This is a genomic window from Pseudomonas sp. TE12508, assembly GCF_056279485.1.
The window spans coordinates 55,697-112,373 of sequence record NZ_JBWCCN010000004.1 but is presented as its reverse complement, the minus strand read 5'-3'; the positions used below and the strand labels follow the sequence as shown (position 1 = coordinate 112,373).

Annotated in this window: 53 protein-coding genes (2 of these 53 cut by a window edge); 27 read left to right on the top strand and 26 right to left on the bottom strand. The window is 60.1% G+C overall.

Going from position 1 to position 56,677, the window contains the following annotated elements:
- Positions 1-166, bottom strand: partial view of a signal recognition particle-docking protein FtsY gene (gene ftsY / locus ACZ9IM_RS06730; protein ID WP_476223592.1) — the start only. It extends 1,349 nt beyond the left edge of the window; only the first 166 of its 1,515 coding nucleotides appear in the window; it begins with the start codon at positions 164-166; its stop codon lies off the left edge, out of view.
- A gap of 344 nt (positions 167-510) precedes the next feature.
- On the opposite strand from ftsY, the gene ACZ9IM_RS06725 reads away from it, so the two are divergent.
- The 5 genes from ACZ9IM_RS06725 (at position 511) to ACZ9IM_RS06705 (ending at position 5,872) form a co-directional block, all read left to right on the top strand.
- A complete protein-coding gene (locus ACZ9IM_RS06725; RefSeq protein WP_476223591.1) occupies positions 511-1,866 on the top strand; it encodes a M16 family metallopeptidase in 1,356 nt (451 codons plus the stop codon).
- Positions 1,859-3,349, top strand: coding sequence for a M16 family metallopeptidase (locus tag ACZ9IM_RS06720; protein ID WP_476223590.1), 1,491 nt, complete (start codon positions 1,859-1,861; stop codon positions 3,347-3,349). Before ACZ9IM_RS06725 ends, ACZ9IM_RS06720 begins: the two co-directional genes overlap by 8 nt.
- The gene (gene rsmD / locus ACZ9IM_RS06715) at positions 3,349-3,966 is read left to right on the top strand and encodes a 16S rRNA (guanine(966)-N(2))-methyltransferase RsmD (RefSeq protein WP_476223589.1); all 618 of its coding nucleotides are present in this window, start codon (positions 3,349-3,351) and stop codon (positions 3,964-3,966) included. The genes ACZ9IM_RS06720 and rsmD overlap by 1 nt, the downstream gene beginning before the upstream one ends.
- Before the next feature lie 73 nt (positions 3,967-4,039).
- Positions 4,040-5,038, top strand: coding sequence for a hydrolase (locus ACZ9IM_RS06710; protein ID WP_008068083.1), 999 nt, complete (start codon positions 4,040-4,042; stop codon positions 5,036-5,038).
- 3 nt (positions 5,039-5,041) lie between these two features.
- Complete coding sequence (locus tag ACZ9IM_RS06705) at positions 5,042-5,872, top strand: AraC family transcriptional regulator (RefSeq protein WP_427626208.1); 831 nt, start codon at positions 5,042-5,044, stop codon at positions 5,870-5,872.
- Between the two features lie 202 nt (positions 5,873-6,074).
- On the opposite strand, the gene ACZ9IM_RS06700 is transcribed toward ACZ9IM_RS06705, so the two are convergent.
- Complete coding sequence (locus tag ACZ9IM_RS06700; RefSeq protein ID WP_476223588.1) at positions 6,075-6,929, bottom strand: sulfurtransferase; 855 nt, start codon at positions 6,927-6,929, stop codon at positions 6,075-6,077.
- A 45-nt stretch (positions 6,930-6,974) separates the two neighbouring features.
- Positions 6,975-7,646, bottom strand: a complete 672-nt coding sequence (locus tag ACZ9IM_RS06695) for a TetR/AcrR family transcriptional regulator (protein WP_008068078.1) — start codon at positions 7,644-7,646, stop codon at positions 6,975-6,977.
- A gap of 146 nt (positions 7,647-7,792) precedes the next feature.
- Between ACZ9IM_RS06695 and ACZ9IM_RS06690 the strand changes: the two genes are divergently transcribed.
- From ACZ9IM_RS06690 to ACZ9IM_RS06670, 5 genes are all read left to right on the top strand, one after another.
- A complete protein-coding gene (locus ACZ9IM_RS06690) occupies positions 7,793-9,223 on the top strand; it encodes a coniferyl aldehyde dehydrogenase (protein WP_476223587.1) in 1,431 nt (476 codons plus the stop codon).
- Between the two features lie 28 nt (positions 9,224-9,251).
- Complete coding sequence (locus ACZ9IM_RS06685; protein ID WP_427626205.1) at positions 9,252-9,797, top strand: twin-arginine translocation pathway signal protein; 546 nt, start codon at positions 9,252-9,254, stop codon at positions 9,795-9,797.
- A gap of 129 nt (positions 9,798-9,926) precedes the next feature.
- Positions 9,927-11,522 carry a GMC family oxidoreductase gene (locus tag ACZ9IM_RS06680; protein ID WP_476223586.1) on the top strand — a complete coding sequence of 532 codons (1,596 nt, stop codon included), beginning with the start codon at positions 9,927-9,929 and terminating at the stop codon, positions 11,520-11,522.
- Between the two features lie 115 nt (positions 11,523-11,637).
- A complete protein-coding gene (coaD, locus tag ACZ9IM_RS06675; protein WP_007897855.1) occupies positions 11,638-12,117 on the top strand; it encodes a pantetheine-phosphate adenylyltransferase in 480 nt (159 codons plus the stop codon).
- A 148-nt stretch (positions 12,118-12,265) separates the two neighbouring features.
- Positions 12,266-12,517: a YfhL family 4Fe-4S dicluster ferredoxin gene (locus ACZ9IM_RS06670; RefSeq protein ID WP_003195146.1), complete on the top strand. Its 252-nt coding sequence runs from the start codon at positions 12,266-12,268 to the stop codon at positions 12,515-12,517.
- A 141-nt stretch (positions 12,518-12,658) separates the two neighbouring features.
- Here ACZ9IM_RS06670 and ACZ9IM_RS06665 read toward each other — a convergent pair whose 3' ends face one another.
- Genes ACZ9IM_RS06665 through ACZ9IM_RS06655 form a run of 3 tightly spaced genes read right to left on the bottom strand, consistent with a single transcriptional unit; the run spans position 12,659 to position 14,692 of the window.
- Positions 12,659-12,982, bottom strand: coding sequence for a hypothetical protein (locus ACZ9IM_RS06665; RefSeq protein ID WP_008068070.1), 324 nt, complete (start codon positions 12,980-12,982; stop codon positions 12,659-12,661).
- 54 nt (positions 12,983-13,036) lie between these two features.
- The gene (gene mutM / locus ACZ9IM_RS06660; RefSeq protein ID WP_008068069.1) at positions 13,037-13,849 is read right to left on the bottom strand and encodes a bifunctional DNA-formamidopyrimidine glycosylase/DNA-(apurinic or apyrimidinic site) lyase; all 813 of its coding nucleotides are present in this window, start codon (positions 13,847-13,849) and stop codon (positions 13,037-13,039) included.
- Between the two features lie 30 nt (positions 13,850-13,879).
- The gene (locus ACZ9IM_RS06655) at positions 13,880-14,692 is read right to left on the bottom strand and encodes an HDOD domain-containing protein (protein WP_192345012.1); all 813 of its coding nucleotides are present in this window, start codon (positions 14,690-14,692) and stop codon (positions 13,880-13,882) included.
- 386 nt (positions 14,693-15,078) lie between these two features.
- On the opposite strand from ACZ9IM_RS06655, the gene ACZ9IM_RS06650 reads away from it, so the two are divergent.
- The 5 genes from ACZ9IM_RS06650 (at position 15,079) to ilvD (ending at position 22,079) form a co-directional block, all read left to right on the top strand.
- Positions 15,079-16,275 (top strand): class I SAM-dependent rRNA methyltransferase, encoded by a 1,197-nt coding sequence (locus ACZ9IM_RS06650; protein WP_007897847.1) that lies wholly within the window; start codon positions 15,079-15,081, stop codon positions 16,273-16,275.
- A gap of 437 nt (positions 16,276-16,712) precedes the next feature.
- A complete protein-coding gene (locus tag ACZ9IM_RS06645) occupies positions 16,713-17,792 on the top strand; it encodes a SagB family peptide dehydrogenase (RefSeq protein WP_476223585.1) in 1,080 nt (359 codons plus the stop codon).
- Positions 17,789-18,766: a diiron oxygenase gene (locus ACZ9IM_RS06640; protein ID WP_427626202.1), complete on the top strand. Its 978-nt coding sequence runs from the start codon at positions 17,789-17,791 to the stop codon at positions 18,764-18,766. Before ACZ9IM_RS06645 ends, ACZ9IM_RS06640 begins: the two co-directional genes overlap by 4 nt.
- Positions 18,759-19,979, top strand: coding sequence for an MFS transporter (locus tag ACZ9IM_RS06635; protein WP_476223584.1), 1,221 nt, complete (start codon positions 18,759-18,761; stop codon positions 19,977-19,979). The genes ACZ9IM_RS06640 and ACZ9IM_RS06635 overlap by 8 nt, the downstream gene beginning before the upstream one ends.
- A gap of 258 nt (positions 19,980-20,237) precedes the next feature.
- Positions 20,238-22,079, top strand: a complete 1,842-nt coding sequence (gene ilvD, locus ACZ9IM_RS06630; RefSeq protein ID WP_123719714.1) for a dihydroxy-acid dehydratase — start codon at positions 20,238-20,240, stop codon at positions 22,077-22,079.
- Between the two features lie 276 nt (positions 22,080-22,355).
- On the opposite strand, the gene ACZ9IM_RS06625 is transcribed toward ilvD, so the two are convergent.
- Complete coding sequence (locus ACZ9IM_RS06625; protein ID WP_007897832.1) at positions 22,356-23,417, bottom strand: HAD family hydrolase; 1,062 nt, start codon at positions 23,415-23,417, stop codon at positions 22,356-22,358.
- 238 nt (positions 23,418-23,655) lie between these two features.
- Here ACZ9IM_RS06625 and ACZ9IM_RS06620 point away from each other — a divergent pair, with 238 nt between their 5' ends.
- On the top strand, positions 23,656-25,047 hold the full coding sequence (locus ACZ9IM_RS06620) for an L-cystine transporter (RefSeq protein ID WP_476223583.1): 1,392 nt from the start codon (positions 23,656-23,658) through the stop codon (positions 25,045-25,047).
- A 110-nt stretch (positions 25,048-25,157) separates the two neighbouring features.
- On the opposite strand, the gene ACZ9IM_RS06615 is transcribed toward ACZ9IM_RS06620, so the two are convergent.
- A complete protein-coding gene (locus ACZ9IM_RS06615) occupies positions 25,158-25,670 on the bottom strand; it encodes a dihydrofolate reductase (RefSeq protein ID WP_476223582.1) in 513 nt (170 codons plus the stop codon).
- A gap of 85 nt (positions 25,671-25,755) precedes the next feature.
- Between ACZ9IM_RS06615 and ACZ9IM_RS06610 the strand changes: the two genes are divergently transcribed.
- Positions 25,756-27,135 (top strand): DUF2868 domain-containing protein, encoded by a 1,380-nt coding sequence (locus ACZ9IM_RS06610; protein ID WP_476223581.1) that lies wholly within the window; start codon positions 25,756-25,758, stop codon positions 27,133-27,135.
- Complete coding sequence (locus tag ACZ9IM_RS06605) at positions 27,128-28,504, top strand: GTPase/DUF3482 domain-containing protein (RefSeq protein ID WP_476223580.1); 1,377 nt, start codon at positions 27,128-27,130, stop codon at positions 28,502-28,504. Before ACZ9IM_RS06610 ends, ACZ9IM_RS06605 begins: the two co-directional genes overlap by 8 nt.
- Before the next feature lie 140 nt (positions 28,505-28,644).
- Here ACZ9IM_RS06605 and ACZ9IM_RS06600 read toward each other — a convergent pair whose 3' ends face one another.
- Complete coding sequence (locus ACZ9IM_RS06600) at positions 28,645-29,352, bottom strand: LysR substrate-binding domain-containing protein (RefSeq protein ID WP_476223662.1); 708 nt, start codon at positions 29,350-29,352, stop codon at positions 28,645-28,647.
- 74 nt (positions 29,353-29,426) lie between these two features.
- Positions 29,427-31,682, bottom strand: coding sequence for a heavy metal translocating P-type ATPase (locus ACZ9IM_RS06595; protein WP_476223579.1), 2,256 nt, complete (start codon positions 31,680-31,682; stop codon positions 29,427-29,429).
- 84 nt (positions 31,683-31,766) lie between these two features.
- Here ACZ9IM_RS06595 and cadR point away from each other — a divergent pair, with 84 nt between their 5' ends.
- Positions 31,767-32,216 (top strand): Cd(II)/Pb(II)-responsive transcriptional regulator, encoded by a 450-nt coding sequence (cadR, locus tag ACZ9IM_RS06590; protein WP_007897786.1) that lies wholly within the window; start codon positions 31,767-31,769, stop codon positions 32,214-32,216.
- A gap of 125 nt (positions 32,217-32,341) precedes the next feature.
- Here cadR and ACZ9IM_RS06585 read toward each other — a convergent pair whose 3' ends face one another.
- The 3 genes from ACZ9IM_RS06585 to ACZ9IM_RS06575 form a co-directional block, all read right to left on the bottom strand.
- Positions 32,342-33,313, bottom strand: a complete 972-nt coding sequence (locus ACZ9IM_RS06585) for a thymidylate synthase (RefSeq protein WP_218395333.1) — start codon at positions 33,311-33,313, stop codon at positions 32,342-32,344.
- A gap of 64 nt (positions 33,314-33,377) precedes the next feature.
- A complete protein-coding gene (gene lgt / locus ACZ9IM_RS06580; RefSeq protein WP_008007345.1) occupies positions 33,378-34,184 on the bottom strand; it encodes a prolipoprotein diacylglyceryl transferase in 807 nt (268 codons plus the stop codon).
- Positions 34,185-34,266: 82 nt separating this feature from the next.
- Positions 34,267-35,049 (bottom strand): sulfite exporter TauE/SafE family protein, encoded by a 783-nt coding sequence (locus ACZ9IM_RS06575; protein WP_007897738.1) that lies wholly within the window; start codon positions 35,047-35,049, stop codon positions 34,267-34,269.
- Positions 35,050-35,183: 134 nt separating this feature from the next.
- Here ACZ9IM_RS06575 and ACZ9IM_RS06570 point away from each other — a divergent pair, with 134 nt between their 5' ends.
- Positions 35,184-35,930, top strand: coding sequence for an NRDE family protein (locus ACZ9IM_RS06570; RefSeq protein WP_476223578.1), 747 nt, complete (start codon positions 35,184-35,186; stop codon positions 35,928-35,930).
- Positions 35,931-36,089: 159 nt separating this feature from the next.
- On the opposite strand, the gene ptsP is transcribed toward ACZ9IM_RS06570, so the two are convergent.
- On the bottom strand, positions 36,090-38,369 hold the full coding sequence (gene ptsP / locus ACZ9IM_RS06565; RefSeq protein WP_008068020.1) for a phosphoenolpyruvate--protein phosphotransferase: 2,280 nt from the start codon (positions 38,367-38,369) through the stop codon (positions 36,090-36,092).
- 22 nt (positions 38,370-38,391) lie between these two features.
- Complete coding sequence (locus ACZ9IM_RS06560; protein ID WP_007897732.1) at positions 38,392-38,871, bottom strand: RNA pyrophosphohydrolase; 480 nt, start codon at positions 38,869-38,871, stop codon at positions 38,392-38,394.
- Between the two features lie 143 nt (positions 38,872-39,014).
- Between ACZ9IM_RS06560 and ACZ9IM_RS06555 the strand changes: the two genes are divergently transcribed.
- Entirely contained in the window at positions 39,015-39,671 is a 657-nt protein-coding gene (locus ACZ9IM_RS06555; RefSeq protein WP_427626196.1) for a histidinol-phosphatase, read from the top strand.
- A gap of 122 nt (positions 39,672-39,793) precedes the next feature.
- Here the strand turns inward: ACZ9IM_RS06555 and ACZ9IM_RS06550 are convergent, their stop codons facing one another.
- Positions 39,794-40,219 (bottom strand): DUF2269 domain-containing protein, encoded by a 426-nt coding sequence (locus ACZ9IM_RS06550; protein ID WP_476223577.1) that lies wholly within the window; start codon positions 40,217-40,219, stop codon positions 39,794-39,796.
- A 39-nt stretch (positions 40,220-40,258) separates the two neighbouring features.
- On the bottom strand, positions 40,259-41,773 hold the full coding sequence (ilvA, locus tag ACZ9IM_RS06545; RefSeq protein ID WP_427626194.1) for a threonine ammonia-lyase, biosynthetic: 1,515 nt from the start codon (positions 41,771-41,773) through the stop codon (positions 40,259-40,261).
- Positions 41,774-42,098: 325 nt separating this feature from the next.
- Here ilvA and rpiA point away from each other — a divergent pair, with 325 nt between their 5' ends.
- Complete coding sequence (gene rpiA / locus ACZ9IM_RS06540) at positions 42,099-42,773, top strand: ribose-5-phosphate isomerase RpiA (RefSeq protein WP_008068012.1); 675 nt, start codon at positions 42,099-42,101, stop codon at positions 42,771-42,773.
- A 143-nt stretch (positions 42,774-42,916) separates the two neighbouring features.
- On the opposite strand, the gene ACZ9IM_RS06535 is transcribed toward rpiA, so the two are convergent.
- From ACZ9IM_RS06535 to ACZ9IM_RS06520, 4 genes are all read right to left on the bottom strand, one after another.
- Positions 42,917-43,834, bottom strand: a complete 918-nt coding sequence (locus ACZ9IM_RS06535) for an SdiA-regulated domain-containing protein (RefSeq protein WP_008068010.1) — start codon at positions 43,832-43,834, stop codon at positions 42,917-42,919.
- A 97-nt stretch (positions 43,835-43,931) separates the two neighbouring features.
- Positions 43,932-44,861: an SdiA-regulated domain-containing protein gene (locus tag ACZ9IM_RS06530; RefSeq protein WP_476223576.1), complete on the bottom strand. Its 930-nt coding sequence runs from the start codon at positions 44,859-44,861 to the stop codon at positions 43,932-43,934.
- A 256-nt stretch (positions 44,862-45,117) separates the two neighbouring features.
- Complete coding sequence (locus tag ACZ9IM_RS06525; RefSeq protein WP_008007329.1) at positions 45,118-45,783, bottom strand: fumarylacetoacetate hydrolase family protein; 666 nt, start codon at positions 45,781-45,783, stop codon at positions 45,118-45,120.
- Positions 45,784-45,818: 35 nt separating this feature from the next.
- On the bottom strand, positions 45,819-47,213 hold the full coding sequence (locus ACZ9IM_RS06520; protein ID WP_427626216.1) for an FAD-binding oxidoreductase: 1,395 nt from the start codon (positions 47,211-47,213) through the stop codon (positions 45,819-45,821).
- A 204-nt stretch (positions 47,214-47,417) separates the two neighbouring features.
- Between ACZ9IM_RS06520 and serA the strand changes: the two genes are divergently transcribed.
- A complete protein-coding gene (gene serA / locus ACZ9IM_RS06515; RefSeq protein WP_007897715.1) occupies positions 47,418-48,647 on the top strand; it encodes a phosphoglycerate dehydrogenase in 1,230 nt (409 codons plus the stop codon).
- A gap of 62 nt (positions 48,648-48,709) precedes the next feature.
- Here serA and ACZ9IM_RS06510 read toward each other — a convergent pair whose 3' ends face one another.
- Entirely contained in the window at positions 48,710-49,135 is a 426-nt protein-coding gene (locus ACZ9IM_RS06510; RefSeq protein ID WP_476223575.1) for a DUF4399 domain-containing protein, read from the bottom strand.
- A gap of 135 nt (positions 49,136-49,270) precedes the next feature.
- On the opposite strand from ACZ9IM_RS06510, the gene ACZ9IM_RS06505 reads away from it, so the two are divergent.
- Complete coding sequence (locus tag ACZ9IM_RS06505) at positions 49,271-49,858, top strand: transporter substrate-binding domain-containing protein (protein WP_476223574.1); 588 nt, start codon at positions 49,271-49,273, stop codon at positions 49,856-49,858.
- A gap of 123 nt (positions 49,859-49,981) precedes the next feature.
- On the opposite strand, the gene ACZ9IM_RS06500 is transcribed toward ACZ9IM_RS06505, so the two are convergent.
- Both ACZ9IM_RS06500 and ACZ9IM_RS06495 read right to left on the bottom strand, forming a co-directional pair.
- Positions 49,982-50,467: a 2-thiouracil desulfurase family protein gene (locus ACZ9IM_RS06500; protein ID WP_007897710.1), complete on the bottom strand. Its 486-nt coding sequence runs from the start codon at positions 50,465-50,467 to the stop codon at positions 49,982-49,984.
- Positions 50,468-50,469: 2 nt separating this feature from the next.
- A complete protein-coding gene (locus ACZ9IM_RS06495; RefSeq protein WP_427626188.1) occupies positions 50,470-51,102 on the bottom strand; it encodes a 2OG-Fe(II) oxygenase in 633 nt (210 codons plus the stop codon).
- A gap of 133 nt (positions 51,103-51,235) precedes the next feature.
- On the opposite strand from ACZ9IM_RS06495, the gene ACZ9IM_RS06490 reads away from it, so the two are divergent.
- Complete coding sequence (locus ACZ9IM_RS06490; RefSeq protein ID WP_427626187.1) at positions 51,236-51,988, top strand: DUF2059 domain-containing protein; 753 nt, start codon at positions 51,236-51,238, stop codon at positions 51,986-51,988.
- A gap of 132 nt (positions 51,989-52,120) precedes the next feature.
- Here the strand turns inward: ACZ9IM_RS06490 and bipL are convergent, their stop codons facing one another.
- Complete coding sequence (gene bipL / locus ACZ9IM_RS06485) at positions 52,121-53,068, bottom strand: phospholipase BipL (RefSeq protein ID WP_427626186.1); 948 nt, start codon at positions 53,066-53,068, stop codon at positions 52,121-52,123.
- A 97-nt stretch (positions 53,069-53,165) separates the two neighbouring features.
- Between bipL and ACZ9IM_RS06480 the strand changes: the two genes are divergently transcribed.
- A complete protein-coding gene (locus tag ACZ9IM_RS06480) occupies positions 53,166-53,744 on the top strand; it encodes a DUF6436 domain-containing protein (protein WP_427626185.1) in 579 nt (192 codons plus the stop codon).
- Between the two features lie 102 nt (positions 53,745-53,846).
- The gene (locus ACZ9IM_RS06475; RefSeq protein ID WP_476223573.1) at positions 53,847-56,258 is read left to right on the top strand and encodes a penicillin acylase family protein; all 2,412 of its coding nucleotides are present in this window, start codon (positions 53,847-53,849) and stop codon (positions 56,256-56,258) included.
- A 226-nt stretch (positions 56,259-56,484) separates the two neighbouring features.
- Here ACZ9IM_RS06475 and ACZ9IM_RS06470 read toward each other — a convergent pair whose 3' ends face one another.
- Positions 56,485-56,677 carry the final stretch of an ABC transporter permease subunit gene (locus tag ACZ9IM_RS06470; RefSeq protein ID WP_007897694.1) on the bottom strand. Its footprint extends 698 nt past the window's final position, so the window shows 193 of its 891 coding nt (coding positions 699-891); the start codon falls outside the window, past its right edge; the stop codon is at positions 56,485-56,487.

Here is a 56,677-nt window from a genome sequence, read left to right as displayed (position 1 = left end):
GCACCGGCTCGGCGATTGGCAGGGCAACCGGCGCTGGTGTTGGCTCAGGAAGTGGTTGTGGCTGTTCGACAACGGGTTCCTGCGGCTTTTTGCGCAGCCATCCGAACAGGCTTTTCTTCTCGCCAGCCGCAGCTGGGGTCTTCTTGTCGTCGTTGGAACCAAACATGGAGGACGGCTATCTCACGGTAGCGACGCGCCAAAGGACGCCTCGGCAATAAATAATTCGATGCAGAACAGACTGCGATTCATCCAGCTTGTTCACGCGCAACATTTTGTCGAGGTGCAAACGGCACCTTGCAAAAAACGATTTCACGAAGGACTGAAGCGGCAAAATCGGCGAAAAAGCAGAGTTTAGTCGATAAACCCCAGCTTTCTGCCGTAAACCCATACAACCTGATCAAACGTAAAGGCCTGATAGGCGTGGCCGCCAGTAAAACGGATCAGTATCCTAGCACCTCCTCGCCCGCCTAGGCTAAGACCAAGCGGGCAGCCCAACAGGTTTAAAAACGAATGAATGCTCTAGCCCGCCGCGCTGCAGGCCTGCTGTTCAGCACAGTTTGTCTGCCCCTCTCGGCCCTGGCTGCCGATCCACAACCCACCCACGAATTCACCCTCGACAACGGCCTGAAGGTTGTCGTGCGCGAAGACCATCGTGCGCCAGTCGTCGTTTCCCAGGTCTGGTACAAGGTCGGCTCAAGCTATGAGACCCCAGGCCAGACCGGGCTGTCCCATGCGCTGGAACACATGATGTTCAAGGGCAGCGAGAAAGTCGGCCCCGGCGAAGCCTCGCTGATCCTGCGCGACCTCGGTGCCGAAGAGAACGCCTTCACTAGCGATGACTTCACCGCGTATTACCAAGTACTGGCCCGTGACCGCCTGGGCGTGGCCTTCGAGCTGGAAGCCGACCGCATGGCCAATTTGCGCCTGCCGGCCGACGAGTTCACCCGCGAGATCGAGGTGATCAAGGAAGAACGTCGCCTGCGTACCGATGACAAGCCAATGTCCAAGGCCTACGAGCGCTTCATGGCCATGGCCTACCCCGCCAGCGGCTATCACACGCCGACCATCGGCTGGATGGCGGACCTCGACCGCATGAAGGTCGAAGAACTGCGCCACTGGTATCAATCCTGGTATGTGCCGAACAACGCCACCCTGGTGGTGGTCGGTGACGTGACCCCGGACGAAGTCAAAACCCTGGCCCAGCGTTACTTCGGCCCTATCGCCAAGCGTGACGTGCCACCCGCGAAAATCCCGCTGGAGCTGGCCGAGCCCGGCGAACGGAAGATCACCCTGCATGTGCAGACCCAATTGCCGAGCCTGATGCTGGCCTTCAACGTGCCGAGCATCGCTACCGCCGAAGACAAGCGCTCGGTGAACGCTCTGCGCCTGATCTCCGCACTGCTCGACGGCGGCTACAGCGGCCGGATCCCGACGCAACTGGAACGCGGCGAAGAGCTGGTGTCCGGCGGTTCGTCGAGCTACGACGCCTACACCCGTGGCGACAGTCTGTTCACCTTGTCGGCCACGCCGAACACCCAGAAGAAAAAAACCATGGCCCAGGCGGAAGCAGGCCTGTGGAAACTGCTTGAACAACTGAAAATCACCGCGCCGTCCACTGAAGAGCTAGAGCGCGTACGAGCGCAGGTGATTGCCGGCCTGGTCTACGAGCGTGACTCGATTACCAGCCAGGCCACCGCCATTGGCCAACTGGAAACTGTCGGGCTGTCCTGGAAACTGATGGACACCGAACTCGCCGAACTGGAAAACGTGACCCCGCAAGACATCCAGAAGGCCGCCAAGCTGTATTTCACTCGCGCACGTCTCAGCGTCGCCCATGTACTGCCACAGGAGACGACTCATGAGTGAGCGTAAAAAACCGCGCCTGGCCCTGATCGGCCTGATCGTCATTGCATTGCTCGGGTCTGGCGTCTTCTATTTCTCCAAGTCTGACAAAACCAGCGCCAGCGAAGCCCTCGACAAAGCCAAGGCCAGCCAGAAACTGCAATCGTTGGCAGAACTCGACGGCAAGGCCCCAAGCCATCGCTCGCTGAACGTGCAAACCTGGAACACCGCCGAAGGCGCCAAGGTAATGTTCGTCGAAGCCCGTGAGCTGCCGATGTTCGACATGCGCCTGATCTTCGCTGCCGGTAGCAGCCAGGACGGCGATGCTCCCGGCCTGGCACTGCTGACCAATGCCATGCTCAATGAAGGTGTGGCCGGCAAGGATGTCAGCGCTATCGCCCAGGGCTTCGAAGGCCTGGGGGCCGATTTCGGTAACGGCGCCTATAAAGACATGGCGATTGCCTCGCTGCGCAGCCTCAGTGCCGCGGATAAACGCGAGCCTGCCTTGAAGCTGTTTGCTGAAGTGGTCGGCAAACCGACCCTCCCCGCCGATTCCTTTGCACGCATCAAGAACCAGATGCTGGCCGGCTTCGAATACCAGAAACAGAACCCCGGCAAACTCGCCAGCCTGGAGCTGATGAACCGCTTGTATGGCGATCACCCGTACGCGCACTCCAGCGATGGCACGGCGAAAAGCATTCCACCGATTACCCTGGCGCAGTTGCGGGCCTTCCATCAGAAAGCCTACGCTGCTGGCAACGTGGTGATTGCACTGGTGGGCGACTTGTCGCGCGCCGAGGCCGAGGCGGCTGCCGCACAAGTGTCGGCCGATCTGCCCAAAGGGCCGGGCCTGGCGAAAATCGAACAACCGACCGACCCCAAGTCCAGCATCGGCCACATCGAGTTTCCGTCCAAGCAAACCAACCTGATGATCGCGCAACTGGGCATCGATCGTGACGATCCGGATTACGCAGCACTGTCGCTGGGCAATCAGATCCTTGGCGGCGGTGGTTTCGGCACCCGGTTGATGAGCGAAGTGCGCGAGAAGCGCGGCCTGGCCTATGGCGTGTATTCGGGTTTCAGCCCGATGCAGGCTCGCGGGCCGTTCATGATCAACCTGCAAACCCGCGCCGAGATGAGCGAAGGCACGCTGAAACTGGTGCAGGACGTGCTCGCCGACTACCTTAAAACCGGCCCCACCGAGAAAGAACTCGACGATGCCAAGCGCGAACTGGCCGGCAGCTTCCCGCTGTCCACCGCCAGCAACGCCGATATCGTCGGGCAGCTCGGCGCCATGGGTTTTTACAACTTGCCGCTGAGCTACCTGGAAGACTTCATGCAGCAGTCCCAGAGCCTGACCGTCGAGCAAGTCAAAACCGCATTGAACAAACACCTGAGCACGGACAAACTGGTCATCGTCAGCGCTGGTCCGACCGTGCCACAAAAGCCGTTGCCGGCCCCTACTGACAAACCTGCCGAGCAACCGCTCGGGGTTCCGGAGCATTAATGGCCAGTCCATCGCGTCCTAAAAAACCTGTTCACAACGTGCACAACGGTGTGAATCAACTGCGCATCATCGGCGGTGAATGGGGCAGCCGAAAGCTGAGCTTCCCCGATGCGCCAGGCTTGCGTCCAACGCCGGACCGAGTCCGTGAAACTCTGTTCAACTGGCTCGCGCCTTATGTCGCCGGGGCCAAGGTGCTCGACCCATTTGCCGGTAGCGGCGCGTTGTTTCTCGAGGCTTTGTCCCGTGGCGCAGCAATGGGCCAGGCACTGGATGCCAGTAACATTGCGGTAGCGAGCATCAAGGAACATCTGGGCACCCTGCGCTGCACAACCGGTCAGGTACAGACTGCCGACGCCTTGCGCTATCTCGAAACCCAACCGGCTACGGCGTTCGATCTGGTGTTTCTCGATCCGCCGTTCAATCAGAATCTATTGCCGGCCGTTTGCACTTTGCTCGAAGAGCGTCATTGGCTGAGTGACGATGCGTGGGTCTACACTGAAAGCGAAACGGCACCGTCGATATTGGGTTTGCCAGAAAATTGGCGCCTGCATCGGGAGCAAAAATCAGGACGGGTGTATTACGCGTTGTGGCAACGTATGGCAGGGATCGCCGGTTAGTCCGGCCTGTAAAAACGGTGCGAAGCTCAGTCAGTTAACGCTGCGGGTAAGCACCGCTGCATCGAGAGCAATCGTGTCCCATCTGCCAGAACGCTTCACCCCCGCCTACGGCCTGGGCAATCCGCACTTACAAACCTTGTGGGGACCGCTATGGCGCAAAACCACACACCTGGACCGCGAGCGCGAACGCTTATGGCTCGAAGACGGCGACTTCCTTGATCTGGACTGGCATGGCCCCCACAGCGCGAATGTGCCACTGGTGCTGGTGCTGCACGGCCTGACCGGCTCATCGAATTCACCTTACGTGGCCGGTGTGCAGAAGGCGCTGGGCGCCCAGGGGTGGGCCAGCGTCGCGCTGAACTGGCGAGGCTGTTCCGGTGAACCCAATCTGTTGCCGCGCAGTTACCATTCCGGGGCCAGCGAAGACCTGGCCGAAACCATCAAGCATCTGCGAACCCAGCGCCCTCTCGCACCGCTGTATGCGGTCGGTTATTCCATGGGTGGCAACGTTTTACTCAAGCATCTGGGCGAAACCGGCAGCAACAGCGGCGTACTCGGCGCGGTGGCGGTGTCGGTGCCGTTTCGGCTCGATCAGTGTGCCGATCGTATCAGCCAGGGTTTTTCCAAATTCTATCAAGCGCATTTCATGCGGGAGATGGTCGCCTACATCAAGAACAAGCAGCGCAGGTTCCAGCATGAAGGGCATCAGGATGGCTTGGCGGCATTGGCGGCGCTGGGCTCGCTGGAGAATATGCGCACCTTCTGGGATTTCGATGGCCGGGTCACCGCACCGCTGAATGGTTTCGCCGATGCCGCGGATTACTATCGCCGCGCTTCGAGTCGTTATTTCCTTGGGGAAATTCGCACACCGACCCTGATTATCCAGGCGGCCGATGACCCGTTTGTCTTTCCTCATAGCCTGCCGCATGCCGACGAATTGTCTGCCTCCACGCAATTCGAATTGCAGGCCAAGGGTGGGCATGTCGGCTTCGTCGAGGGCTCGTTCCGGCAACCGGGTTACTACCTGGAAAGGCGCATTCCCCAATGGCTCGCCACCACAGGACGCAAGTAAACCATGGGGCTGGATCAGGGCGAGTCGATTCATTTCTGGCAAACGGCGCCGTTGGCCGGGGTCGAGTTGTTGTCCGCACGCTACATCGAACACCGCTTCGCCCCCCATGTGCATGACGGCTATGTGATCGGCATGATCATGGCCGGCGCCCAGCGTTATCGCTATCGAGGTGCCGAGCATCTGGCGGGTAGCGGCACGCTGGTGCTGATCAATCCGGATGAACTGCACACCGGCCACAAAGGTACGGAAGACGGTTGGTTATACCGGGCGTTTTATCCCGACAGCGGGCAGATTCTTTCACTGCTGGACGAGCTCGAACTGCCGACCGATACCTTGCCGGCGTTTGGCGCCACGTTGTATCGCGATCCGGATCTGGTGAAGGGGTTCTGCCAACTGCATTGTTTGCTGGAGAGTCCGTCCACGGCGCTGCAGCAGCAAACGGCCTGGCGGGAAATGATGCTGTCGCTGTTGCAACGTCACGCAGCCGTTCCGACCGCCAGCAAACCTGGCAAGGAACACCGGGCGGTGACCCTGGCCAAGGAACTGCTGCAATCACGCTTGGCGGCGCCGCCCTCGCTGGAAGAACTGGCGGCGACGGTGAACCTGTCGCCCTTCCACTTCGCCCGGGTGTTCCGCAGAGCCACCGGCATGCCGCCACACACCTGGTTGATGCAGCAGCGTATCGCCCGGGCCCGGGCGCTGTTAAAGCGCGGCTGCCTGCCGCTGGAAGTTGCGACGCAGCTGGGCTTTGCCGACCAGAGCCATCTGAGCCGGCAATTCAAACAGGTTTACGGAGTGGGACCGGGGGCGTATCGCAGCGCGCGGCAGCTGTGAAATCTCAAGAGCACCTTATTAACCATGTGGGAGCGAGCCTTTGTGGCGAGGGGGCTTGCCCCCGTTCGGCTGCGAAGCAGTCGCAGATCGGGACGATACGGTCTAACTGAAAAACCATATCCGCTGGCTTCGGGAGCGCTTCGCACTCCAACGGGGGCAAGCCCCCTCGCCACAAAGGCTCGCTCCCACAATGGATTGGGGATTACTCGCCCTTGGCGACGCCTCGCGCAGGATCGTTGATCCACTCGCTCCACGACCCGGCATACAACGCTCCCAACGGATAACCCGCCAGGCACAGGGCGAACAGGTTGTGGCAGGCGGTCACGCCGGAACCGCAATACGCGACCAGCTCTGTCGGTGAACGATCACCGAGCTTCGCGGCAAACCGCTGCTTGAGCTGTTCGGCCGGCAGGAACCGCCCGTCGCTGCCCAGGTTATCGGTGAACGCGGCACATTGTGCTCCGGGGATGTGCCCGGCAATCGGATCGATCGGCTCCACTTCACCCTTAAAGCGCGGCAAGCCACGGGCGTCGAGCAAGGTCAGCGCGGGCTGGCCGAGACGTTGCTGGAGCTGTTGGGTACTGAGCACCAACGAAGCATCCGGCGTCCCGGTGAAGGTGCCACAGGCAACCGACGGCGGATCAAGACTCAGGGGCAATCCGGCGGCGTGCCAGGCTTTCAGCCCGCCATCGAGAATGAACACGCCATCGCGCTTGCCCAGCCACGCCAGCAACCACCAGGCCCGTGCCGCGTAGGCGCCGGGACCGTCATCGTACAAAACCACTTCGCTGTCGGCGTTGATGCCCCAGGCTTGAAAGCGTTCGATCAAGTCGGCGGGTTCAGGCAATGGATGACGCCCGGTAACCCCCTTGACCACTTCACCGCTCAAATCACGCTCAAGATCGGCAAAGCTCGATCCGGCAATATGCCCTTCGGCGTAGCTGCGTTGCCCGTAATCAGGGTCTTCGAGGGCAAAACGACAATCCAGAATCACCAGCCCCGGCGTCTCCTTTTTCAGGTCCAACGCTTGCGGGCTGATCAGTTGCGCAATGGGCATAACGGGCTCCTGTGATTTTGTCTGTCTGCAATCCTGCTGCACTCTTTATCCCACTTCTTCCAGCGCCTGGGCCAGCGGTACATAAAACTCTTCGAACAGTGCATTCACCGCATCGCGAGATTGATCCGTGACAAACCCGGCCTCCAGCACCAGCACCTGATACACGCCTCGTTTGATGGCCTGTTCGCTCAGATGGTTGGAATTTTCCCGCGTAGTGCACAGAAAACGCACCCACGAAGTGAGAATGATCCAGGCATTGAGGGTCAGGGATTCGATCTGAACCTTGTCCATGCACAGAATGCCAGCCTCGACGAAACCCGCGTAGATGTGTGTGCCCTGGATCAGGCAGCGCTGGGAAAAACGCCGGTAACGGGCAGCCAGCTCAGGATCGCTGTCGAGCAAATGCTCGAGGTCGCGATGCAGGAAGCGGTATTGCCACATGGCGGCGAGCAGTTCCTTGAGGTAGAAGCGCTTGTCTTCGACTGTCGCTGCGCGGCCCTGGGGCGGGCGCAGGAAGCTGTCCACCAGGTTTTCGTACTCACTGAACAACACGGCGATGATCGCCTGCTTGTTGGGGAAGTGGTAGTACAGGTTGCCCGGGGAAATTTCCATGTGGGCAGCAATGTGGTTGGTGCTGATACTGCGCTCGCCCTGTTGATTGAACAGCTCCAGGCTGTTCTGCACGATGCGCTCGCTGGTTTTGATCCGAGGGGCCATGGCTTGAGCTTTAATTCAGAGTGCGATGAGGGGCATCTTACGACCTATCCGCGCATGGATAAAACAAAGCTGTGCCAGAGCGCCATTTGACTTTCTAGAGTATAGACTCTAAAAAGTCCCTCATTACAATAAATCCGGAGCCGACCATGCCTGCAGACATTGCCTACCTGAAGAACCTGCAGCAGCCTCTGGACGAACTCCAAACCCTGTTCGATGCTCAACGCGCGGCGTATGCCGCCAACCCGATGCCACCCGCAGCTCAGCGCCAGCAATGGCTAAAGGCGTTGAAGGACCTGCTGAGCAATGAGCGCCAGGCCCTGATCAATGCGATCAGCCAGGATTTCAGCCACCGCAGCGCCGATGAAACCCTGCTCGCCGAACTGATGCCCAGCCTGCACGGCATTCACTACGCCAGCCGGCACCTCAAAGACTGGATGAAAGCCTCGCGACGCAAAGTCGGCCTCGCCTTTCAACCAGCGTCGGCCAAAGTGGTTTATCAGCCGTTGGGCGTGGTCGGAGTGATCGTGCCGTGGAACTACCCGCTTTACCTGGCCATCGGGCCGCTGGTGGGTGCGTTATCGGCAGGCAACCGGGTGATGCTCAAACTCAGCGAATCGACCCCCGCCACCGGTTTGCTGCTCAAGGAGTTGCTGGGCCGAATCTTTCCCCAGGACCTGGTCTGCGTGGTGCTGGGCGAGGCTGATATCGGTGTGGCGTTCTCGCGGTTGCGTTTCGATCACTTGCTGTTCACTGGCGCCACCAGCATCGGCAAACACGTGATGCGCGCGGCGGCCGAGAACCTGACCCCGGTGACCCTCGAACTGGGCGGCAAGTCCCCGGCCATCGTTTCCCGCGATGTGCCGCTCAAGGACGCCGCCGAACGCATCGCTTTCGGCAAGACCCTCAACGCCGGGCAAACCTGTGTCGCCCCGGACTACGTGCTGGTGCCTGAAGACCGCGTCGGCTCTTTCGTCGAAGCCTATCGTCAGGCAGTTCGCGGGTTTTATCCGACGTTGGCCGACAACCCGGACTACACCGCCATTATCAACGACCGGCAACTGGCGCGGCTCAACGGCTACCTCAGCGACGCCACCAGCAAGGGCGCATTGCTGATCCCGCTGTTCGACCAGGGCCAGGGCCGGCGCATGAGTCATAGCCTGTTGCTCAACGTCAGCGACGACATGACGGTGATGCAGGACGAAATCTTCGGCCCGTTGCTGCCAATCGTGCCGTACAAGGATCTCGATGAAGCGTTTGCCTACATCAACCAACGGCCTCGCCCGCTGGCGCTGTATTACTTCGGCTACGACAAGCGCGAACAAAACCGCGTCCTCCACGAAACCCATTCGGGTGGCGTTTGCCTCAATGACACCTTGCTGCACGTTGCCCAGGACGACATGCCGTTCGGCGGCATCGGTGCCTCGGGCATGGGCCACTACCACGGCCACGAGGGCTTCCTGACTTTCAGCAAGGCCAAAGGCGTGCTGATCAAACAGCGCTTCAATGCGGCGAAACTGATCTATCCGCCGTACGGTAAATCCATTCAGAAACTGATCCAGAAGCTGTTTATCCGCTAACGATCATCATCGCCGGGTAATAACAATAATGAGCCCAAGCCTCTCCGACACACCCGCGCTGTCACGGCGCGGCCTGCTTAAATTCAGCCTCGGCGCCAGCGCTTTTCTAGCCACGGCCGGATTAGGCGCGAGCCTCAGCGGCTGCTCGTCGAGCAACCCTGCCAGCGGGTTCGCGATTCTGCGCAGCGGCGACCTGCTGTTTCTGCGGACAGTGATTCCGGTGATGCTCGATGGCGCCGTGAGCATCGAAAAAATGCCGGCCGCCGTCGCCGAGACCTTGCACTGCCTGGATAACGGCCTGAATCACCTGTCGCCGGAAATGCTCAAACTGACCCGGCAATTGTTCGACGTGTTGGGGATGAGCATTACCCGCGGGCCACTGACCGGGATCTGGGGTAGCTGGGAAAACGCCAGCAGTGAACAGATCCGGCACTTTCTCGACCGCTGGGAAAACAGCTCATTGAGCCTGCTGCGCATGGGCCACAGCTCGTTGCTGCAAATGGTGATGATGGCGTGGTACAGCCGGGCGGAGTCATGGGCGCATTGCGGGTATCCCGGGCCGCCTACGGTTTGAAATCGTGGCGACCCCATCGCGAGCAGGCTCGCTCCCACAGGGGTTACGCGATCCATGTGGGAGCGAGCCTGCTCGCGATAGCGTCTGCTGCCTCACCACAGAACCCAAAATAATAAGAGAACCCCAAACATGCCCGTACCCGATCCGTTCCGCGAAGGCCTGGCCCGTGGCTGGAAAACCTACAACGGCGCCCGACTGACCGAGGACCTGACCCTCGAAGCGGACGTGGCAATCATCGGCAGCGGTGCCGGCGGCGGGACCACCGCCGAAATCCTCAGCGCCGCCGGCTACAAGGTATTGCTGATCGAAGAAGGCCCGCTCAAGACCAGCAGCGACTTCAAGATGCTCGAAGACCAGGCCTACACCAGCCTCTATCAGGAAGGCATCGGGCGCATGAGCAAGGATGGCGCAATTACCATCCTCCAGGGGCGGGCGGTGGGCGGCACCACGCTGATCAACTGGACATCAAGCTTTCGCACCCCGGACCCGACACTGGAACACTGGGCCAAAGAGCACGACGTCAAAGGCCACACGCCGGCCGAGATGGCGCCCTGGTTCGAGAAAATGGAACAACGCCTGGGTGTCGCGCCATGGAGGGTGCCACCCAACGCCAACAACGACGTCATCCGCAAGGGCTGCGAAAAACTCGGCTACGCCTGGCATGTGATTCCGCGCAACGTGCGCGGCTGCTGGAATATCGGCTACTGCGGCATGGGTTGCCCGACCAATGCCAAGCAATCGATGCTGGTCACGACCATTCCGGCGACCCTGGAAAAAGGTGGCGAGCTGCTCTATCTGGCCCGCGCAGAAAAGCTGTCGCTCAAAGACGGCAGGGTTACGGGGCTGCAATGTGTGGCGATGGATGAGCGTTGCGTTGCGCCCACCGGACGCACGATTACGGTCAAGGCGCGGCATTACGTACTGGCCGGCGGCGGGATCAACAGCCCGGCGCTGCTATTGCGCTCCGAAGCGCCGGATCCTCACGAGCGGCTGGGCAAACGGACGTTCCTGCACCTGGTAAACATGTCCGCCGGGCTGTTTGATGAGGTGATCAACCCGTTCTACGGCGCGCCGCAATCGATCTATTCCGACCATTTCCAGTGGCAAGATGGCACTACTGGCAAGATGTCCTACAAACTTGAAGTTCCACCCCTGCATCCGGCGCTGGCCAGCACGTTACTCGGTGGTTTTGGCACGGAAAGCGCCCGGCATATGGAAAACCTGCCGCATACCCACGCCATGCTGGCGTTGCTGCGGGATGGTTTTCACCCGGACAGCCCTGGCGGCAGTGTTGAATTGCGCGGTGACGGCACACCGGTGCTCGACTATCAGGTTTCACCCTACGCCTGGGACGGGTTGCGCCGGGCTTTCCACAGCATGGCCGAGATCCAGTTCGCCGGTGGCGCCAACGCCGTGATGCCGATGCACGCCGACGCTCGTTACGTGAAAACCCTCGCCCAGGCGCGCACGCTGATTGATGATCTGAGCCTTGAGTTGTATCGAACGCGCCTGGGCAGTGCCCATGTGATGGGCGGTTGTGCCATGGGTGAAGACCCGAAAAATGCCGTGACCAACAGCCTCGGCCAACATCACCAACTCGCCAATCTGTCGATTCATGACGGCTCGCTTTTCCCCACCAGCATTGGGGCAAACCCCCAATTGTCGGTCTACGGACTGACGGCACAATTGGCGACTTCGCTGGCTGAACGTTTGAAAAACCCATGAAAACGCGGAATATTCCCATCGTCTATAGTGCTTTCTTACCCAACAGGCGACTTGGCCGACCGGGAAGGCTGCGATACCATCCGACTCCCCAACGGACTCCCGCCAGGACGACGCGATGAACCGAGTGTTGTACCCAGGTACCTTCGACCCTATTACCAAGGGCCATGGCGATCTGGTCGAACGCGCCTCGCGCCTGTTCGATCACGTGATCATCGCCGTCGCCGCCAGCCCGAAAAAAAACCCGCTGTTTCCCCTGGAACAACGTGTGGAGCTGGCCCGCGAGGTCACCAAACATTTGCCGAACGTTGAAGTCGTCGGTTTCTCGACGCTGCTCGCGCACTTCGCCAAAGAGAAGAATGCCAACGTATTCCTGCGTGGTTTGCGCGCGGTATCGGACTTCGAATACGAATTCCAGCTGGCCAACATGAACCGCCAACTGGCACCGGATGTGGAAAGCCTGTTTCTTACGCCGTCCGAGCGTTATTCGTTCATTTCCTCGACGCTGGTGCGTGAAATCGCGGCCTTGGGCGGCGATATCACCAAGTTCGTCCACCCGGCGGTGGCCGACGCCCTCACCCTACGATTTAAAAAGTAGGAGCTGTCGAAGGCTGCGATCTTTTACGGCTACCGCAATCTTCGAACGCTGCACTTGATCGCGCCCGCGTGCACTGCGGGCGCCAATGCGGCACAATTGTGCGCATTGATTTATTGCGCCCGGGCCTGCTGCCCTGGCTGGAGTTAGCATGTCCCTGATCATCACCGACGATTGCATCAACTGCGACGTCTGCGAGCCCGAGTGCCCGAACGCCGCCATCTCCCAGGGCGAAGAGATCTACGTGATCGACCCGAACCTGTGCACACAATGTGTCGGCCACTACGACGAACCGCAGTGCCAGCAGGTCTGCCCGGTCGATTGCATCCCGCTGGACGAGGCTCATCCGGAGACTGAAGAACAGTTGATGGAGAAGTACCGCAAGATTACCGGCAAGGCTTGAGCCTGACCGTTTTGTGTTGTCTTCCCGGGCCTCTTCGCGAGCAAGCCCGCTCCCACATTGAATCTGCGTCGTTCACAAATTTCATGTGGGAGCGGGCTTGCTCGCGAAGGCGTCATCAGCAACACCAAATACTTAACTGCTTCACTCCCGCTGCTCAAACCCCTCCCCGATACACCCCAGGCACCGCACAAATGCGGCTTTCGCCGGATCGACCACCAACGCCTGTCCCGCATCGCCAATGCCGCCGCCCAGTGCGGTAAACGGCAACGACAGCACAAATGCCCCGGCACCGATAACCGTCGCCGCCACCAACAAAGGTCGAGCAATCAGCAAGTCGCCAAGCATGGCGTAGGCCGGTGGGTTCTGGATGGTGTAGCGCGGATCGCCGCTGCCGTTCTCAGCCGCCAGCGCGGACGCACCGACGCTCAGCAGCAGCGCAACAACAAGGGTTCGAAACGGATTCATGGCACGGTCCTTCGGCTAGGCAGTGAGAACACTGACTATAGACCGTAGCCGGTATCAGCTCTGACAGCGCGGACAAAAGACGCTGGCGCGCTGCCCAAGCTTGACTTCCCGCAGCCCTGTGCCACAGACCTTGCAGTGCTCACCGCCACGGCCGTACACGAACAGCTCCTGCTGGAAGTAACCCGGTTGACCGTCGCCACCGATAAAGTCCCGCAACGTAGTGCCTCCGCGCTCGATGGCGAGGGCAAGGATGCGCTTGATCTCGATCGCCAGCTTCAAATAGCGTGCCCGGGAAATGCTCTTGGCTTCACGGCGCGGGTCGATGCCGGCGGCAAACAAAGCTTCGGTCGCGTAGATATTGCCGACGCCGACCACCACCGCGTTGTCCATGATGAACGGTTTGACCGCCATGGAACGCCCGCGGGATTGCTGGAACAGCCGCTCGCCGTCAAATAGATCGGTCAACGGCTCCGGCCCGAGGCGAATCAGCAGTTCATGGTTCAGCGGATCCAGGCTCCAGAGCATCGCGCCAAACCGTCGCGGGTCGGTGTAGCGCAGGGCCAGGCCCGATTCCAGTTCAATGTCCACATGCTCATGCTTGGCCGCCGGCAGGCCGACTTCCACCAGCCGCAGATTCCCCGACATCCCCAAATGACTGATCAGCGTGCCGACTTCGGCGTTGATCAGCAGGTACTTGGCGCGCCGTTCCACCAGCACGATGCGCTGACCGGACAGCCGCACATCCAGGTCTTCGGGGATCGGCCAGCGCAGACGGCGCTCACGCACGATCACCCGGCTGACGCGCTGGCCTTCCAGGTGCGGTGCAATCCCGCGGCGGGTGGTTTCGACTTCCGGCAGTTCAGGCATGGGGCTCTCGAATCAGGCGAGGTTCGACACTCAACGCGTGGCGAGGTCGCGAATCTCTTGTTTCTGGGTTTCGAAATCGTATTCCGATAGGCCGATGTAATCGAGCACAAGAGGCCCGACACTGTTCCATTCGTGGTCTTCGGACTGGTTGCCCAGTACCCGGAAGGAGGCGCAAATGTGTTCGGCCATCTTCAGGATCGCCAGCAAGTTTTTCAGCGGCGTGTTGCGTGACGATTCATCGCTGAAAATGGCCAGGGCGTTGTGATGGTTGGCAATGGCCTGGGTGACATGTTCCGGCAGGCGCCAGGACTTGGCGGTGTAATACCCGACCACGGCGTGGTTGGTGTTGTATTGCTTGTTTTCGGTATCCACCACCCGGCATTCGGCACTGGCATTGGCATAGGCCTGTTCCAGCACTTTCATGTAGTCGGGGAATTTCTTGATCATCAACGGGATGCCGCAATCGTGGAACAGACCCAGCGCATAGGCTTCATCACCGGCCTGAACACCGACACGCTTGGCCAGGGTCAGGCACGTCATCGCCACGTCCTGCGCCGTATCCCAGAAACGGTTGAGTGTAACGATGGCATCATCGTTAAGCTCGCCCTTGATCGACTGCGCATTGATCAGGTTGATGATAGAGCGGCTGCCCAACAGATTCACTGCCCGCTGGATCGCAGTGATCTTGTTACTCAAGCCGTAGTACGGCGAATTGACGATTTTCAGCAAGGCGCCGGAAAGGCCTGGGTCCTGGGAGATCAGCTTCGCGATCACTTCCAGATCCGGGTCGGGCATGTACTGCTCCATCTGCAGATCCACCATGATCTGCGGCTGGGGCGGCACACTGATGCCTTGCAAGGACTGTTGAATCTGTTCGGTCGTCAACTCTTGGGACATAAGTACACACTCCGGGTCAGGCGGGGATTCTAACCCTTAAAAAGATGGATCTGACACCTTTGGCCGGCACATCGCTTGAAGTTTCATCAGCAAATACTCAGGGCCCTCTCCCGGGTACAAAACAACCTCCTGTGGCGAGGGAGCTTGCTCCCGTCCGGCTGCGAAGCAGTCGCAAATCCAGCGAATGCGGTTTGCCCGAGTGCACTGCAACTACCGCTTATGGGACGGCTTCGCCATCCAGCGGGAGCAAGCTCCCTCGCCACATGTCCACTCGCCGGCCTATCCGGGATCTCAACACGCTATACTCCCGCTCTTTTTTCCGGAGCGACGTCATGTCCCTGCCTAGCCTGCGCCTTAAAGCCAACGCCGACCGTCGCCTGCGAAACGGCCACCTATGGGTCTACAGCAACGAGATCGATGTAGCCGCTACGCCTTTGCACGGTTTCAAGGCCGGCGACCAGGCGATCCTCGAAGCCGCCAGCGGCAAGCCGCTGGGCATCGTTGCCATGAGCCCGAACAACCTGATCTGCGCCCGCCTGCTGTCGCGTGACATCAAGTTGCCGCTGGACAAGTCGCTGCTGGTGCATCGCCTGAACGTTGCCCTGTCCCTGCGCGATCGCCTGTTCGACAAGCCGTTCTATCGCCTGGTCTACGGCGACTCCGACCTGCTGCCAGGCCTGGTGGTCGACCGTTTTGGCGACATCCTGGTCGTCCAGATCGCCTCGGCGACCATGGAAGCTCACAAAGACGACGTGATCGCGGCACTGACCCAAGTGCTCAAGCCAAGCGGCATTCTGTTCAAGAACGACTCCGCTGCCCGTGATGCCGAAGGCCTCAACCGCTACGTCGAAACCGTATTCGGCCTGGTACCGGAGTGGGTCGCGCTGGAAGAGAACGGCGTGAAATTCGAAGCGCCAGTCATCCAGGGACAGAAAACCGGCTGGTTCTACGACCACCGCATGAACCGTGCGCGTCTGGCCCCTTATGCCAAAGGCAAACGCGTACTGGACTTGTACAGCTACATCGGCGGCTGGGGCGTTCAAGCGGCTGCCTTCGGCGCCAGTGAAGTGTTCTGCGTCGATGCTTCGGCCTTCGCCCTCGACGGCGTCGAGCGCAATGCCGCACTGAACGGCGTCGCCGAAAAAATGACCTGCATCGAAGGCGACGTATTCGAAGCCCTGAAGGAACTGAAAGCCAGCGAAGAGCGTTTCGACGTCATCGTGGCCGACCCTCCTGCCTTCATCAAACGCAAGAAAGACATGAAAAACGGTGAAGGCGCCTACCGTCGCCTGAATGAGCAAGCCATGCGCCTGCTTAGCAAGGACGGCATCCTGGTCAGCGCTTCGTGCTCGATGCACCTGCCGGAAGACGATCTGCAGAACATCCTGCTGACCAGCGCCCGTCACCTGGACCGCAACATCCAGATGCTGGAGCGCGGTGGTCAGGGCCCGGATCACCCGGTACACCCAGCGATTGCCGAGACTCGCTACATCAAGAGCATCACCTGCCGTCTGCTGCCAAACAGCTGAGTACGCTGGTTTGACGGGGAGCCAACAGGCTCTCCGTCAGCCGTTTTAACGCCACACCATCCACTCTTCAGCCTCTGCGTCTTACTCTTGCGGTCCTACTGACTTGCAGGACGTTTCCCTGCATCTCTTACTTAAAAGAATATAACTTACAAACTTGCGCCTACCGCCAGATCGCTCCGACAAAATTACTAGAATCTTCCTACTTAATATCCCCTTGATAAGGACTCATTACAGCCTATGATTGAGTTGTCACCGCGAAGTGACACTCACTATCAATGACAAGGAGTCAAAAACATGAAAGCAATTACTCTGGAAACAAACAAAATCGCCAACCTGGCTTTTCTGGTTGCGCCAAAAACCCGCTAAGTAAATGAAACGCTGGGGAGTGCCGGCTACCCAGCGTTTTCTATAGCTACGTCCAGAGCGAACCGTCCATCATGCAGATAAACCCATACTTATTCATACTTCCTCGTACGCCCGGCCAAATAGTCTGGGATTACAAAAACCATAAACAATTTGAACTTAACCTGGAATATTCAACCCGGCTTGCACAACTTATCAACAACCCCAAACTGTATGACGACAGCAACAGAGTAGACACTCAACTTCTGAACTCCGGAATATTGACCCATTCAATACAAGACTCTATTGAATGGGGTTGGGATGAACTGTCGAAGATATTCCATATCGGCACCAAGAACATTCCCTGCGAACATGTCCCTCAGAACATTCATGAATGGTCGAGGCACTATCTGGACCATTGCACCGAAGTACTGGCCGCACCCGCGCCGGGCACCAGGCTCAAAGAACACCAGGCGCGCGAGCTGATTGCCCTGCCAAAACCCTCCTGCCTGCCGGAGAGCTCCCTTGCCAACGTCCTGACCGGCCGAAAAACCTGCCGCACCTTCACGGATGAAGCGGTTTCGCTAGAAGATGTCGGCACACTGCTTTACCTGTCCCTGGGCTACTTGCATGAACGCGAAAATGACGTCGACGAAACCATTGTCGAAGGTCTCGGTGCCCGGCGCAGCAGCCCGTCCGGCGGCGGGCTGAATGCCTGCGAAGGCTTTCTTCATGTACAAAACGTCAGCGGCCTTGAACCCGGGTTCTACGCCTATCATCCCGTCGACCATGCACTGAGCTTCATCAACCCGGCACCTGACTCGCCCCTGGGGCAGTTGCTGTGTGGCCAACATTTCATCAATAACCTGCCGGTGGGTCTGTTCATTACCGCTTGCTTCGACAAGTTATGGTGGAAATATGAACACTCGCGAGCCTACCGAATGGCCTTCGTGGAGGCGGGGCATATTTCCCAGACCTTTCAACTGGTGGCCACTGCACTGAGGCTGAACACATGGTTGACAGGAGCTCTGACGGACGATCAGGTCGAAACATTGCTGGGGCTTGAGAACAATCCAGAACAACCCTTGTTTTTTGTTGGCTGTGGCCACAGCGACGGACAAGTGATGTGCAAGGAATTGAAGGATCTGCTGAGCAGTCGGGAGCCGCAACAATGACCGCCCCCATCATTGCGCCGGTAGATCGCCCCTTTTCCTGGGCGCGGCGTTTCACCCTCGGCGACTGGAATACCCGCGCGTCGGTGCGAACCAGCGAGCACGACTATCTATTGCCGCCAGACCTGGAACAACAATTGGAAACACGCCACTGGTTTCCTCCGGCCTTCCTCGCGTACCTGAAGCACCCGGCTATCGAAGCGCTGGGCCAAACCGTCATCCATCGGCTGTCGGCCAATCATCTGGTGTATTTCCTCGACTACACCACCTTGCTCGAACACCGCATCGTCAACCGATCCGTGGAAACCATCATCCACGGTGAACTGAAGGCCTGCGTCCCCCCGCGGATGAAGACCGCCGCACTTCAGCTTTATACCGACGAGGGTTATCACGCCCTGTTCTCCAACAGCCTTGCCGAGCAGGTTGCCGGGGTTTACGGGATCAGTCCGCGTCCGGTCATGCCTCACCGCATCACGCGGTTGAACACCTTGCTCGACCGCACACCGGAAAAAAACAGGGCACTGGCCTGGTTTCTCGTCGGGTTCGTGTCGGAGACGATCATTGCCAAGGATCTGCTCGACATCTGCCGTGACGACCTGGTGTCCAGCGTTCAGGCAATGCTCAGGGACCATCTCTCGGACGAGGCGCTTCACAGCCGCTATTTCTCTGAAGTGTTCCATTACCTGTGGTTGACCCTGAACAGCCTTCAACGCACGTTCGCCAGCAGGCTGCTGCTGAACATCGTCCGGATTTTCTTCGAAGCCGATGAGCGATGGATGCGGGAAAGCCTGCGCAGCGCGGGTATCGACGAGACCGCCGTCACACAGATTCTCGGAGAACTGACTAGCCGCCAAGCCACCCTTCAGCGTGCGCGATCCGGCAGTGGCGCGACGCTTGATGCTTTGAAAAAAGCCGGATTCTTCGCCCTGCCATACAACCAGCAGCTGTTCATGAAGGCAGGACTTATCGATGAATGAAGGACATTCTGCGGCAACCGCCAGACAGCGTCGGGGGGCAGTCAGCCTGTTGTTGGCGATGGTGCTGCTTGGCGTATTCCCGCTGGATGTCCTGCTTCCCTCGTTCCCTGCACTTACCGAACACTTTCGCAGCACGCCCGCCGACATTGCGCTGTCGATCAGTCTGTTTGCCGGCGGTATAGCAGCCTCTCAACTGCTGATCGGGCCGCTGTCGGATGTGATCGGACGCAAAAGGTTGTTGCTCGCCGGAATCACCGTTTCGATGCTGGGGGCGGTGGGCTGCGTACTGACCACGGACTATGTCCATTTCCTGCTGCTTCGTGTCATTCAGGCGCTCGGCTGCGGGTGTTTCGTGCTGTCACAAGCACTGATTCAGGATCTGTTCGAGGGTGAGGAACGTGACCGGTTGCGGATCCTGATGGTCACCGCCACCGGCATTTTCATCTCGGTCTCGCCGTTGGCCGGTACATTCCTGCAAGCCACGCTGGGCTGGCAGGGCAGCTTCTGGGTGTTTACCGCACTGGCCGGCGTGGTACTGCTCAAAGCCTGGCTGTTTCTCGACAATACCCGCCCGGCAGCAACCCGCGCGCGGCCGAACATCCTCCAGTCCTACAGTGGGGTCCTGCGTGATGCCGACTTCCTGCCCTACTGGTTGATTTCAGGCTTTGCTTTCGCCTGCCATTTCTCATTCATCGTTATTTCGCCGCTGATCTTCATGGACCAACTCCAGTTATCGGCCTATGACTACTCGCTGATCCTGCTGGTATACGGCGGCGCCTACATCGTCGGCGGCATGGCTGCGATTGTGCTGGGCAAACGCATCAGTCCCCGTCATCAGATCATCAGCGGGCTGAGCCTGATCCTGTTGTCCGGCCTCATCATGCTTTACCTTTCAAACCACGTTGCACTGTCATCGGTCACCGTCCTGGTACCGATGCTCATCTGCACCGCCGGCACCACCATTGCCCGACCGGCCGCCACCTCCAAAGCCATGAGCCTGTTCCCTGAAAGTGCGGGAACCTCGGCGTCGGCCGGCAGCACAGTGATTTTCATCTGCGGCGGGTTGATCAGTGCGCTCATCAGCTTGGGGCCGGCCAACCTGCAATCCACCCTTGGATACAGCTTCGTCATCCTGAGCAGCATGGCGCTGGCGCTCAACAGTCGTATCAATCAACGAGCCAAAAGCCCAAGAGCCAGTCCAAGCGTCGAATAACCCCGCCGATCGTCACCCCACACGCTTCATCGGCGCTGGATCAACGTTTTCCGGCATTCCCTCCTGACGCCAGCGGTGTAGAATCGCGAGATTCATCGCCATTCATCCCCCGGCGGGTTTATGAGCTCAAGCTGAAGCGCGCGGCGATCCCGCAAAGTTATCGGCAACTTCCGGGCACACGGCCATTTCCGAGTGTTCCAGACGTCAATAGAAGCTCACTTCCCCTTTTGATACCTGATTAGCCGCCCGGAGTGCTTCATGCCTGATTACCGCTCGAAAACATCCACCCACGGCCGCAACATGGCCGGTGCCCGCGCACTGTGGCGCGCCACGGGGATGAAAGATGACGACTTCAAGAAGCCGATCATCGCCATTGCCAACTCCTTTACCCAGTTCGTACCGGGCCATGTGCACCTCAAGGACCTGGGGCAGCTGGTCGCTCGCGAAATCGAACGGGCCGGGGGCGTCGCCAAAGAATTCAACACCATCGCCGTGGACGACGGTATCGCCATGGGCCACGACGGCATGCTCTATTCGCTGCCGAGCCGCGAGATCATCGCCGACTCCGTCGAATACATGGTCAACGCCCACTGTGCCGACGCCATCGTCTGCATCTCCAACTGCGACAAGATCACCCCAGGCATGCTGATGGCCGCCCTGCGCCTGAACATCCCGGTGATTTTCGTGTCCGGCGGCCCGATGGAAGCCGGCAAGACCAAACTCGCCAGCCACGGTCTCGACCTGGTCGACGCCATGGTGATCGCCGCCGACTCCAGCGCCTCCGACGAGAAAGTCGCCGAGTACGAGCGTAGCGCCTGCCCGACCTGCGGCTCCTGCTCCGGCATGTTCACCGCCAACTCGATGAACTGCCTGGTTGAAGCCCTGGGCCTGGCATTGCCGGGCAACGGTTCGACCCTGGCCACCCACAGCGACCGCGAACAGCTGTTCCTGCAGGCCGGCCGCACCATCGTCGAGCTGTGCAAGCGTTACTACGGCGAGAACGACGAGTCGGTGTTGCCGCGCAACATCGCCAACTTCAAGGCGTTCGAAAACGCCATGACCCTGGATATCGCCATGGGCGGTTCCACCAACACCATCCTGCACTTGCTGGCCGCGGCCCAGGAAGCCGAGATCGATTTCGACCTGCGCGATATCGACCGTCTCTCCCGCCATGTGCCGCAACTGTGCAAGGTCGCGCCGAACATCCAGAAGTACCACATGGAAGACGTGCACCGTGCCGGCGGGATCTTCAGCATCCTCGGCTCCCTGGCCCGTGGCGGTCTGTTGCACACCGACCTGCCGACCGTGCACAGCAAGTCCTTGGCTGAAGGCATCGCCAAGTGGGACATCACCCAGACCACCGATGAAGCCGTGCATCACTTCTTCAAGGCCGGCCCGGCGGGCATCCCGACGCAAACCGCGTTCAGCCAGTCGACCCGTTGGGAAACCCTGGACGACGACCGTGAAAACGGCTGCATCCGCAGTGTCGAACATGCTTACTCGAAAGAAGGCGGCCTGGCCGTTCTGTACGGCAACATCGCTCTGGACGGCTGCGTGGTGAAAACCGCCGGCGTCGACGAGTCGATCCACGTCTTCGAAGGCAACGCGAAGATCTTCGAAAGCCAGGACAGCGCCGTACGCGGCATCCTCGCCGACGAAGTGAAGGCCGGCGACATCGTGATCATTCGTTACGAAGGCCCGAAAGGCGGCCCGGGCATGCAGGAAATGCTCTACCCGACGTCTTACCTGAAATCCAAAGGCCTGGGCAAAGCCTGCGCCCTGCTCACCGACGGCCGCTTCTCTGGCGGTACTTCGGGCCTGTCCATCGGCCACGCTTCGCCAGAAGCCGCTGCCGGTGGCGCGATCGGTCTGGTGCAGGATGGCGACAAGGTTCTGATCGACATTCCGAACCGCTCGATCAACCTGTTGATCAGCGATGAAGAAATGGCCGCCCGCCGTGCCGAGCAGGACAAGAAAGGCTGGAAACCGGTGGAAGTGCGTCCACGTAAAGTGACCACGGCGCTCAAAGCCTATGCCCTGTTGGCCACCAGCGCCGACAAGGGTGCGGTACGTAACAAGGCGATGCTCGACGGGTTGTAATACTTAACCGTCGAACAAAAAAAATGCCCCGCCAAGTGCGGGGCATTTTTTGATCGTTCCCACGCTCCCGCGTGGGAATGCCTCAAGGGACGCTCTGCGTCCAGTGACGCGGAGCGTCACGGGCTGCATTCCCACGCAGAGCGTGGAAACGATCAAACACTGGAGATCAACTGTGGGAGCGAGCCTGCTCGCGAAAGCGCCGGGTCAGTCAACACCAATGCTGAATGACACACCGCCTTCGCGAGCAGGCTCGCTCCCACATTTAGATCCTCGGTCCTACTGAATCTCTTCCGGCTTGACGATCACCCAGTTCTTGTCCGCCGTCACCGCCAATCCTTCTTTCGCCTGGGCTGCAGCGTTTTTGGCCATCATGCCGTTAATCTGGGTCATGTATTTGTCTTTGCGGTTGACCCACAAATGGATACCGCCCTTGGACACGTCGACGCTGTGGAACAGCATGTAGCCGTCGCTGGTCGGGGTATCGCCGCCCACCAGGACCGGTTTTTTCCATTCATCGATGTAGGTCAGAATCGCCGCCTGCTTGCCGGCCATCCAGGTTGCCGGGGTCCACAGATACGGCGTCAGCTCGAGGCCCAGGTTGGCCTTCTCGTCATACTTGCCCGCGGTGACCTGCTTGCGCGCGGTGGTCAACTCGCCGGTCTTGCGGTCCTTGAGCAACAGGCTCACGCCGATCACGTTCTGCGGTTTGACGTTATAGCCGTACTTCGGATCGGAGGCGACCATTCGCACCAGTTCTTCGGAGGCGGCGGTCATCACGTAGACCTCGATGCCGTTCTCCATCAGCTTGGTGTAGAGCTCTTTCTGACCGGTGAAGATTTTCGGTGGATTGACATCGATGGTCTTGACCACGTCGCCATCGTAATAAGTGCTAGGCACCGGTTTGCCTGACGCCATCAGCTCGTCGACGTTGGTCTTGAGTTCCTGAAGCGTGAAGCCGGAAAACACTTGGGCGACCCATGGATAGCAAACCATGTCGTCTAATTCGCAGAGGCGATAGTAGTAGCTGAACAGGCTTTCCTTATGGTCGGCGGTGTCCTTGAACGGCATCAGTTTCAGGGAGGGATCGAGTGACTCGCGAGTGATCAGGCCCTTGTTTTCCATGAACGGAAGCAACGATTCTTCGAGGTCGTAGCGATAACTGGTGTTGTCCATGTCGAACACCGCGAAGTTACCTTTGTTGGCGTTGGCCGCGATCATTGCGTCCAGCGCCTTGGCCTGATCGGCTGGCCAGTGCTTCAAATCTGTGGCGAAGACCTGGCCGGCAAGGCCCAGTCCCAAACTCAGTGCGGCAGCCAGAAATTTCGGTGCGAGCTTCATCTGCGTTTCTCCCTGATTCAAAGATATCGACGCTAACAAATCTGTATGACAGTCCCCGCCTGCCCGCGACCGCTTGCATCCTGATTCCGCCAACTGCATTCCTCACAGCGGCATCGGCTTATTCCAAAAACGACAGTTCACCGCTGTTTTTGATATTAAATCATTACATATCAAGCTGTTAGGCTTACCGGTTCGCAGTCACACACGAAGGTGGCTGGCACAAGTCTATGGAGCTTCTATGAATCTGCCGCTGATCCTCAATCTGCTGGTGTTCCTCGCCTTGCTCTTTGGCCTGGCGCAAACCCGTCACACCACCTGGAGCCTGGCCAAAAAGGTTCTGCTCGCGCTGGTACTGGGCGTGGTATTTGGTGTCGCTCTGCACACGATTTATGGTGCGGGCAACCCGGTATTGAAAGCCTCGATCAGTTGGTTCGATCTGGTGGGCAACGGTTACGTGCAGTTGCTGCAAATGATCGTGATCCCGCTGGTGTTCGCCTCGATCCTCAGTGCCGTGGCACGCCTGCACAACGCTTCGTCGCTAGGCAAGATCAGCTTTCTGACCATCGGCACGCTGCTGTTCACCACCGCTATCGCGGCGCTGATCGGCATCGGCCTGACCAACTTGTTCGGCCTCACCGCCGAAGGCCTGGTCGCCGGCACCCAGGAAATGGCTCGCCTGCAAACCATTCAGAGCGACTACGCGGGCAAGGTCGCCGACCTGAACGTGCCGCAGCTGTTGCTGTCGTTCATCCCGCAGAATCCGTTCGCCGACTTGGCTCGCGCCAAGCCGACCTCGATCATCAGCGTGGTGATCTTCGCAGCATTCCTTGGGGTCGCAGCGTTGCAACTGCTTAAGGATGATGTCGAGAAAGGTCAGAAAGTGATCAACGCCATCGACACCCTGCAAGCCTGGGTGATGCGTCTGGTACGCCTGGTGAAGAAGCTGACCCCGTACGGCGTATTGGCGCTGATGACCAAAGTGGTCGCCGGCTCCAACCTGCAAGACATCATCAAACTCGGCAGTTTTGTGGTGGTGTCCTACATTGGCCTGGGCTTGATGTTTGTGGTCCATGGCATGCTGGTGTCAGCTGCCGGGATCAACCCGCTGCGCTTCTTCCGCAAGATCTGGCCGGTGCTGACGTTTGCCTTCACCAGCCGCTCCAGCGCCGCCACCATTCCGCTGAGCATCGAAGCCCAGACCAGCCGTTTGGGGATTCCACAGTCCATCGCCAGTTTCGCCGCCTCGTTCGGCGCGACCATTGGCCAGAACGGCTGCGCCGGTCTGTACCCGGCAATGCTGGCGGTGATGGTCGCGCCGACTGTGGGCATCAACCCGCTGGATCCGCTGTGGATCGCGACGCTGGTGGCGATTGTGACGCTGAGTTCGGCGGGGGTGGCCGGGGTCGGTGGCGGCGCGACATTCGCCGCATTGATCGTGCTGCCGGCCATGGGTTTGCCGGTGTCACTGGTGGCGTTGCTGATTTCGGTTGAGCCGCTGATTGATATGGGTCGTACGGCGTTGAACGTGAGTGGTTCTATCACCGCTGGGGCGATTACCAGCCAGATCATGCAGCAGACCGATAAAGCACTGCTGGATGCGGATGAGCATTCGGAGTTGGCTCACGCTTAACCCGTACTGATCGTTCCCACGCTCCCGCGTGGGAATGCCTCAAGGGACGCTCCGCGTCCAGTGACGCGGAGCGTCACGGGCTGCATTCCCACGCAGAGCGTGGGAACGATCTACGTGCGCTCCCACACCTCAAAGCTATACGCCGGCTTGTCGCCTTCCGCCGGATTCGGAACATTCGACACCAGCTTCCACTGGTTCAAATCAAACTCCGGAAACCACGCATCCCCTTGCGGGCTCAGCGCCACGCGGGTCAGGTACAGCCGATCAGCCTGTGCCAACCCTTGCGCATACAACTGCGCCCCGCCAATCAGCATCACCTCATCGACGCCCTGCTCGTTCGCCCATTCCTGCGCCCGAGCGACGGCAGCCTCCAGCGACGGAAAAACCTCCGCGCCTTCCAGCTGCAGATCCGCCTGACGACTGACCACGATGTTCAACCGCCCCGGCAGCGGACGACCGAGGGAATCCCAGGTCTTGCGACCCATGATGATCGGTTTGCCGAGGGTGGTGGCCTTGAAGTATTTGAAGTCCCCCGGCAAGTGCCAGGGCATGCTGTTGTCGACGCCGATCACACGGTTTTCACCGAGGGCTGCGATCAGGCTGAGGGGGAGTGATTTAGTCATGTCGGCGAGGATACCAGAGCCTCCCTTACCCCGATAAGCGTCACAGCGGTTATGCTCACCGCTCAATTAAGCGACGGGATGCCGCGTGACTGAACTGACGCCCCTGCAAAACCTCTGGCTGAGTGAAACCATACGCCTGCGTGAAGAACACGCAGGCCCCTTGGACGATCTGGAAGCCAATCGAATCGCCCGTAGCGCCGGCGGCGACCTGCCGACGCGCATTCAACGCCGCGCCCTGTGGCTGGCCGAGCGCGACGGACAGACTCGCGGCCTCAAACATTGGCTGCAAGGCGCGCGACTGGCGCTGATCGTGCTGGCCGTTCTGGCCGTGATCAGCGGAGCCGGGCTGGCGTTTGCCGCGCTAGGCGACGGCCAGACCCCGGTCAATGTGTTCTGGGCGTTGGGCAGTTTGCTCGGGCTGAATCTGATTCTATTGCTGAGCTGGGCCCTGGGCCTGGTGTTCGCCGGAGAACAAGGCGCCGCCCTCGGACGCTTATGGCTGTGGCTCAGTGAAAAACTCGCCCGCGATGCCAACGCCGCGCAACTGGCGCCGGCCCTGCTGCTGTTGCTGCAACGACAGAAACTCAATCGTTGGGCGCTGGGTGTGCTGGTCAACGGGTTGTGGTTACTGGCGATGCTCAGCGCTTTGGTGATGGTGCTGACGCTGATGGCGACCCGGCGCTATGGTTTCGTCTGGGAGACCACCATTCTCGGCGGCGACACCTTCGTCGCCATGACCCAAGCCCTCGGTGCCCTGCCGGCCTTGCTCGGTTTCAGTGTGCCCAGCGTGGAGATGATCCGCGCCAGCGGTGATGCTGCGCTGAACATCGAAAGCGCCCGCCAGGCCTGGGCGGCGTGGCTGGTTGGGGTGCTGCTGGTGTACGGCGTTTTGCCGCGATTGCTGCTCGCATTGTTCTGCCTGTGGCGCTGGAAAACGGGTCAAGCAGCCCTGCATCTGGATTTGAACCTGCCCGGCTACGCCCAACTGCGCGAACGGCTGATGCCCACCAGCGAACGCCTGGGCATCAGCGATGCCGCGCCGGAGCAACTTCATCGGGTTGAAAGCGCTGTCAGCGATCTGCAAAGCGATGGCGCGCTATTGGTGGCAATCGAGCTGGACGACCAACGCCCCTGGCCGCCGCAGCTGCCGAAAAACGTCAACAACGCCGGCGTCCTCGACAGCCGCGAATCCCGGCACAAACTGCTTGAACAGCTGAGTCGTTTTCCCCCTGCCCGTCTGGCCATCGCCTGCGATCCACGGCGTTCGCCGGACCGTGGCAGCCTGGCGCTGATCGCCGAACTGGCCCGCAGCGCTACCGCCACCCGTGTGTGGTTGCTGCAAGCGCCGCCTGGCGAAGCGCTGGATGCCGAACGCCTGGGCGACTGGCATGTTGCGCTACGACAACTGGACCTGCCGTTCGCCGATTGCGCGCCGTTGAACTGGCTGGAGACGGGTCATGACTGATGCCTGGAAACAGCCGTTGAAGCTCGCCGTGGTCGGCCACACCAATGTCGGCAAAACCTCGTTGTTGCGAACGCTAACGCGAGATGTCGGCTTCGGCGAAGTGTCCCATCGTCCCAGCACCACACGTCACGTCGAAGGCGCGCGCTTGTCGGTAGACGGCGAGCCGTTACTCGATCTGTTCGACACGCCGGGTCTGGAAGACGCCATCGCCCTGCTCGACTACCTCGAGCGTCTGGAACGTCCCGGCGAACGCCTCGACGGCCCGGCACGACTGGCACGATTCCTTGAGGGCAGCGAAGCCCGACAGCGCTTCGAACAGGAAGCCAAGGTGCTGCGGCAACTGCTCGCCTCGGACGCCGGCCTCTATGTGATCGACGCCCGGGAACCGGTGCTGGCCAAGTACCGCGACGAACTGGAAGTGTTGGCCAGTTGCGGCAAACCGCTGCTGCCGGTGCTGAATTTTGTCAGCAGCGCCCAGCATCGCGAACCTGATTGGCGCGAAGCCCTGGCGCGATTGGGCTTGCATGCGTTGGTGCGTTTCGACAGCGTCGCACCACCGGAAGATGGCGAGCGTCGACTCTATGAAAGCCTGGCGCTGCTGCTGGAAAACTCCCGCGAACAACTGGAGCGTTTGATCGCCGACCAGCAGGCCCAACGCCTGGCCCGTCAGCAGAGTGCAGCGCGGCTGATTGCCGATTTATTGATCGATTGCGCCGCCTGTCGCCGCAGTGTGGTCAGCGAGCCGGCGCAGGAACAGCAGGCGATCAGCGAACTGCGCAAAGCAGTGCGTCAGCGCGAACAACGCTGTGTCGAGGCCTTGCTCAAGCTCTACGCCTTCCGCCCACAAGACGCGGCGGCCAGTGACTTGCCGCTGCTCGATGGTCGCTGGGGCGATGACCTGTTCAACCCGGAAACCCTGAAGCAGCTCGGTGTGCGGGTCGGCGGCGGCATCGCGGCTGGCGCGGCGGCCGGGGCCGGGGTCGATCTGCTGGTGGGCGGCCTGACCCTCGGCGCCGCGGCACTGGCCGGAGCGATTGCCGGCGGCGCCCTGCAAACCGCCCGCAGTTACGGCAGCCGTCTGCTGGGCAAGATCAAAGGACAGCGAGAACTGACCGTCGACGACGGCGTGCTACGGCTGTTGGCCTTGCGCCAGCGGCAATTGCTGCAAGCTCTGAACCAGCGTGGGCATGCGGCGATGGACAGCATTCAGGTCGCCACGCCACAAGACAAAACCTGGCGCGAAGGCAAACTGCCCGAAGCGCTGAACAAGGCGCGGGCGCATCCGCAGTGGTCGTCGCTTAATCCAAATTCGAAGTTGAGTCAGGGGGAGCGCCAAGAGCAGGTTGAGGTGTTGGCGCAGCAGTTGTAGAGCCCGAGTGATGTGCTGTTCAGGCGGGCCCCTTCGCGAGCAAGCCCGCTCCCACATTGGATCTGCGTCGTACACAAAATCTCTAATCACTGAAGATCAAATGTGGGAGCGGGCTTGCTCGCGAAGAGTCACCGCAGGACTTAAGCCGGAGCCATTTCCTGCGCCAACCCGAGAAACGCCGCCGGCAGCCGCGCACCTTTTCGCTCCTTGAGGCAATACAGATACTCAGGAATCTGCGGCGCATTTTCGATGGTCAGCACCCGCAATTGCGGATCGTGAGGCACTTCCTGCCGAGCAATGATGCTGATACCAATGTTGCGCAATACCGCCTCACGAATCGACTCGCGGCTGCCAATCTCCAGCAACGGCCCGAAACGCACCCCGGCGCTGGCCAGCAACTCTTCGGTCAAGCGCCGAGTGGTCGAGCCCGATTCGCGCATCAACAAGGTATGCCCCGCCAACGCACTGAGCGGCACATGATCATGCACCGCCAGCGGATGATTGCGATGCACCGCCAGCACCAACGGATCACTGCCGAGCACGCGGCGGATCAGCCGCGCATCGTCCAGCAACTGCGAGGACGCCGCGACATCGACCCGGTAATCCTCCAGCGCCTCGAGCACCTGTTGGGAGTTGCCGATTTCCACCGACACCTCCACTTGCGGCAAGCGCTCGCGAAAGGTCTTCACCAGGTCGAGGATGTAATACGGCGCGGTAGCGGCGATGCGCAACGTGCCCTGGACCTGACCGCTGTTGCGCAGGAAGAACTCAATGTCGACCTCCTGCTGCAGATGCCGAATCTGGGTCGTTACCGTCGGTTGGCTCAGGCCGAGTTTTTTCGCCGCCAGGGTAATACTGCCCAACCGGGGCAACCATGTAAAACGCCTTCAGCTCGGCACTCAGCGCACCCTTCCCTCATCGTCTATTTGCGCAACAGGCGCAAACCGTTGAACACCACCAACAGGCTCACGCCCATGTCAGCGAACACCGCCATCCACATGGTGGCGAGCCCGGCGAAGGTTACCCCAAGAAAGATCGCTTTGATGACCAATGCGAGGGCAATGTTCTGTTTGAGGATATTCGAGGTCTGCCGCGACAGGCGGATGAAGGCCGGAATCTTGCGCAGATCGTCGTCCATCAGAGCGACATCAGCGGTTTCGATGGCGGTGTCGGTGCCGGCGGCCGCCATGGCGAAACCGATCTCGGCCCGCGCCAGTGCCGGGGCGTCGTTGATGCCGTCGCCGACCATCCCGACCCGATGGCCTTGGGCATAAAGCGTTTCGATGGCTTGCAGCTTATCGGTCGGCAACAGATCGCCCTGCGCCTGATCGATGCCCACGTGGGCGGCGATGGCCTGGGCGGTGTGAACGTTGTCGCCGGTCAGCATCAGGGTTTTGATGCCCAACTCATGCAACTGCTGGATCGCTTCGCGACTGGACGCTTTCACGGTGTCCGCCACGGCGAACAGCGCCAGGGGGCCCGACTTATCGAGCAACAGCACCACGGATTTGCCCTGTTTCTCCAGAGCAAACAGCTGCTCTTCCAGCGCTGGTGAACACAGGCCCAACTCTTCCACCAGACGGTGGTTGCCCAAGTGGTAGAGCTCACCGTTGATCTCGCCGCGCACGCCACGACCCGCCAGGGCTTCGAAGTTATCCACAATCAGCGGCACCGGATGTTTATCCGCAGCCGCATTGGCGATGGCCAGCGACACCGGGTGATCCGAACGACCGGCCAGTGCCGCCGCAATGGCCGGGGCTATTTCATCCGCGATTGGGTCGAGGGACAAATAGTCGGTCTGCACCGGTTTGCCGTGAGTGAGGGTGCCGGTCTTGTCGAGGGCCAGGTAATCGAGTTTGTGGCCGTGCTCCAGATAGACGCCGCCCTTGACCAGAATCCCTTTGCGCGCCGCAGCCGCGAGACCGCTAACGATGGTCACCGGGGTAGAAATCACCAATGCGCACGGGCAGGCGACCACCAGCAACACCAGCGCCCGGTAGATCCAGTCGAACCACAGCGCATCCATGAACAACGGCGGAATCACCGCTACCGCCAAGGCCAGGATGAACACTGCCGGGGTGTAGATTTTCGAGAAACTGTCGACGAAACGCTGGGTCGGGGCGCGTGCACCCTGAGCCTGTTCCACGGCGTGAATAATCCGCGCCAGGGTCGAATTGTTCGCCGCCGCGGTTACCGTATATTCCAGCGAACCGGACTGGTTGATGGTGCCGGCGAATACTTTGTCGCCGATGGCTTTCTCCACCGGCAGGCTTTCACCGGTGATCGGCGCCTGGTCGATGGTCGAGCTGCCGGACAGCACTTCGCCGTCCAGACCGATCCGCTCGCCGGGACGCACCCGCACCCGCGCGCCCAGTTCGATGTTTTTAACCGGTTGTGCGACCCAACTGCCGTCGGCCTGCTGCACCGTGGCTTGCTCGGGGGTCATCTGCATCAGCCCGCCAATGGCGTTGCGCGCCCGGTCCAGGGACCTGGCCTCGATCAACTCGGCCACGGTGAACAGGAACATCACCATCGCCGCTTCCGGCCATTGACCGATCAGAATCGCGCCGGTCACTGCGATGCTCATCAGCGCGTTGATGTTCAGGTTGAGGTTTTTCAGGGCGATCCAGCCCTTTTTGTAAGTGCTGAGGCCACCACTGAGGATCGAGATCAGCGCGATAACCGCCACTACCCAGTTCGGCGCCGCGTTGGTGAAATGGATAACTTCAGCTGCCAGCGCGCCAACGCCGGACAATGCCAATGGCCACCAGGGCTTTTTCTCAGGCGCCGGGATTGGCGCTTCGACGCCCGGCTCCAGCGGCTCGGCGTGCATGCCGAGGGACTTGATCGCATCGATGATCGGCGCGGTGCCTGGCAGGTCATGGGTCACGCCCAACACCCGGTTGATCAGGTTGAATTCCAGCTGCTGCACACCCGACAGCTTCCCGAGTTTGTTCTGGATCAGCGTCTGCTCGGTCGGGCAGTCCATGGCCTCGATGCGGAAACTGCTCAGCCGCGCACCGGCGGTCGGCGTCTCGCTCAACTTGATCAGCGACGGCGCTGCTGCTTTGGAGGAACAGCAGGAATCCCCGTGGCCGCCATGGTCATGCCTGGACACAGGCTGCAGCTTGTGGCTGTGATCGTGCCCGGGTTTGTGGGTGTGAAGAGAATCGCTCATTGGTCGCGTCCATGAAGGTGCCTGTTGCCAAGTAAAGACCCTGTAGCCACTATAGGGTCAAGCACCCTTTTGGAGATTGTCGCGATGAAAATCGGAGAACTGGCGAAACTCACCGACTGCGCCGTGGAAACCATCCGCTACTACGAGCGCGAAAACCTGCTGCCGGAGCCGGCCCGCAGCGACGGCAATTACCGCGTCTACACCCAGGCCCACGCCGAGCGCCTGACTTTCATCCGCAACTGCCGCACCCTCGACATGACCCTTGAAGAAATCCGCAGCCTGCTGGCCCTGCGCGACAGCCCGCAGGATCAATGCGAAAACGTCAACGCGTTGATCGACGAACACATTCACCATGTGAAGGCTCGAATCGACGGCTTGCTGGCCTTGCAGACACAATTGCTCGACCTGCGCCAACGCTGCAGCGAAGGGCCGGATATCGATCAGTGCGGGATTTTGCAGCGGCTGGAAGTGAGCGGCGGGGTTGTGGCGACGGAGGTTGAGCATTCTCATGTCGGCCGAAGCCACGGCCACTAAGAACACCACAAATCAAATGTGGGAGCGGGCTTGCTCGCGAAGGCGGTCAATCATTCAACATTGATGTCGACTGATCCACCGCCTTCGCGAGCAAGCCCGCTCCCACATTGGTTCGGTGTCGAGGCTTATACCGCCATCGGCGCGGTCATCGGCGCGTGGTGTTCATAGCCTTCCAGCGAGAAATCGCTCGGCTCGATCTGCTCCAGCCATTCCGGCTGATAAACACCGGTCTTGGCAAACTCCGGCACGCGGTCGGAAATCACCAGTTTCGGCATCGGGAACGGCTCGCGCTTGAGCTGTTCGTTGAGCATGTCCAGGTGGTTTTCGTAGACGTGGGCGTCACCGATGAAATAGGTGAACCAGCGCGGTGTGTAACCGGTCAGGCGACCGATCAGGCTCAGCAGCGCGGCGCCTTCGGTGAGGTTGAACGGCGTGCCCAGGCCCAGATCGTTGGAGCGGATGTAAAGGGTCAGGGAGATTTCCCTGGTCTCGACATTCGGGTGAAACTGGTACAGCAAGTGGCACGGTGGCAGGGCCATTTCGTCGAGCTGCGCAACGTTCCAGCCGTGGAACAGGATGCGACGGCTGCCTGGGTCCTTGATGATGGTGTCGACGCACTGGCGGATCTGGTCGATCGCCTTGTACAGCACCACATAGGCCTGACCGTCTTCTTCGCCTTCGGCAATCTGACGATAACCCTGGCTCAGGGTCTGCTCGATGGCGGCCTGATTGCTGACCGGAATCTGCTTGTACGCCGGCCATTTGCGCCATTGCACGCCGTAGATCTCGCCGAGGTCGTCTTCGCCCTGACGGAACGGGTTGGCCAGCCACTGCGCGTTTTCGTTGGCGTTCTGGTCCCAGACCTTGCAGCCCAGCGCCCGGAATTCGGCGGCGTTGTTCACCCCGCGCAGAAAACCGCACATCTCGCCGATGGCGGATTTGAAGGCCATCTTGCGAGTGGTGATCGCCGGGAAACCTTCCTGCAGATCGAAGCGCAGCATCGCGCCCGGAAAGCTGATGGTGTTCACGCCGGTGCGGTTGGCCTGTTTGGTGCCGTTCTTGATGACGTGGGCGACCAGTTCGAGATATTGCTTCATGAATTACCTGTGTCCTTGAACCCGGGACCATCGCCCCAGGGTTCGAATTTATAGCGCCTGCTTCTTATACAGCAGCTGCGGGGGCCGCCGGGGCGCGCCGATAAGCCAGCCAGATCAGGAACAGCCCGCCGACGATCATCGGTACGCACAGCACTTGGCCCATGGTCAGCCAGTTCCAGGCCAGATAACCCAGTTGCGCGTCTGGCACGCGAACGAATTCGACGATGAAGCGGAAGATGCCATAGAACAGCGCGAACATCCCGGACACCGCCATGGTCGGCCGCGGCTTGCGCGAGAACAGCCAGAGGATGGCGAACAGCGCCACACCTTCCAGCGCGAACTGGTACAGCTGCGACGGGTGACGCGCCAGTTGCGCCGGATCAGTCGGGAAGACCATCGCCCACGGCACGTCGGTCGCCTTGCCCCACAACTCGGCGTTGATGAAGTTACCGATACGCCCGGCACCCAGGCCGATCGGCACCATCGGCGCGACGAAGTCCATCAGCTGGAAGAACGACTTGTCGTTCTTTTTACCGAACCACAGCGCCGCCAGCATTACACCGATAAACCCGCCATGGAACGACATGCCGCCCTTCCACACTTCGAAGATCAGGGTCGGGTTGGCCAGATAGGCGTTCAGATCGTAAAACAGCACATAACCCAAACGTCCACCAACGATGACACCCATCGACATCCAGAAGACCATGTCGGAGAGTTTCTCCTTGGTCCAGGTCGGGTCGAAGCGGTTCAGCCGGCGTGATGCCAGCCACCACGCGCCGCCGATGCCGATCAGGTACATCAGGCCGTACCAGTGGATTTTCAGCGGACCGATGGCCAGGGCCACCGGGTCGATCTGCGGGTAAGGCAGCATTGCGACTCCTCGTTAGAGTTGAAACCTTCAAATTCCCGGGCAACGCTGTCACGCCAGGATTAAGCCAGGATTGCGCTACGCGTCAGAGCAAGAAGCTCAAGCCGACGCAAAACAGCAAAGCGGCAAACAGTCTTTTCAGCAAGCGCGGCGACAGCCTGTGGGCCAGTCGCGCACCGAGGCGGGCGAATACCATGCTGGTCAGGGCAATCCCCAGCAGCGCCGGCAAATAAACAAAACCGAGACTATGGGCCGGCAGCAGTGGATCGTGCCACCCCAGAATCATGAAACTTAATGCACTGGCCAAGGCGATTGGCAGGCCACAGGCCGACGAAGTGGCCACCGCTTGCTGCATCGGCACGCTGCGCCAGGTCAGGAACGGCACGGTCAACGAGCCGCCGCCAATCCCGAAAATCGCCGAAGCCCAGCCAATCACACTGCCAGCCACGGTCAGACCGACTTTGCCCGGCACCGTTCGGCTGGCCTTGGGTTTGAAGTCCAAAGCGAGTTGAACGGCGATGATCAGCGCAAATACACCAATGATCTTCTGCAAATTCGGCCCGGAAATCGCTTCGGCAGTCAGCGCGCCGAAACCGGCACCGATCAGAATGCCAAGGGTCATCCAGGCAAAAATCGGCCAACGCACGGCGCCGCGGCGATGGTGCTCGCGAACCGCATTGACCGACGTAAAGATGATCGTCGCCAGCGAGGTGCCGACTGCCAGATGCGTCAGGATCGACGCATCAAATCCCTGCAAGGTGAAACTGAACACCAGCACCGGGACAATGATGATCCCGCCGCCTACCCCGAACAGCCCGGCCAGCACGCCCGCACAGGCGCCCAGCGCCAGATAGAGCAGAAATTCCATGGCCGCATCCCCAAGCATCCCGAATCAGGAGCGGCATGGTAACGGAAGCATGGCCTCGGGCTCCACTGTGGATGGCGATGGATCGATGAGCGATGTCTGCGTAGAGTGAGCAAAAAACACACAAGGACCACCTTATGTGCCTGATTGTTTTTGCCTGGCGACCGGGTCATGCCCAGCCACTGATCGTGGCGGCCAACCGCGACGAATTCTATGCCCGGCCCAGCCTGCCCCTGGCGCAATGGCCGCAAGCCCCGCACGTGTATGCCGGTCGCGACCTTGAGGCTGGCGGTACGTGGCTCGGGGTCAGCGCCAATGGGCGCTTCGCCGCGCTGACCAACATCCGTGATCCCCTTCAGCCGCCGGCGCGCAAGTCGCGAGGCGAACTGGTGGCGCAGTTTCTCAGCGGGGACATGTCGATTGACGACTATTTAAAGGACGTTGTCGGACGTTCGCCTGAATATGCCGGGTTTAATCTGTTGATTGGCAATGCCAACGAGCTATGGCACTTCAATGCCCGGGAGACGGAGGCGGTCATGCTCCAGCCGGGCATTTATGGGTTATCGAACGCGGGGCTTGATACGCCGTGGCCGAAAGTGCTCAAGGCGAAGGCAGCATTGAGCGAAGTATTGGGCGATCCGCAGCCGCAGGCGCTGTTAGCCTTGCTGAGCGACCCGCAGACGGCACCGCTTGCCGAACTGCCGGACACTGGCGTGGGGCAGGCCACCGAGACGTTGTTGTCGAGCGTGTTTATCAAGAGCCCGACTTACGGGACACGGGCGAGCACGGCGTTGATTGTTCAGGCGGATGGGGGAAGGCATATGGTCGAAAGGAGTTTCGGGCCGTATGGGGGGCATTTGGGGGAAGTGGAAGTCAGGGTTTGAAGCTCGGGCGATTAATTGTGGCGAGGGAGCTTGCTCCCGCTGGAGTGCGAAGCGCTCCCCATCCGGCCAATGCGTTCTTTCAGAAAGATCGCATCGACCGGATTACGACTGCTTCGCAGCCGAACGGGAGCAAGCTCCCTCGCCACAGGCCCTCAGCGTTTAGAGGGTTTTGACCGAAGCCGGATTGATCATCCGCGCCAACCCAAGGTTCTTCAGCGCCAACTGCAGCGAGCTGTGGATAACTTGCGGGTTGTCGATGGTCATCAGCTCAGCCAGCAATTCCTTGGCCTTGCTCAGGTTGATCTGACGCAGCATCCACTTCACTTTCGGCAAGTTGGTAGCGTTCATCGACAGGCTGTCGAAGCCCATCGCCATCAACAACACTGCCGCCGCCGGGTCACCGGCCATTTCGCCGCAGATACTTACGGGCTTGCCTTCGGCATGAGCATCACGCACCACGTTCTGCAAGGCTTGCAACACTGCCGGGTGCAGGTAGTCGTAGAGATCGGCCACCCGCGGGTTGTTGCGGTCCACGGCCAGCAGGTACTGAGTCAGGTCGTTGGAGCCGACCGACAGGAAGTCCACTTGTCGCGCCAGTTCCCTGGTCTGATACACCGCCGCCGGAATCTCGATCATCACGCCAACCGGCGGCATCGGCACGTCGGTGCCTTCGTCGCGGACTTCGCCCCAGGCCCGATGAATCAGGTGCAGGGCTTCTTCCAGTTCATGGATGCCGGAAATCATCGGCAGCAGAATGCGCAGGTTGTTCAGGCCTTCGCTGGCCTTGAGCATGGCGCGGGTCTGCACCAGGAAGATTTCCGGATGGTCGAGGGTCACACGAATGCCGCGCCAGCCGAGGAACGGGTTGTCTTCCTTGATCGGGAAGTACGACAGCGCCTTGTCGCCGCCGATGTCCAGGCTGCGCATGGTCACCGGTTGCGGATGGAACGCGGCGAGCTGCTCGCGATAGATTGCCAGCTGCTCCTTTTCGCTCGGGAAGCGCTGGTTGATCATGAACGGCACTTCGGTGCGGTATAGACCCACGCCTTCGGCACCGCGCTTCTGCGCCCGCGCCACGTCCGCCAGCAGACCGGTGTTGACCCACAGCGGCATGCGGTGACCGTCGACCGTTACACACGGCAAGTCTCGCAATGCATCCAGCCCGAGGGCCAGCTGTTTCTCTTCCTCGACCACCTCGGCGAACTGCTTGCGCAGCACGTCACTGGGGTTGGTATAGACCTCACCGTGGTAGCCGTCGACGATCATCTGGATGCCGTCGACCTTGGAGTACGGCAAGTCGACCAGGCCCATCACCGTCGGAATACCCATGGCGCGCGCCAGGATCGCCACGTGGGAGTTGCCGGAGCCGAGTACCGACACCAGACCCACCAGCTTGCCTTCCGGCACCTCGCCGAGCATCGCCGGCGTCAGTTCTTCGCTGACCAGAATGGTGTTGTCGGGGTAGACCAGGGTCTGCTGCCGCTCTTCCTGCAGATAAGCCAGCAAGCGCCGCCCGAGATCCTTGACGTCCGAGGCGCGCTCACGCAAGTAGGCGTCGTCCATCAATTCGAATCGGTTGACGTGTTCGGTGACCACCTGACGCAACGCGCCCTGAGCCCACTGACCGGTCTTGATCACCGTGGTGATTTCGCTGCCGAGCGAGGCATCGTCGAGCATCATCAGGTAAACGTCGAACAGCGCCCGCTCTTCAGGCCGCAGTTGGGTCGCCAGCTTGGCGGACAAGGCCCGCATGTCGGCGCGCACACCTTCGATGGCGGTCTTGAACAGGCCAAGTTCCGCGTTGATGTCGGTGATGGTCTTGTCCGGCACCACATCCAGATCGGCCGGCGGCAGCATGACAACCGCGGTTCCGACCGCCGCGCCCGGCGAACCCGGTACACCGACGAACTTTGCTTCCTGGATACCTTTGCCCTGCCGACCCAGGCCACGGATCGAACCGGTGGCCTCGGCGTGGGCGATAACGCCGGCAAGTTGCGCGCTCATGGTCACGAGGAAGGCTTCTTCACCTTCATCGAACTGGCGGCGTTCTTTTTGCTGAATGACCAACACGCCGACAACGCGACGGTGGTGAATGATCGGCGCCCCGAGGAACGAGGCGTAGCGCTCTTCACCGGTCTCGGCGAAGTAACGGTAGCGCGGGTGATCCGCGGCGTTTTCGAGGTTCAGGGGTTCTTCACGCGTGCCGACCAGGCCGACCAGACCTTCGTTGGGTGCCATGCTGACTTTGCCGATCGAGCGCTTGTTCAAGCCCTCGGTGGCCATCAGCACGAAGCGATTGGTCTCGGGGTCAAGCAAGTAGACCGAGCAGACCTGGCTGCCCATGGCCTCTTTGACGCGCAACACAATAATCCCCAACGCCGCCTTGAGATCCTTGGCGGAGTTAACTTCCTGGACGATCTTGCGCAGCGTATTGAGCATGGCTCGGGGTCGAACTCCGTCGTCAGTCGCGCGCTAAAAGGCGCGGGGCAAGCTCTTTGAGAGCGCGGCGATAAACCTCGCGCTTGAATGTCACCACCTGGCCCAACGGATACCAATAACTGACCCAACGCCAGCCATCGAATTCCGGTTTACCGGTCAAATCCATCCGCACCCGCTGCTCGTTGGAGATCAGGCGCAGGAGAAACCATTTCTGCTTCTGGCCGATGCACAGCGGTTGGCTATGCGTCCTGACCAGACGTTGCGGCAAACGATAGCGCAACCAGCCCCGGGTGCAGGCGAGTATTTCAACATCTTCGCGCTCCAGGCCCACTTCTTCGTTCAACTCGCGGTACAAGGCGTCTTCCGGCGTCTCCTGGGGGTTGATCCCTCCCTGTGGAAACTGCCAGGCATCTTGATTGATACGGCGAGCCCATAGCACCTGGCCGGCATCATTCGTCAGAATGATCCCGACATTGGGGCGGAAACCATCGGGGTCGATCACGGCAACAACCTCGCAAACGCATGTCGTCGCATTGTTCCACAAAGGTTGTGAAAGCAGCAACGAGCCGACCTACCTTATGTGCACTCTTGTGAAAAGTCCGTATTCTGGACACCTTTCTACAGACTTTTCAGCGAGTAACTGTAATGCGGCTGGCTTTATTCGACTTGGACAACACGCTTCTGGGCGGTGACAGTGACCACGCCTGGGGCGACTATCTGTGCGAACGCGGTTTCCTCGACGCCGTCGCCTACAAGGCACGCAACGACGAGTTCTATCAGGATTACCTGGCCGGCAAGCTGGATAACGACGCGTACCTGAACTTCTGCCTGGAAGTTCTCGGCCGCACCGAGATGGCCACGCTGGATCAATGGCACCTGGACTACATGCGCGACTGCATCGAACCGATCGTGCTGCCCAAAGGCATCGAACTGCTGGCCAAGCACCGTGAGGCCGGCGACAAACTGGTGATCATCACCGCCACCAACCGCTTTGTGACCGGGCCGATTGCAGCACGTTTAGGCGTTGAAACCCTGATCGCCACCGAATGCGAAATGATCGACGGCCGTTACAGTGGGCGCAGCACCGACGTTCCGTGCTTCCGTGAAGGCAAGGTGACCCGGTTGAATCGTTGGCTGCAAGAGACTGGCCACAATCTGGAAGACAGCTATTTCTACAGCGATTCGATGAATGACTTGTCGCTGCTGGAACAGGTGGCGAATCCGATTGCTGTTGATCCGGATCCTAATTTGCGGGCCGAGGCCGAGAAGCGTGGCTGGCCGGTGATTAGCCTGCGCGACTGAAACCGCTTTCGCGAGCAAGCCCGCTCCCACATTTGATCTGCGTCGTACACAAAATCTGTGTTCGCTGAAGATCTAGTGTGGGAGCGGGCTTGCTCGCGAAGGGGTCGACTCGATCGGAAACCTTAAACCGGCTTGGCGCCCATCAGCCCCGCAATCGCGATAAAACAAACAACGCTGAACAATGCGAGGGCGAAGGTAAACTTGCCATTGCCTCCCGGAACAGTGCGCAGCCGATTCAGCCGCACCACCAGCCAGAACCAGCCCAACGCCGCCACGGTGTAGAGCACACTGGAAGCCAGCAGCCAGGTCTGCCCCAACGGCCAGCCCACCAGATGCACCATCCACCAACCGGTGAACGGCATGCTCAACAGTGCCAGCCCCATCAATAGCCAGATGAACACCAGCGGTCGTTGCAAAGTACGAGCGTGAGCGCTCGCGTCGCCGTTACGGCGGGCGCGCCAGACCCAGATCGACAACCCCAGTGCGCTGATCAACAGCAATACCGTCGCCACGCCATGAGCGATTTTGAGGGCGGTTAACGTTTCCATTGTTCGATTTCCTTATGGCCTGCCGATCAGCGTAGCCGCTCAGCCGAGAAACAGCTGATAGGCCGGGTTGTCGCTTTCGTCCCAGTACGGGTAGCCGATTTCTTCCAGCGCGGCCGGTACCAGATGACGCTCGTCGTGCGGCACTTGCAGGCCCGCGACTACACGGCCATCGGCCGCGCCGTGGTTGCGGTAGTGGAACATCGAAATGTTCCAGCGCCCGCCGAGCTTGTTGAGGAAGTTGAACAACGCACCCGGACGCTCCGGAAACTCAAAGCGCAGCACCACTTCATCGACCACATGGACAGCACGCCCGCCAACCATATGGCGAATGTGCAACTTGGCCAGTTCGTTGTCGGTCAGGTCGAGCACCGGGAAACCCTGCTCGGAGAGACTGGCGAGCAGCGCACTGCGCGGGTCGTTTTCCGGATGCGTCTGCACGCCGACAAAGATGTGCGCTTCGCTGCCGGTGTTGTAGCGGTAGTTGAATTCGGTGATCTGGCGCTTGCCGATGGCTTCGCAGAACGCCTTGAAACTGCCCGGTTTCTCGGGGATGGTCACGGCGATGATGGCTTCGCGACCCTCGCCCAGTTCAGCGCGTTCGGCCACGTGGCGCAAGCGGTCGAAGTTGACGTTGGCGCCGGAATCGATGGCCACGAAGGTGTGGCCGGTGACACCGCGCTGCTCGACATACTTCTTGATCCCGGCCACGCCCAAGGCGCCGGCAGGCTCAGTGATCGAGCGGGTATCGTCGTAGATATCCTTGATTGCCGCACAGATCTCGTCGGTGCTGACAGTGATCACTTCGTCTACGTAGTCTTTGCAGATGTCGAAAGTGTGCTGGCCGATCTGAGCCACGGCAACGCCATCGGCGAAGAGCCCCACGGTCGGCAGCACCACGCGCTCGCCGGCCGCCATGGCGGCTTGCAGGCAGTTGGAGTCATCCGGTTCGACGCCGATGATTTTGATGTCCGGGCGCAGGTATTTCACGTACGCCGCAATCCCGGCGATCAGCCCGCCGCCGCCCACCGGAACGAAGATCGCATCCAGACGCCCCGGGTGCTGGCGCAGAATCTCCATGGCCACCGTGCCCTGCCCGGCAATGGTGTGGGGATCATCGTAAGGGTGAATGTAGACGTAGCCTTTTTCGTCGACCAGTTTCAGCGAGTAGGCCAGGGCTTCCGGGAACGAATCCCCGTGCAGCACCACTTTACCGCCACGCGAGCGCACACCTTCGACCTTGATTTCCGGGGTGGTCTTGGGCATCACGATGGTCGCTTTCACGCCCAGAACCTTGGCCGCCAGGGCCAGGCCTTGCGCATGGTTGCCCGCCGACGCGGTGACCACGCCGCGAGCGCGCTCATCATCGCTCAGTTGCGTCAGCTTGTTATAGGCGCCGCGAATCTTGAACGAAAACACCGGCTGCAAGTCTTCACGCTTGAGCCAGATATCGTTGCCCAGCCGCTCGGAGAGCTGGCGGGCAGTCTGCAATGGGGTTTCTACGGCAACGTCATAAACGCGCGAGGTGAGGATCTTTTTGACGTACTGTTCGAGCATCGGAAAGCATCACTGAGCGGGTTGGGCAGGGCCAAGGAGTCTAACCCGGCTTTTGGGCGGACGACCACACTAAACAGGTGGTTTTAAGGTCAGACGCAATACCTGTGGCGAGGGGGCTTGCCCCCGTTCGGCTGCGAAGCAGTCGTAAAACCTATGAATCCGGTGCGGCTGGAAGAATGCAGAGGAGCGCTTCGCACTCCAACGGGGGCAAGCCCCCTCGCCACAAAAGCCAACGCGCGCCGCCTGCCAATCGGGCAATGACCTTCCCCATCGCGAGGCCTATAATGCCGGCCTTTCGTCCCCTCTTCGGCACTTCGGAGCCCGCATGACCCAGGATCAACTCAAACAGGCAGTGGCTCAGGCCGCCGTCGACTTCATCCTTCCGAAACTCGACGACAAGAGCATCGTCGGGGTCGGCACCGGCTCCACCGCCAATTGCTTCATCGATGCCCTGGCCAAGCACAAAGGCGCGTTCGATGGCGCGGTCGCCAGCTCCGAAGCCACCGCCGCCCGCCTCAAAGGCCACGGCATTCCGGTGTATGAGCTCAATACCGTCAGCGACCTGGAGTTCTACGTCGATGGCGCCGATGAAAGCGACGCGCACCTGAACCTGATCAAGGGCGGCGGCGCGGCCCTGACCCGCGAGAAGATCGTGGCGGCCGTGGCCAAGACCTTCATCTGCATCGCCGACGCCAGCAAACTGGTGCCGGTGCTTGGCGCCTTCCCGCTGCCGGTGGAAGTGATCCCGATGGCCCGCAGCCACGTGGCCCGCCAACTGGTGAAGCTCGGCGGCGACCCGGTCTACCGTGAAGGCGTGCTGACCGACAACGGCAACATCATCCTCGACGTGTTCAACATGCAGATCACCAACCCGGTGGAGCTGGAAACACAGATCAACGCCATCGTCGGCGTGGTCACCAACGGCTTGTTCGCAGCCCGCCCGGCCGATTTGCTGCTGTTGGGGACGAGCGAAGGCGTGAAAACCCTGCGCGCCGAGTAAGCGAAATCGCCCGGATTTATGGGCAAATGAAATACCTGTGGGAGCGGGCTTGCCCGCGATGAGGCCGTAACATTCAACATTGATGTTGACTGAAAGGCCGCCATCGCGGGCAAGCCCGCTCCCACAGTGTTTTGCGGTGTTGGTTAGTTTTGCGGTGGTTTTTTGAAGACGTAGAACAGATTTGGCTCGCTGACAAGGTACAGGGTGCCGTCGTCGTCCATGGCGATGCCTTCCGCTTGCGGTACAGTTTTCTGCAATCCCTGACGCCCCTTGCTCAGTGACAGGGTGGTCAGCGGTCGCCCGTCAACGTCCAGCTCCAGAATCAGTCGCGATTCATCGGACAGCGCCAGCAGATGGCCGCTACGCTCATCGTATTGCAGGCTCGACAGGTCTCGCACGAACATCCCGGCATCGCGCTTGGGGTTGTTCACCACATGCACCGCGTAGGACTTCTCCGGGTTGTAGTGCGGGAAGCCCTGCACTTCGTAGATCAGCATCGGATCGCGCTCCTTGGCAACGAACAAGCGCTTGCCCACCGAGTCATAGGCCAACCCTTCGAAACCCTTATTGCCACGCATATGCACGCCGAGGGTGATCTGTTCAGCGTCGGCGGCATCAAGGAACGTCGTGTCCGCCTCCAGATGAATCTTGATCAACCGTTGCTGGCGCTCGTCGGTGATCACGTAAGTGTCAGCGCTGATGAACTCCACTGCCTCCGGGTCGCCAAACCCGATCAGTGCCACACGCCGCAGGATTTTGCCTTCCAGGGACAATTCGATCAGTTCGGCATTTTTGTTGGTAACCGTGAACAGGCTTTTGCGCACGGGATCGAAGGTCAGCGCCGAAACATCGTCATCCAGACCGTCAATGACTTGCGCCTCGATCGTTACCTGATATTGATCCAGGCCAATCGACTGGGCATTCATCGGCTGCCATAACGTCTGCACATTGAACCAGGTGCGCTCGAACAGGCGCAGGTATTGGCCGACGGCAACCAGCATGATCAGCGCAATGACCGACAGGATCAGTATCAGGGGTTTGGGACGGGCAAGTCGGCGCATTCAGGCGGGCTCGGAAACAAGACGGGCGGATGAAATACCACGGCAGTATGAATTCAAGCTTAATGGCCAATGGCCTTTGACGACAATTGCCGAACTCCTACGGTTGTTTTTCGAAGCGATAGAACAGGTTCGGCTCACTCACAATGTACAGCGTGCCCGCTTCGTCCATCGTCACGCCTTCGGCACGAGGAATGGTTTTTTTCAGACCATTGAAACCACCCAGCAGAGTCATGAAACTGACCTGCTCGCCGTTTTCGTCCAATTCCAGCAACAAGTGAGAGTCGGCGGACAGCACCAAGGTATGCCCGGTGCGCGGATCGATGGCCAAGGCCGACAGGTTGCGGATATCCAGTTCGTCGCTGGACAGCTTTTGCTTGTCGCCCTTGAGGATTTGGCTGCCATCGCTTTTCCAGCTGAACAGCGCCGGCGGACGCTCTTCGCCCAGCAGCAGTTGCTGGTTACGCGCATCCCAAACGATCGCCTCGAAGGCCTTATTCTGGTTTTTCGACGGGCCCAGGTCGTATTTCGGGAAACTGGCGATATTCAGTTCCCGGGTATCGGCATCGACCTTGACGATGGAAAGCAGGTGTTTGCGCTCATCGGTAATTGCCAGCAAACCGTTGCCCATGACCGCTACCGCTTCCGGGTTGCCCCAACCCACCAGCGGCATCTTGCGCAACACATCGCCCTGCAACGTCAGCTCGACCAGGAACGGGTTCTTGCCCATCACCGCAAACAGGGTTTTGGTCTGCGGGTCATAAGAAACATCTGACGCTTCGTCCTTCTCCATGCCCGGCAGCAACTTGGCGTCGATCACCGCCCGGTAATCCGGCAGCCAGATACTCTCTTTTCGCTCGGCCGGGCTTTCGAAACGCTCCATCACCCAGAGCACGCCGCGATCATCCCAGTGCATCGCAAACACGAGGCCATACACAGCAGCCGCTACCAGCAAAAGCCAGGAATACCAACGCATGACAAAGCGCGAGCGGCGGGCAGTTTTCAGCTTGGACAGCGGTTGGGTGGCCATGCAGGGATGTGTTCCAGAAATTCAGGCTATGGGTAATAGCACATTGGGACTGGCTCAGACGCCAGAAGCCCCGGAATTATCCGGACAGTATGTGAAAAAAACGGGAAATGGCGGGATTGCCCTGCGTGGGCGATCACGAAAACCAATGTGGGAGCGAGCCTGCTCGCGATGGCGGTGTAACAGCCAACATAGATGTTGGATGTTATGGACTCATCGCGAGCAGGCTCGCTCCCACAGGTTTTGCGGTGTTTGTGTGCTAGCGCACGCTGCTGGTGAAGCGGCTGGCGCCTGGCAGTTCGAGCACCAGTTCGTCACCGACATTCAGCGGGCCAACACCCACCGGCGTACCGGTGAGGATCACGTCACCGGCCTGCAGCGAGAAGCAACCGGCCATGTACTGGATCATCGGCACGATCGGATTCAGCATGTCCTTGCTGTTGCCATCCTGGCGCACTTCACCATTGATGGTCAGGCGGATACCGATGTCGGTCAGGTCGGCGAAGGTGCTGCCAGCCACGAACGGCGCAATCACTGCCGCGCCGTCGAAGGACTTGGCGATTTCCCACGGCAGGCCCTTGGCTTTCAGTTCGGCCTGTTTGTCGCGCAGGGTCAGGTCCAGAGCAGGGGCGATGCCGGAGATGGCATCCAGTACTTCTTCACGGCTCGGCTTGGTCGACAGTGGCTTGCCGATCAACACGGCGATTTCCGCTTCGTAATGCACCGAGCCACGTTCGGTCGGAATACTGAAACCGCCTTCCAGCGGCACCACGCAACTGCCCGGTTTGATAAACAGCAGTGGCTCAGTAGGCACCGGGTTGTCCAGTTCCTTGGCGTGTTCGGCGTAGTTACGGCCGATGCACACCACTTTCCCCAACGGGAAATGAATACGCGTACCGTCGACATACTGGTGCTGATAGCTCATTACCGACTCCTGTTTCGTAGTTCTTAAATTCCAAGTCAAACAGCGAAAATCTTGCCAGGGTTCATGATGCCGTTAGGGTCGAACACCGCTTTGACGGCTTTCATGTACTCGATCTCAACCGGCGAGCGACTGTAGGCCAAGTAATCACGCTTGGTCATGCCCACGCCATGTTCGGCGGAAATCGAACCGTTGTACTTCTCCACGGTTTCGAACACCCATTTGTTGACGGTCGCGCATTTGGCGAAGAACTCGTCCTTGCTCAGGTTGTCCGGCTTGAGGATGTTCAAATGCAGGTTGCCGTCGCCGATGTGGCCGAACCAGACGATTTCGAAATCCGGGTAATGTTCGCCGACGATCGCGTCGATTTCTTTCAGGAACGCCGGGACTTTCGACACAGTGACCGAAATGTCGTTCTTGTACGGCGTCCAGTGGGAGATGGTTTCGGAGATGTACTCGCGCAACTTCCAAAGGTTCTGCAACTGGGTTTCGCTCTGGCTCATCACGCCGTCCAGTACCCAGCCCTGCTCGACGCAGTGCTCGAAGGTTTCCAGGGCATGATTGGCCACTTCTTCGGTGGTCGCTTCGAATTCCAGCAGCGCGTAGAACGGGCAATCGGATTCGAACGGCGCCGGTACGTCACCGCGGGCCATAACCTTGGCCAAGGCTTTATCGGAGAAGAATTCGAAGGCAGTCAGGTCAAGCTTGCTCTGGAACGCGTGCAATACCGGCATGATCGAATCGAAATCGGCAGTGCCGAGGACCATCGCGGTGAGGTTTTTCGGCGCACGGTCCAGACGCATGGTGGCCTCGACCACAAAACCCAGGGTGCCTTCGGCGCCGATGAACAGCTGACGCAGGTCGTAGCCGGTGGCGTTCTTGATCAGATCTTTATTCAGCTCCAGCAGATCGCCCTTGCCGGTGACGACTTTCATGCCGGCCACCCAGTTGCGGGTCATGCCGTAGCGAATCACCTTGATCCCGCCGGCATTGGTGCCGATGTTGCCGCCAATCTGGCTGGAACCTGCCGAAGCGAAATCCACCGGGTAGTACAGACCGTGCTCTTCGGCCTTGTTCTGCAATTGCTCGGTGACCACGCCCGGCTGACAAACGGCCGTGCGATCAGTCAGGTTCACGTCGAGGATCTGGTTCATGTAGTCGAAGGACACGACCACTTCGCCATTGGCTGCCACGGCCGCAGCCGAAAGCCCGGTACGACCGCCAGACGGCACCAGCGCAACCTTGTGTTCATTGGCCCAACGGACAATGGCCTGGACCTGCTCGGTCGTCTTGGGAAACACAATGGCCGTCGGGGCCGGGGCGAAATGCTTGGTCCAATCCTTACCGTAAGCATTCAGGGAGTCGGCGTCGGTCAGGACCTTGCCAGGCTCAACCAGGGTCTTCAGCTCATCAATCAGCGCAGGATCGGTCATCGACAGAACTCTCGAACAATTCATGGTCATCCTGAGAACGCTTCACGTCGCAGGAATGAGTGTTTAGCGGGGTGCATATGCTAGCATATCGACCCCGCAGCATAGTGCCCAACGGCTGTCCTGCGGCGACGGCTTTCTTGCCGTCCGGGTCAGCATCTGTTGACCATTTCCTGCCATTTTTCTCCGGGATACAGGTTTACGCAGATGAGCAAGACTTCTCTCGATAAGAGCAAGATCAAGTTCCTTCTTCTCGAAGGCGTCCACCAATCGGCTGTCGACGTCCTCAAGGCGGCGGGCTACACCAGCATCGAGTACCTCACAGGTTCTCTGCCGGAAGCCCAGCTCAAGGAAAAGATCGCTGATGCTCACTTCATCGGCATTCGCTCCCGCACTCAGCTGACCGAAGAGATCTTCGATCACGCGAAGAAACTGGTGGCTGTCGGCTGTTTCTGCATCGGCACCAACCAGGTCGACCTCAACGCGGCTCGCGAACGCGGCATCGCGGTATTCAACGCGCCGTACTCCAACACTCGCTCCGTAGCCGAGCTGGTATTGGCCGAGGCGATCCTGTTGCTGCGCGGCATTCCTGAGAAGAACGCTTCCTGCCACCGCGGCGGCTGGATCAAGAGCGCAGCCAACTCCTTCGAGATCCGTGGCAAGAAGCTGGGCATCGTCGGTTACGGCTCGATCGGCACCCAACTGTCGGTTCTGGCTGAAGGCCTGGGGATGCAGGTGTACTTCTACGACACCGTGACCAAGCTGCCACTGGGTAACGCTACCCAGGTCGGCAACCTGCACGAGCTGCTGGGCATGTCCGACATCGTCACCCTGCACGTTCCGGAAACCGCAGCCACCCAGTGGATGATCGGCGAGAAGGAAATCCGCGCCATCAAGAAGGGCGGCATTCTGATCAACGCTGCTCGCGGCACTGTTGTTGAACTGGACGCCCTGGCGGACGCGATCAAGGACAAGCACCTGATCGGCGCGGCCATCGACGTATTCCCGGTGGAGCCGCGCTCCAACGAAGAAGAGTTCGAAAGCCCGCTGCGCGGCCTGGACAACGTGATCCTGACCCCGCACATCGGTGGTTCCACCGCTGAAGCGCAGGCCAACATTGGTCTGGAAGTGGCGGAAAAACTGGTCAAGTACAGCGACAACGGTACGTCGGTATCGTCCGTGAACTTCCCGGAAGTGGCTCTGCCGGCTCACCCTGGCAAGCACCGTCTGCTGCACATCCACGAGAACATTCCGGGTGTGATGAGCGAGATCAACAAGGTCTTCGCCGAAAACGGCATCAACATTTCCGGTCAGTTCCTGCAGACCAACGAGAAAGTCGGCTACGTCGTGATCGACGTCGATGCCGAATACTCGGAAATGGCGCAAGAGAAGCTGCAGCACATCAACGGCACCATTCGTTGCCGCGTGTTGTTCTGATAGTGACTTGAGTGACAAAAAAGGAGACCTTCGGGTCTCCTTTTTCATGGGCGCGACTGATGTTACTTAACGTTGACGGTGATTTTCTCCGACACGATAGGCGGATCGAACGGCATGTGGCCGCTATCGCCCAACTCCAGCTGCAAGGTGTGTTTGCCCGGCGTCAGCTTTACTTCAGCCTGGGTCTGCGCCTTGCCAAAGTGCAAATGGTTGGCATCATTCGGAATCGGGGCGCCAGCGGCTGGCAGCTTATCGACATCGATCAGCAAATGGTGATGGCCGGTGTTTTTGGTGATATCGCCCGCCGGGGCCAGCGCAATGTTCTCGACAGCGAACTTGACGACGACAGTTTGCGGAACCGTGGCTCCGTCCGCAGGAGAAACGATGGACGCTTGTGCACCTTTGGGAGCAGGTGTGGCAGCCATTGCCAGCATCGAAGCACTCAATAACAGGCCAGCCCACGCTGCACGTGACATAAAGCTTTTCATTCTCTTCTCCACTTTTTCCGTAAAATTCGCTCGACCGTGACAACTTCACGGCCATTCGTTGTCGAAGGCACACGACAACCATAGCAAAGCGAGCCTGAACAGCGCGTCGCGATAAATGAATTCAAAGGAGTGACCATGCGCTTTTTGCCTGGCCTGATCTGCCTGCTACCCTTTTTGAGCCCTTTGGCTCATGCCGAACTGATGGACGATGTAAACGACCGCGGCGAATTGCGCATTGCCCTTGAGGCTAATACACCGCCCTTCAATTTCAAGGATGACGACAAACTGACCGGCTTCGAGGTCGAGTTGGGTCAACTGCTGGCCGGCGAGCTGGATGTACGGGCCGACTTCGTCGTCACCGACTCCGGCGATCTGTTGACCGGCGTCGAAAGCGGCAAGTACGACGTCGCCATCAATCACATAGCACAGACCCCGGACCTTAAGGATCGTTTCGACTTCACCGAACCTTACATTCACACCAATGCGCAATTGATCGCGCAGAAAGAAGAGCAGCCGCGTTCAATCCTGTTGGTGCAGTCGCTGACGGAAGAAAAGCCGAAAGCCGCCCCGGCTGTGAGCCTGGCCATTCCGTTTCAGAAGGGTAACCCGGCGTTTCACGCCAGCCTGGAAAACGCCTTGCAGCGAATCAAGGCTGATGGCCGGCTGGAGGCGCTGGAACAGAAATGGTTCGGGGCGGATGCGAGTGTGGCGCCGAAACCCTGAAATCGCGGAGAAACCTGTGGGAGCGAGCCTGCTCGCGATGGGGTCATAACAGTCAACATTGATGTTGAATGTAAGACCGCTATCGCGAGCAGGCTCGCTCCCACAGTGGATTTGGGTTTGTCGTTAGTCGAGGGTTGCCAGTGCCTGCGCCGCTTCGGCCAACTCCAGCTCACTGAACACCTGCACGCCATGACGCTTGAGCAACGCCGCGGTGACACCCTCACCGCTGACCTTCACGCCACTGAACGTCCCGTCATAGGTCAACAGATTCCCGCAAGACGGGCTGTTGGCCTTGAGCACGGCAATGCGGATGCCGTGCTGTTGCACCAGCTCCAGAGCCTGATAAGCCCCCGAAAGAAACTCGGCACTGACGTCCTCGCCCTCGGTGGTGATGACCGACGCAAGGCCATCAAGCACTTCACCGCCCTGCCCGCCCGGAATCTCCGCCGCGGCCCTTGGCGTCGGCAAACCTCCGGCGACTTCCGGGCACAACGGCACCACTCGGCCTTCGGCAATCCACTGCTCCAGCAGATTGAATGGCCCACTGGCGCCGCCGTCGTAACGGACGCGGTGACCGAGCAAACAGCGGCTTACCAGAATCTTTTGCATGATCAGAACGGCTCGTTGCCACGACGGCGGAACCAGCCCGTCAACGACAGGCGATCTCGGGTTGCGGGCAGGACTTCGTGGGGGACTTCGCCCGACAGGAAGACCACCAGGCATCCGCCGGTGGGCACCACATCGTGTTCGACGCCTTCGTTCAGGTACATGCGCAACTGACCGCCATGCTCGGGCAGCCAGCCGTCATTGAGGTAGATCACAGCCGAGACCATGCGCCGGTCGTCATCGCGGAAACGGTCGACATGCTTGAGGTAAAAAGCACCCGGCGGGTACAGGGCGAAATGGCTTTCGAAATCTTCCAGGCCCAGAAACAAACTGCGATTCATCGCCTCACGCAGGCTGTTCATCAACCCCAGATAACTGTCGCAGGCCTCGACCTGACCGGGTTCGAGCCACTGGATATGGTCGCCACGAATGCCCTCGCGGATCTCCGAAAACGGCCCGCGCCCGACGGCGGCCGGGGCGAGCTCACCCTCGGCGGCACGTTTGCGGCACTCGGCCGCCAGCGCCCGGGTCAGATCCAGAGGCAGGAAAATATTCTGCTGCGACCAGCCGCGCTCAGCCAGGTCGTCGACGATACGTAACAGCAGCGGATGATCAGAGGATATTTGCATGGCGCGCATAGTATTCCTGTGCCCGCAAATCCGACAGAGCCGCGCAGCGGAGTATTGGTCGGATAAGGCACGCAACCTGATACGAATTCTCGACAAGTGCGAATGCCGCACGGAGAATAGTCGCCTGCTGACAGGAGTCCCTATGCGCCGTTTGCTTTTCTCACTGCTGATGTTCTGTGTTTTGCCCGCCTGGGCGGACGGCCACGACCAGTTGTACAAGGTCGCCGGTTGGCCAGAACAACGCGCGCATTTCAACGATGCTCTCTCCGCCGCTCAGCAGCGTTACCAGAACAGCCTGCCGCCGGCGGTGTTTCAGGCCCTGGTCAACAACAGTAATCAGCGTTTCGCCCCCAAGGCCATGGACCAGCGTGCCGAAACGCAGCTGCGCAAAAAGCTAGCCGATCCGAAACCTGCATTGACCTTCTTTCAATCGCCCTTGGGCAAGAAAATCGTCGCCGCCGAACTGCTGGCGACCCGTCGCGATCAATTGGCGAAAAACGCCAAGGGCTTGCCGAAAATGCAGGCCAGCGATACCCGTCAGCTGATCATTGGTCACCTGGCCCAAGCCCTGCCTGCCCGCGAGGCCGGCGCTGAAGTCAGCCTGGCAATAGCGGGCGTGGCGGCCGACAGCCTGAGCTCGATGATCCCCGGCCTGCTCGGTGGCGGTCAGGCACAAGGCATGCTGAACGGCCAGCGCCAGCGCCTGATGGAGCAGATCGGCGCCGACCTGAACAATACGCTGCTGTATGTCTATCGCGACCTGTCGGATGACGAGCTGGAAGAGTTCGCCACGTTTGCCGAGTCCAGTGAAGGCAAGGCTTACTATCAAGCGGCCTTGGCGGCGATTCGGGCGGGGTTGGCGGTGGGGCAGAGTACGTCGAGCCTTACTCAGTAATCTGCAGCGTCTGGACGATCGCTTTCGCGAGCAAGCCCGCTCCCACACTTGATCTCTGGCGTACATGAATTCTGTATCCGCTGGAGATCTAATGTGGGAGCGGGCTTGCTCGCGAAGAGGCCCGAACGACCGCTAGAGATTCCGCCCCTTCATCCGCTTGCTCAAAAACCCGAAATACTCCTGCCGCAATCCCGCTGACTCATTCGCCAGATGATGCCGCGCCTCAGGCAGCATCAGCACCTGCGGTCGATCGAACTTACCTCGCAATACATCAAGGTTGTGCTTCCAATCCACGGTCATGTCCGCCTGCCCCTGCACGATCAGCGGCCGCCGTGGGCTGCTTGGTGCCGCTTCGATGCGCTTGATCCACCGCCCCAGCGCACCGACCCAGGCCGTCGGCAGACGCAACGGCTGCAGCGGATCGGCTTGCAGGAATGCGAGGAAGTCAGGGTCGTTGGAGTTCTCGCTGAAACGCCGGGCGATGCCTTTTACGAACGGTTTGAGCAGGTAATAGCTGAGCTGCGACCAGCCCCAGGCTCGCGGCCGAACCAGGGGTGACAGCAGAATCACCTGCCCCTGGGCCGGACTGCTCGCGCCCTGATTGAGCACATGATCGATCACGATCGCCCCACCGGTGCTTTGCCCGCACAGGTGCCAAGGCTGCGGAAGGCCCAGCGATTGCGCCTCGGCCAACAGCCCTTGCAGCGCGCTCTGATACTCGGCGAAGTCCTTGATGCTCGCCCGTTCGCCACTGGACAAGCCATGCCCCGGCAGGTCACAGGCGATCACCGCAAAACCCTGTTCCAGCGCCCACTCGATCACATGCCGATAGAGCCCGGTGTGATCGTAGAAGCCATGAAACAAAAACAGCGTCGCCTTCGCCTGCTCGGGCCACCAGAGCTGGCTGACCACTTCATAGCCATCGACCTCGAAACGCCCCAGGCCACTGCGCAGGTTTCGCCGGGGGAAATCCAGCCCATAAAAATGCTGATAGGCCATGGCCTCGGTCGACAGCGGCTGCCACTCGGCCAATGGCCGCAGGCTGGCACGCAAATGATCGGGGTCGAAAGTGGCAGACATGGGCTATTCCAGAGCGCGAAACGGACTTTATGGGCCTGCGATATTCATCTGTCGCGGCAAGCATGGCAAGCTAGCCGACCTTCGAGGATTGAAACCCATGCGTCCGGCCTACCGCACCACACTGCTTGCCAGCCTGCTCGCCCTTGTGTGTGCCGGCGTGCTGTGGGCCGCCTACGACTGGTTTCAGGGTCGCTACTTGCGCGCCTTCAGCTCGCACACTGCGGTGTTCTCCGGCGACCCATTGCGCCTGCCGGACGAACTTGCCGGGCCCGGCGCCATTCGCCTGGTGCATTTCTGGGACCCGGCCTGCCCGTGCAATGTCGGCAACCAACAACACCTGACCGAACTGGTCGAGCAGTATGTACCGCAGGGCGTCGAGTTCTATGCGGTCCAAAAGCCCGGCAGCCACGGTCAATTGCCCGGCACATTGAGCCGCCTTAAAACCATTACTGTCCTGCCTGGTTCCGAACAGATCCCTGCCAGCCCGGCGGTGGCGATCTGGGACCGCAGTGGCAAGCTGGCGTATTTCGGTCCGTACAGCGAAGGTCTGACCTGCAATTCGAGCAACAGTTTTATCGAGCCCATTCTGCAAGCGCTGAATGAAGGCCGGGCGGTGAACGCCACCCACACACTGGCGGTGGGTTGCTACTGCCCGTGGCCTGCCGAGGTGAAGTAAGGCATTCCTGACTTTTCCAGGACCGCGATGCCCGGCACAGGAGGTCTGTGCTACACGTTTGCAGCCCCACAGGCGGCAATCCCGAAAGAACAAGGAGTCACCATGAAACGCGTCCTGACCGTACTTGCCTTGCTGATTGTCGTACTCGCCGCCGGGGGCGGCTGGTATGTGTACAGCAAGCAACCGACGCGCCAGGGCCAGGTGCAATTGCAGCACCTGCAAGGTTCGGTGACCGTGCGCTACGACGTGCGCGGTGTGCCGCATATCCGTGCCGAAAACGAAACCGACCTCTACCGCGCCCTCGGCTATGTGCACGCCCAGGACCGGCTGTTCCAGATGGAAGCCATGCGGCGCCTGGCCCGTGGAGAGCTGGCCGAAGTCCTCGGCCCGAAACTGGTCGACACCGACAAACTGTTTCGCAGCCTGCGTATCCGCGAGCGGGCTGAAAGTTATGTTGCCGCGCTGGATCGTCAGTCGCCGGCATGGAAGGCTCTGCAAGCCTATCTGGACGGCATCAATCAATATCAGGACAGCCACGCGGCGCCCGCCGAGTTCGACGTGCTGGGGATTCCCAAGCGCCCTTTCACTGCCGAAGACAGCATCAGCATCGCCGGTTACATGGCCTACAGCTTTGCCGCGGCGTTTCGCACCGAACCCTTGCTGACTTACGTGCGTGACCAACTGGGCGCCGAGTATCTGAATATCTTTGATCTCGACTGGCAGCCCAAGGGCGTGCTGGCCAAAAGGCGCGCCAACCCTGCACCGGCCCTCACCGCCAATGACTGGAAGGATCTGAACGCCCTCGCCCGTTTGAGTGAGCAGGCATTGGCCGACAATGGCCTGCCGCAATTCGAAGGCAGCAATGCCTGGGTGATTTCCGGCAGCCGCAGCAAAAGTGGTAAACCACTGCTGGCCGGTGACCCGCACATTCGCTTCTCGGCGCCGTCGGTGTGGTACGAAGCGCACCTGTCGGCGCCGGGTTTCGAGCTTTACGGTTACCATCAGGCGCTGGTGCCGTTTGCGTTTCTGGGCCACAACCTGGACTTCGGCTGGAGCCTGACGATGTTCCAGAACGACGATCTGGACCTGATCGCCGAGAAGGTCAACCCGGACCATCCGAACCAGGTCTGGTATCGCGGCCAGTGGGTCGACATGGTCAACACCGAACAACAGATCGCGGTCAAAGGCCAGTCACCGGTCACCCTGACCCTGCGCCAGTCGCCCCACGGCCCGATCATCAACGATGCGCTCGGCACCGCCGCCGGCAAAACGCCGGTCGCCATGTGGTGGGCCTTCCTCGAGACGCCGAATCCGATCCTCGACGGCTTCTACCAGCTCAACCGCGCCGACACCCTGGCCAAGGCCCGCGCCGCCTCGGCCAAGGTTCAGGCACCGGGGCTGAACATCGTCTACGCCAACGCCAAGGGCGACATCGGCTGGTGGGCCTCGGCGCTGCTGCCCAAGCGCCCGGTCGGGGTGAAGCCCGGTTTCATCCTCGACGGCAGCACTCCTCAGGCGGACAAGGAAGGTTTTTACCCGTTCAGCGCCAACCCACAGGAAGAGAACCCGGCGCGGGGCTATATCGTCTCGGCCAACTTCCAACCGGTGTCGCCGACCGGCATGGAGATTCCCGGTTATTACAACCTCGCCGATCGCGGTCAGCAGCTCAATCGCCAGCTCAGCGACAAGAATGTGAAGTGGGACAACGAGTCCAACCAGAAGCTGCAACTGGGCACCACCACCGAATACGGTCCGCGTTTACTCGCGCCGTTGCTACCGGTACTGCGTGAAGGGGTGAGCGATCCCGCCGAGCTCAAACTGGTGGAACAACTGGCGCAGTGGAGCGGCGATTACCCGCTGGACTCCATCAGCGCCACGCTGTTCAACCAGTTTCTGTTCAACCTTGCCGACGCGGCGATGCGCGATGAACTGGGCAATGACTTCTTCGAAACGCTGCTGCCGACCCGGGTGATCGATGCCGCACTACCGCGTTTGGCGGCCTCCGCCGACTCACCGTGGTGGGACAATCGCAACACCCCCGGCAAGGAAACCCGCGCCGATACGGTCAAGGTGGCCTGGCAAGCGAGCATGGCTCACCTCAAAACCACCCTGGGCGACGACTCCACACAATGGCAGTGGGGCAAGGCGCACACCTTGACTCACGGCCATCCGCTGGGGACGCAAAAACCGCTGGAGCGGATCTTCAACGTCGGGCCGTTCGCGGCGCCCGGCACCCACGAAGTGCCGAACAACCTCTCGGCCAAGATCGGCCCGGCGCCGTGGCCTGTGACTTACGGCCCGTCGACGCGGCGGCTGATCGACTTCGCCGACCCGGCCCACAGCCTGACCATCAACCCGGTAGGCCAGAGCGGCGTGCCATTCGACAGCCACTATGCCGATCAGGCCGAGGCGTATATCGAAGGGGTTTACTACCAGGCGCATTTCAATGATGAAGAAGTGACGGCCAATACCCGTAGTACCTTGAAACTGTTGCCGGCCAGGGCTGCTCATTAGTTTTGTGGTGTGACGGCGGGCCTCATCGCGAGCAGGGCTCGCTTCCACAAGGGATCTTCAGTGAACATAAATTTTGTGTCTGCCACAGATCCTGTGGGAGCGAGCCTGCTCGCGATGCAGGCAACTCGGTGCAACTAAGATACCGAGGTGATGCTATCGCGAGCAGGCTCGCTCCCACATTGGATCTGTGGTTGGCCACACAGACGTGGTCAACCCGGCATCAGGCTCAAGCCGCTTCCGGCGCCTGTGCCCGGCGCACGTCCGGTTGTTTCCAGGAGTCGGCGGCGCCTTCTTCGATGGCCTGCTGGATCGCCCGCTTGCGAATCTCTTCGGCACGACGGCTGAAGTACCAGACCAGGAACGTCACCAGCGACACCGCCAGCAAAATCAGGCTGGCCACGGCATTGATCTCAGGCTTC

Coding starts and splice junctions, on each gene's coding strand:
- ACZ9IM_RS06650 (WP_007897847.1), top strand. CDS start 15,079: ATGTCCCTGCCTAGCCTGCGCCTTAAAGCCAACGCCGACCGTCGCCTG.
- ACZ9IM_RS06550 (WP_476223577.1), bottom strand. CDS start 40,219: ATGGAAACGTTAACCGCCCTCAAAATCGCTCATGGCGTGGCGACGGTA.
- ilvA (WP_427626194.1), bottom strand. CDS start 41,773: ATGCTCGAACAGTACGTCAAAAAGATCCTCACCTCGCGCGTTTATGAC.
- ACZ9IM_RS06480 (WP_427626185.1), top strand. CDS start 53,166: ATGCGTCCGGCCTACCGCACCACACTGCTTGCCAGCCTGCTCGCCCTT.
- ACZ9IM_RS06555 (WP_427626196.1), top strand. CDS start 39,015: ATGCGGCTGGCTTTATTCGACTTGGACAACACGCTTCTGGGCGGTGAC.
- ACZ9IM_RS06490 (WP_427626187.1), top strand. CDS start 51,236: ATGCGCCGTTTGCTTTTCTCACTGCTGATGTTCTGTGTTTTGCCCGCC.
- ACZ9IM_RS06680 (WP_476223586.1), top strand. CDS start 9,927: ATGCCCGTACCCGATCCGTTCCGCGAAGGCCTGGCCCGTGGCTGGAAA.
- ACZ9IM_RS06725 (WP_476223591.1), top strand. CDS start 511: ATGAATGCTCTAGCCCGCCGCGCTGCAGGCCTGCTGTTCAGCACAGTT.
- mutM (WP_008068069.1), bottom strand. CDS start 13,849: ATGCCTGAACTGCCGGAAGTCGAAACCACCCGCCGCGGGATTGCACCG.
- ACZ9IM_RS06635 (WP_476223584.1), top strand. CDS start 18,759: ATGAATGAAGGACATTCTGCGGCAACCGCCAGACAGCGTCGGGGGGCA.
- ACZ9IM_RS06640 (WP_427626202.1), top strand. CDS start 17,789: ATGACCGCCCCCATCATTGCGCCGGTAGATCGCCCCTTTTCCTGGGCG.
- coaD (WP_007897855.1), top strand. CDS start 11,638: ATGAACCGAGTGTTGTACCCAGGTACCTTCGACCCTATTACCAAGGGC.
- ACZ9IM_RS06505 (WP_476223574.1), top strand. CDS start 49,271: ATGCGCTTTTTGCCTGGCCTGATCTGCCTGCTACCCTTTTTGAGCCCT.
- lgt (WP_008007345.1), bottom strand. CDS start 34,184: ATGCTGCCTTACCCGCAGATCGACCCGGTGGCCCTGGCCATCGGTCCG.
- ACZ9IM_RS06495 (WP_427626188.1), bottom strand. CDS start 51,102: ATGCGCGCCATGCAAATATCCTCTGATCATCCGCTGCTGTTACGTATC.
- ACZ9IM_RS06570 (WP_476223578.1), top strand. CDS start 35,184: ATGTGCCTGATTGTTTTTGCCTGGCGACCGGGTCATGCCCAGCCACTG.
- ACZ9IM_RS06700 (WP_476223588.1), bottom strand. CDS start 6,929: ATGCCCATTGCGCAACTGATCAGCCCGCAAGCGTTGGACCTGAAAAAG.
- ilvD (WP_123719714.1), top strand. CDS start 20,238: ATGCCTGATTACCGCTCGAAAACATCCACCCACGGCCGCAACATGGCC.
- bipL (WP_427626186.1), bottom strand. CDS start 53,068: ATGTCTGCCACTTTCGACCCCGATCATTTGCGTGCCAGCCTGCGGCCA.
- ACZ9IM_RS06520 (WP_427626216.1), bottom strand. CDS start 47,213: ATGACCGATCCTGCGCTGATTGATGAGCTGAAGACCCTGGTTGAGCCT.
- ACZ9IM_RS06690 (WP_476223587.1), top strand. CDS start 7,793: ATGCCTGCAGACATTGCCTACCTGAAGAACCTGCAGCAGCCTCTGGAC.
- serA (WP_007897715.1), top strand. CDS start 47,418: ATGAGCAAGACTTCTCTCGATAAGAGCAAGATCAAGTTCCTTCTTCTC.
- ACZ9IM_RS06705 (WP_427626208.1), top strand. CDS start 5,042: ATGGGGCTGGATCAGGGCGAGTCGATTCATTTCTGGCAAACGGCGCCG.
- ACZ9IM_RS06475 (WP_476223573.1), top strand. CDS start 53,847: ATGAAACGCGTCCTGACCGTACTTGCCTTGCTGATTGTCGTACTCGCC.
- ACZ9IM_RS06695 (WP_008068078.1), bottom strand. CDS start 7,646: ATGGCCCCTCGGATCAAAACCAGCGAGCGCATCGTGCAGAACAGCCTG.
- rpiA (WP_008068012.1), top strand. CDS start 42,099: ATGACCCAGGATCAACTCAAACAGGCAGTGGCTCAGGCCGCCGTCGAC.
- ptsP (WP_008068020.1), bottom strand. CDS start 38,369: ATGCTCAATACGCTGCGCAAGATCGTCCAGGAAGTTAACTCCGCCAAG.
- ACZ9IM_RS06605 (WP_476223580.1), top strand. CDS start 27,128: ATGACTGATGCCTGGAAACAGCCGTTGAAGCTCGCCGTGGTCGGCCAC.
- ACZ9IM_RS06620 (WP_476223583.1), top strand. CDS start 23,656: ATGAATCTGCCGCTGATCCTCAATCTGCTGGTGTTCCTCGCCTTGCTC.
- ACZ9IM_RS06535 (WP_008068010.1), bottom strand. CDS start 43,834: ATGCGCCGACTTGCCCGTCCCAAACCCCTGATACTGATCCTGTCGGTC.
- ACZ9IM_RS06530 (WP_476223576.1), bottom strand. CDS start 44,861: ATGGCCACCCAACCGCTGTCCAAGCTGAAAACTGCCCGCCGCTCGCGC.
- ACZ9IM_RS06525 (WP_008007329.1), bottom strand. CDS start 45,783: ATGAGCTATCAGCACCAGTATGTCGACGGTACGCGTATTCATTTCCCG.
- ACZ9IM_RS06665 (WP_008068070.1), bottom strand. CDS start 12,982: ATGAATCCGTTTCGAACCCTTGTTGTTGCGCTGCTGCTGAGCGTCGGT.
- ACZ9IM_RS06645 (WP_476223585.1), top strand. CDS start 16,713: ATGCAGATAAACCCATACTTATTCATACTTCCTCGTACGCCCGGCCAA.
- ACZ9IM_RS06670 (WP_003195146.1), top strand. CDS start 12,266: ATGTCCCTGATCATCACCGACGATTGCATCAACTGCGACGTCTGCGAG.
- ACZ9IM_RS06575 (WP_007897738.1), bottom strand. CDS start 35,049: ATGGAATTTCTGCTCTATCTGGCGCTGGGCGCCTGTGCGGGCGTGCTG.
- cadR (WP_007897786.1), top strand. CDS start 31,767: ATGAAAATCGGAGAACTGGCGAAACTCACCGACTGCGCCGTGGAAACC.
- ACZ9IM_RS06685 (WP_427626205.1), top strand. CDS start 9,252: ATGAGCCCAAGCCTCTCCGACACACCCGCGCTGTCACGGCGCGGCCTG.
- rsmD (WP_476223589.1), top strand. CDS start 3,349: ATGGCCAGTCCATCGCGTCCTAAAAAACCTGTTCACAACGTGCACAAC.
- ACZ9IM_RS06720 (WP_476223590.1), top strand. CDS start 1,859: ATGAGTGAGCGTAAAAAACCGCGCCTGGCCCTGATCGGCCTGATCGTC.
- ACZ9IM_RS06510 (WP_476223575.1), bottom strand. CDS start 49,135: ATGAAAAGCTTTATGTCACGTGCAGCGTGGGCTGGCCTGTTATTGAGT.
- ACZ9IM_RS06625 (WP_007897832.1), bottom strand. CDS start 23,417: ATGAAGCTCGCACCGAAATTTCTGGCTGCCGCACTGAGTTTGGGACTG.
- ACZ9IM_RS06500 (WP_007897710.1), bottom strand. CDS start 50,467: ATGCAAAAGATTCTGGTAAGCCGCTGTTTGCTCGGTCACCGCGTCCGT.
- ACZ9IM_RS06615 (WP_476223582.1), bottom strand. CDS start 25,670: ATGACTAAATCACTCCCCCTCAGCCTGATCGCAGCCCTCGGTGAAAAC.
- ACZ9IM_RS06595 (WP_476223579.1), bottom strand. CDS start 31,682: ATGAGCGATTCTCTTCACACCCACAAACCCGGGCACGATCACAGCCAC.
- ACZ9IM_RS06585 (WP_218395333.1), bottom strand. CDS start 33,313: ATGAAGCAATATCTCGAACTGGTCGCCCACGTCATCAAGAACGGCACC.